The 57,671-nt window shown below is 61.6% G+C and carries 48 protein-coding genes (2 of these 48 only partly in view); 21 read left to right on the forward strand and 27 right to left on the reverse strand.

Going from position 1 to position 57,671, the window contains the following annotated elements; all coding sequences use genetic code 11:
* Positions 1 to 186, forward strand: partial view of a nickel pincer cofactor biosynthesis protein LarB gene (gene larB / locus NITMOv2_RS02195; RefSeq protein ID WP_053378334.1) — the end only. 576 nt of this gene lie to the left of the window's left edge; 186 of the gene's 762 nt are visible here — the last part of the coding sequence; the start codon falls outside the window, past its left edge; the stop codon is at positions 184 to 186.
* A gap of 53 nt (positions 187 to 239) precedes the next feature.
* On the opposite strand, the gene NITMOv2_RS02200 is transcribed toward larB, so the two are convergent.
* Complete coding sequence (locus NITMOv2_RS02200; protein WP_145976140.1) at positions 240 to 740, reverse strand: hypothetical protein; 501 nt, start codon at positions 738 to 740, stop codon at positions 240 to 242.
* Positions 741 to 985: 245 nt separating this feature from the next.
* Between NITMOv2_RS02200 and larC the strand changes: the two genes are divergently transcribed.
* The 10 genes from larC (at position 986) to NITMOv2_RS02250 (ending at position 11,044) form a co-directional block, all read left to right on the forward strand.
* Entirely contained in the window at positions 986 to 2,191 is a 1,206-nt protein-coding gene (larC, locus tag NITMOv2_RS02205; protein WP_053378336.1) for a nickel pincer cofactor biosynthesis protein LarC, read from the forward strand.
* A gap of 58 nt (positions 2,192 to 2,249) precedes the next feature.
* A complete protein-coding gene (locus NITMOv2_RS02210) occupies positions 2,250 to 3,257 on the forward strand; it encodes a sodium:calcium antiporter (RefSeq protein WP_053378337.1) in 1,008 nt (335 codons plus the stop codon).
* 65 nt (positions 3,258 to 3,322) lie between these two features.
* Entirely contained in the window at positions 3,323 to 4,375 is a 1,053-nt protein-coding gene (gene pdxA, locus NITMOv2_RS02215; protein ID WP_083447686.1) for a 4-hydroxythreonine-4-phosphate dehydrogenase PdxA, read from the forward strand.
* An 11-nt stretch (positions 4,376 to 4,386) separates the two neighbouring features.
* A complete protein-coding gene (locus NITMOv2_RS02220; RefSeq protein WP_053378339.1) occupies positions 4,387 to 4,710 on the forward strand; it encodes a hypothetical protein in 324 nt (107 codons plus the stop codon).
* A 3-nt stretch (positions 4,711 to 4,713) separates the two neighbouring features.
* The gene (gene rsmA, locus NITMOv2_RS02225) at positions 4,714 to 5,511 is read left to right on the forward strand and encodes a 16S rRNA (adenine(1518)-N(6)/adenine(1519)-N(6))-dimethyltransferase RsmA (protein WP_053378340.1); all 798 of its coding nucleotides are present in this window, start codon (positions 4,714 to 4,716) and stop codon (positions 5,509 to 5,511) included.
* Between the two features lie 415 nt (positions 5,512 to 5,926).
* Positions 5,927 to 6,511, forward strand: coding sequence for a S16 family serine protease (locus tag NITMOv2_RS02230; protein ID WP_187299341.1), 585 nt, complete (start codon positions 5,927 to 5,929; stop codon positions 6,509 to 6,511).
* A 19-nt stretch (positions 6,512 to 6,530) separates the two neighbouring features.
* Positions 6,531 to 6,932 (forward strand): hypothetical protein, encoded by a 402-nt coding sequence (locus NITMOv2_RS02235; RefSeq protein WP_053378342.1) that lies wholly within the window; start codon positions 6,531 to 6,533, stop codon positions 6,930 to 6,932.
* Positions 6,933 to 7,062: 130 nt separating this feature from the next.
* On the forward strand, positions 7,063 to 9,492 hold the full coding sequence (locus tag NITMOv2_RS02240; RefSeq protein WP_053378343.1) for a DNA translocase FtsK: 2,430 nt from the start codon (positions 7,063 to 7,065) through the stop codon (positions 9,490 to 9,492).
* Complete coding sequence (gene lolA, locus NITMOv2_RS02245) at positions 9,489 to 10,196, forward strand: outer membrane lipoprotein periplasmic chaperone LolA (RefSeq protein WP_053378344.1); 708 nt, start codon at positions 9,489 to 9,491, stop codon at positions 10,194 to 10,196. The genes NITMOv2_RS02240 and lolA overlap by 4 nt, the downstream gene beginning before the upstream one ends.
* Before the next feature lie 101 nt (positions 10,197 to 10,297).
* Complete coding sequence (locus tag NITMOv2_RS02250) at positions 10,298 to 11,044, forward strand: 2OG-Fe(II) oxygenase family protein (protein ID WP_053381958.1); 747 nt, start codon at positions 10,298 to 10,300, stop codon at positions 11,042 to 11,044.
* An 11-nt stretch (positions 11,045 to 11,055) separates the two neighbouring features.
* On the opposite strand, the gene NITMOv2_RS02255 is transcribed toward NITMOv2_RS02250, so the two are convergent.
* From NITMOv2_RS02255 to NITMOv2_RS02290, 8 genes are all read right to left on the reverse strand, one after another.
* The gene (locus NITMOv2_RS02255; RefSeq protein WP_053378345.1) at positions 11,056 to 12,597 is read right to left on the reverse strand and encodes a PAS domain-containing response regulator; all 1,542 of its coding nucleotides are present in this window, start codon (positions 12,595 to 12,597) and stop codon (positions 11,056 to 11,058) included.
* A 955-nt stretch (positions 12,598 to 13,552) separates the two neighbouring features.
* Complete coding sequence (locus tag NITMOv2_RS02260; RefSeq protein WP_053378346.1) at positions 13,553 to 14,062, reverse strand: DUF4149 domain-containing protein; 510 nt, start codon at positions 14,060 to 14,062, stop codon at positions 13,553 to 13,555.
* Positions 14,063 to 14,172: 110 nt separating this feature from the next.
* Complete coding sequence (locus NITMOv2_RS02265) at positions 14,173 to 15,555, reverse strand: radical SAM/SPASM domain-containing protein (RefSeq protein ID WP_053378347.1); 1,383 nt, start codon at positions 15,553 to 15,555, stop codon at positions 14,173 to 14,175.
* Between the two features lie 78 nt (positions 15,556 to 15,633).
* Positions 15,634 to 17,739, reverse strand: a complete 2,106-nt coding sequence (locus tag NITMOv2_RS02270) for a universal stress protein (protein ID WP_053378348.1) — start codon at positions 17,737 to 17,739, stop codon at positions 15,634 to 15,636.
* Between the two features lie 153 nt (positions 17,740 to 17,892).
* The gene (locus tag NITMOv2_RS02275) at positions 17,893 to 19,521 is read right to left on the reverse strand and encodes a B12-binding domain-containing radical SAM protein (RefSeq protein WP_053378349.1); all 1,629 of its coding nucleotides are present in this window, start codon (positions 19,519 to 19,521) and stop codon (positions 17,893 to 17,895) included.
* 55 nt (positions 19,522 to 19,576) lie between these two features.
* Entirely contained in the window at positions 19,577 to 20,353 is a 777-nt protein-coding gene (gene mpqE / locus NITMOv2_RS02280; RefSeq protein ID WP_083447688.1) for a methyl-plastoquinone biosynthesis methyltransferase MpqE, read from the reverse strand.
* 60 nt (positions 20,354 to 20,413) lie between these two features.
* A complete protein-coding gene (locus NITMOv2_RS02285; protein ID WP_053378350.1) occupies positions 20,414 to 20,788 on the reverse strand; it encodes a PIN domain-containing protein in 375 nt (124 codons plus the stop codon).
* Positions 20,764 to 21,033 (reverse strand): hypothetical protein, encoded by a 270-nt coding sequence (locus NITMOv2_RS02290; RefSeq protein WP_053378351.1) that lies wholly within the window; start codon positions 21,031 to 21,033, stop codon positions 20,764 to 20,766. Before NITMOv2_RS02290 ends, NITMOv2_RS02285 begins: the two co-directional genes overlap by 25 nt.
* 179 nt (positions 21,034 to 21,212) lie before the next feature.
* Here NITMOv2_RS02290 and NITMOv2_RS02295 point away from each other — a divergent pair, with 179 nt between their 5' ends.
* The 6 genes from NITMOv2_RS02295 (at position 21,213) to NITMOv2_RS02320 (ending at position 30,341) form a co-directional block, all read left to right on the forward strand.
* On the forward strand, positions 21,213 to 22,823 hold the full coding sequence (locus tag NITMOv2_RS02295) for an ATP-binding protein (RefSeq protein WP_187299342.1): 1,611 nt from the start codon (positions 21,213 to 21,215) through the stop codon (positions 22,821 to 22,823).
* 55 nt (positions 22,824 to 22,878) lie between these two features.
* Positions 22,879 to 25,389 carry an excinuclease ABC subunit UvrA gene (gene uvrA, locus NITMOv2_RS02300; RefSeq protein ID WP_053378353.1) on the forward strand — a complete coding sequence of 837 codons (2,511 nt, stop codon included), beginning with the start codon at positions 22,879 to 22,881 and terminating at the stop codon, positions 25,387 to 25,389.
* A gap of 227 nt (positions 25,390 to 25,616) precedes the next feature.
* Positions 25,617 to 25,946, forward strand: a complete 330-nt coding sequence (locus NITMOv2_RS02305) for a DMT family protein (RefSeq protein WP_053378354.1) — start codon at positions 25,617 to 25,619, stop codon at positions 25,944 to 25,946.
* A 103-nt stretch (positions 25,947 to 26,049) separates the two neighbouring features.
* A complete protein-coding gene (locus NITMOv2_RS02310) occupies positions 26,050 to 28,548 on the forward strand; it encodes an ATP-binding protein (protein ID WP_053378355.1) in 2,499 nt (832 codons plus the stop codon).
* A gap of 247 nt (positions 28,549 to 28,795) precedes the next feature.
* Entirely contained in the window at positions 28,796 to 29,437 is a 642-nt protein-coding gene (locus tag NITMOv2_RS02315; RefSeq protein ID WP_053378356.1) for a response regulator, read from the forward strand.
* 178 nt (positions 29,438 to 29,615) lie between these two features.
* A complete protein-coding gene (locus tag NITMOv2_RS02320) occupies positions 29,616 to 30,341 on the forward strand; it encodes a response regulator transcription factor (protein WP_053378357.1) in 726 nt (241 codons plus the stop codon).
* A gap of 127 nt (positions 30,342 to 30,468) precedes the next feature.
* Here NITMOv2_RS02320 and NITMOv2_RS02325 read toward each other — a convergent pair whose 3' ends face one another.
* The 7 genes from NITMOv2_RS02325 to NITMOv2_RS02355 form a co-directional block, all read right to left on the reverse strand.
* Positions 30,469 to 31,038 carry a TIGR00645 family protein gene (locus NITMOv2_RS02325; RefSeq protein ID WP_238590438.1) on the reverse strand — a complete coding sequence of 190 codons (570 nt, stop codon included), beginning with the start codon at positions 31,036 to 31,038 and terminating at the stop codon, positions 30,469 to 30,471.
* A 74-nt stretch (positions 31,039 to 31,112) separates the two neighbouring features.
* Positions 31,113 to 31,790 carry a response regulator gene (locus NITMOv2_RS02330; RefSeq protein ID WP_053378358.1) on the reverse strand — a complete coding sequence of 226 codons (678 nt, stop codon included), beginning with the start codon at positions 31,788 to 31,790 and terminating at the stop codon, positions 31,113 to 31,115.
* 5 nt (positions 31,791 to 31,795) lie between these two features.
* Positions 31,796 to 35,893, reverse strand: a complete 4,098-nt coding sequence (locus NITMOv2_RS02335; RefSeq protein ID WP_053378359.1) for a PAS domain-containing hybrid sensor histidine kinase/response regulator — start codon at positions 35,891 to 35,893, stop codon at positions 31,796 to 31,798.
* Positions 35,894 to 36,087: 194 nt separating this feature from the next.
* A complete protein-coding gene (locus tag NITMOv2_RS02340) occupies positions 36,088 to 36,771 on the reverse strand; it encodes a response regulator (protein WP_053378360.1) in 684 nt (227 codons plus the stop codon).
* A complete protein-coding gene (locus NITMOv2_RS02345) occupies positions 36,768 to 39,437 on the reverse strand; it encodes a sensor histidine kinase (protein WP_053378361.1) in 2,670 nt (889 codons plus the stop codon). Before NITMOv2_RS02345 ends, NITMOv2_RS02340 begins: the two co-directional genes overlap by 4 nt.
* A 178-nt stretch (positions 39,438 to 39,615) precedes the next feature.
* A complete protein-coding gene (locus NITMOv2_RS02350) occupies positions 39,616 to 40,290 on the reverse strand; it encodes a response regulator (protein WP_053378362.1) in 675 nt (224 codons plus the stop codon).
* Complete coding sequence (locus NITMOv2_RS02355) at positions 40,287 to 40,925, reverse strand: sensor histidine kinase (RefSeq protein WP_053378363.1); 639 nt, start codon at positions 40,923 to 40,925, stop codon at positions 40,287 to 40,289. The genes NITMOv2_RS02350 and NITMOv2_RS02355 overlap by 4 nt, the downstream gene beginning before the upstream one ends.
* 329 nt (positions 40,926 to 41,254) lie before the next feature.
* Here NITMOv2_RS02355 and NITMOv2_RS02360 point away from each other — a divergent pair, with 329 nt between their 5' ends.
* A complete protein-coding gene (locus tag NITMOv2_RS02360) occupies positions 41,255 to 42,016 on the forward strand; it encodes an acyl-homoserine-lactone synthase (protein WP_053378364.1) in 762 nt (253 codons plus the stop codon).
* Between the two features lie 19 nt (positions 42,017 to 42,035).
* On the opposite strand, the gene NITMOv2_RS02365 is transcribed toward NITMOv2_RS02360, so the two are convergent.
* The 3 genes from NITMOv2_RS02365 to NITMOv2_RS02375 are packed head-to-tail and all read right to left on the reverse strand — an operon-like array spanning position 42,036 to position 45,800.
* Entirely contained in the window at positions 42,036 to 43,010 is a 975-nt protein-coding gene (locus NITMOv2_RS02365) for a helix-turn-helix transcriptional regulator (RefSeq protein WP_187299344.1), read from the reverse strand.
* Positions 42,997 to 44,469, reverse strand: a complete 1,473-nt coding sequence (locus tag NITMOv2_RS02370) for a beta-ketoacyl-[acyl-carrier-protein] synthase family protein (protein WP_187299345.1) — start codon at positions 44,467 to 44,469, stop codon at positions 42,997 to 42,999. The genes NITMOv2_RS02365 and NITMOv2_RS02370 overlap by 14 nt, the downstream gene beginning before the upstream one ends.
* A gap of 14 nt (positions 44,470 to 44,483) precedes the next feature.
* Positions 44,484 to 45,800 carry a hypothetical protein gene (locus tag NITMOv2_RS02375; protein ID WP_053378367.1) on the reverse strand — a complete coding sequence of 439 codons (1,317 nt, stop codon included), beginning with the start codon at positions 45,798 to 45,800 and terminating at the stop codon, positions 44,484 to 44,486.
* Positions 45,801 to 46,014: 214 nt separating this feature from the next.
* On the opposite strand from NITMOv2_RS02375, the gene NITMOv2_RS02380 reads away from it, so the two are divergent.
* Entirely contained in the window at positions 46,015 to 47,562 is a 1,548-nt protein-coding gene (locus NITMOv2_RS02380; protein WP_053378368.1) for a cytochrome P450, read from the forward strand.
* A 40-nt stretch (positions 47,563 to 47,602) separates the two neighbouring features.
* Here the strand turns inward: NITMOv2_RS02380 and NITMOv2_RS02385 are convergent, their stop codons facing one another.
* The 6 genes from NITMOv2_RS02385 to NITMOv2_RS02410 form a co-directional block, all read right to left on the reverse strand.
* Positions 47,603 to 48,343, reverse strand: coding sequence for a LuxR C-terminal-related transcriptional regulator (locus NITMOv2_RS02385; RefSeq protein ID WP_145976141.1), 741 nt, complete (start codon positions 48,341 to 48,343; stop codon positions 47,603 to 47,605).
* 386 nt (positions 48,344 to 48,729) lie between these two features.
* On the reverse strand, positions 48,730 to 50,553 hold the full coding sequence (gene uvrC, locus NITMOv2_RS02390) for an excinuclease ABC subunit UvrC (RefSeq protein ID WP_053378370.1): 1,824 nt from the start codon (positions 50,551 to 50,553) through the stop codon (positions 48,730 to 48,732).
* A 156-nt stretch (positions 50,554 to 50,709) separates the two neighbouring features.
* Positions 50,710 to 51,579, reverse strand: coding sequence for a diaminopimelate epimerase (dapF, locus tag NITMOv2_RS02395; RefSeq protein WP_053378371.1), 870 nt, complete (start codon positions 51,577 to 51,579; stop codon positions 50,710 to 50,712).
* A 173-nt stretch (positions 51,580 to 51,752) separates the two neighbouring features.
* Positions 51,753 to 52,181, reverse strand: a complete 429-nt coding sequence (locus tag NITMOv2_RS02400; RefSeq protein ID WP_238590439.1) for a VOC family protein — start codon at positions 52,179 to 52,181, stop codon at positions 51,753 to 51,755.
* 44 nt (positions 52,182 to 52,225) lie between these two features.
* The gene (locus NITMOv2_RS02405; protein WP_083447692.1) at positions 52,226 to 52,705 is read right to left on the reverse strand and encodes a GNAT family N-acetyltransferase; all 480 of its coding nucleotides are present in this window, start codon (positions 52,703 to 52,705) and stop codon (positions 52,226 to 52,228) included.
* Positions 52,702 to 53,397: a polysaccharide deacetylase family protein gene (locus tag NITMOv2_RS02410; RefSeq protein WP_053378374.1), complete on the reverse strand. Its 696-nt coding sequence runs from the start codon at positions 53,395 to 53,397 to the stop codon at positions 52,702 to 52,704. Before NITMOv2_RS02410 ends, NITMOv2_RS02405 begins: the two co-directional genes overlap by 4 nt.
* Before the next feature lie 68 nt (positions 53,398 to 53,465).
* Between NITMOv2_RS02410 and NITMOv2_RS02415 the strand changes: the two genes are divergently transcribed.
* Both NITMOv2_RS02415 and NITMOv2_RS02420 read left to right on the forward strand, forming a co-directional pair.
* A complete protein-coding gene (locus tag NITMOv2_RS02415; protein ID WP_053378375.1) occupies positions 53,466 to 54,623 on the forward strand; it encodes a site-2 protease family protein in 1,158 nt (385 codons plus the stop codon).
* A 192-nt stretch (positions 54,624 to 54,815) separates the two neighbouring features.
* Entirely contained in the window at positions 54,816 to 55,619 is an 804-nt protein-coding gene (locus tag NITMOv2_RS02420) for a PilZ domain-containing protein (protein WP_083447693.1), read from the forward strand.
* A gap of 29 nt (positions 55,620 to 55,648) precedes the next feature.
* Here NITMOv2_RS02420 and NITMOv2_RS02425 read toward each other — a convergent pair whose 3' ends face one another.
* A complete protein-coding gene (locus NITMOv2_RS02425) occupies positions 55,649 to 57,007 on the reverse strand; it encodes a hypothetical protein (RefSeq protein ID WP_053378377.1) in 1,359 nt (452 codons plus the stop codon).
* Between the two features lie 141 nt (positions 57,008 to 57,148).
* On the reverse strand, positions 57,149 to 57,671 hold the 3' portion of the coding sequence (locus NITMOv2_RS02430) for a YihY/virulence factor BrkB family protein (RefSeq protein WP_053378378.1). Its footprint extends 332 nt past the window's final position; the window shows 523 of its 855 coding nt (coding positions 333-855); the start codon falls outside the window, past its right edge; it ends in the stop codon at positions 57,149 to 57,151.

Genomic DNA, 57,671 nt, shown 5'->3' on the forward strand with positions numbered 1-57,671 from the left:
GATTGTCCCGTGATCGCGGTGCCGACGAGCCGTGGCTACGGGGCGAGCTTCGGCGGTTTGGCGGCGCTGCTCACGATGTTGAATTCCTGCGCCGCCGGCGTGGGTGTCATGAACATCGACAACGGCTTCGGCGCCGCCTGCCTGGCGCACCGGATCAACATACTGGGGCAGCGGGGTAAGGGATAGCGGGATAGCCGAAAGTACGTTTAGCGCGGTTGTCCCGCTACCCCATTATCCCTTCATTTCACGTCCACCGTGCCCCGTTTCGGCCAGGCGACCATCATGGTGCGCGGACCTTTCTCCGTCTCCGCCAGCAGTTTGACTCGGACTTCATAGGAATAGGTGCCGGGGCCGGCTTGCTGTTTGCGGTGATCCTGCCCGTCCCAGGACAGCCGGAGAGACAGGGTGGGATTGCCGGCAGCGACCGCCGTCCGCGCCGGAAGTTCCACCGGCTGGCGGTGGGAAAGAAAGCGAAGCGAGGTCTTCGACGGGGAGCTGATCAAGGAGGACACCTCCAGAATCGTCGCGCCGTTCAATTCTTTCGGCAGTTGGACGGTCACGGCGAATTCAAGCGGGCCGTTGCTTGGCTGGTACGGCAGCGGTCTGATGTTCAGCTCGAGGACCTTGAGCTCCGGTTCGGGCCGCGGCGCGCGGGACGGCTTCGCTTTCGCCAGTCCGTCATCGGTGAGCAGCGCGGTCAAGGGAAGAGCGAGCACCAGGCCGAGGAGCCAATTTCGCATCACGCCGATCCTCCGTTCGCCCTGAGCCCGTCGAAGGGAGCCTGCCTGCCCTGAGCCGGCCGAAGAGTCGAAGGGCGCTTGTTTGTCCGTCTTGCTTGAGAGCTCAGCACGAACGGGGTGTTCACGGGCATGCAGGGGATAACACAGCCCCCGAAGGCTGTCAATGCGCCGCCGCGGATGATTGCCGTTGACGGAGGCCTTGGGTAAGATGAGCGGCCATTTATCCGGCATCCAATGAGGAGCGCGTGGGGCGGCATCTCCATTTTGATTGTTTCTCGGGTGTGAGCGGCGACATGGTGCTCGGCGCGCTGATCGATGCCGGGTTGCCGTGGGCGGCCCTGGTCACCGGACTCAACGGCCTGAAGCTCAAGGGCTATCGCCTGCGGAAGCGCAAGGTGCCGCGCGCCGCGCTGCACGCCACCAAAGTGGAGGTGATCATCGAGCGAGGATTTGAACGGCCGTTGACGCTCGCTCGGATCCGGAAAATCCTCGCCGCCAGCTCGTTGTCCGACCCGGTGAAGCAGCAGAGCCGCGCCGTCTTCGAGCGGCTGGCCGAAGCCGAGGGGCTGGCCCATCATATGGCGGCCGCCGATGTTCATTTTCATGAAGTGGGGGTGATGGATTCGTTCATCGATGTGGTGGGCGGCGTCCTGGGTTGCCATCTCTTGAATGTCACCCGTATCACGGCGTCGGCGATCAATGTGGGCTCCGGCACGATTCAGACCTCGCACGGGTTGTTGCCGGTTCCCGGGCCGGCGGTGGCGGCGCTGGCGAAGGGCGTTCCCATCTACTCCGACGGCCCACGGTGCGAGCTGGCCACGCCGACCGGCGTCGCGCTGCTGCGGACTCTCGCGTCCGAATTCGGCCCGCTTTCTCTGATGGCAGCTGCGAGCATTGGCTACGGGGCGGGCGACCACGATCCCGCAGGCTGGCCGAACGTGCTGCGGGTGTTTGTCTCGGCCGAGCGGCCCCAAGCCGGCCGGCCGACCGATCGGGTGATGCAGATCGAAACGAATCTCGACGATCTCAATCCGCAGGCCTATGAGCATCTCATGGACCGGCTGTTTGCCGTCGGTGCGTTGGATGTCGCGTTGATCCCGGTCATCATGAAACGCAGCCGGCCGGGCATCATCCTCAGTTGTCTCGCCCCCCGTGACCAGACGGATGCCGCGCTGGAAGTGGTGTTCCAGGAAACGACGGCGCTGGGCGTGCGGGTTCAAGAAGTCGCCCGGCACATTCTTCCGCGCCGGTTCGTCACGGTCTCCGTACACGGCCGAGCCGTGCGCATGAAGATCGCCGAGATGGGCGCCGGGTGGGAAAAAGCCGCGCCCGAGTATCTCGACTGCAAACAAGTCGCGAACGAAACCGGCCGCCCGCTGAAGCAGGTGATGGAAGAAGCGGCGCTCGCGTACCGGGAAAGTAAAAAGGCAAAAGCAGGAAGTAAAAAGTAAGGACGATGATCTCCACTTTTGTCTTTTGCCCGTTTACTGTTGCATTGAGAGCAGGGTCATGACCCTGCTCTTGTACGCGCTTCTGTTCGTCGTCTCCATCGTCGTCACGTTGGGCGGCTGCGCGCTGTTTACCAATGCCATCGAATGGCTCGGCAAACGCCTGGGCATTTCCGAAGGCGCGGTCGGCAGCATCTTCGCCGCGATCGGCACGACGCTGCCGGAAACCTCCATCCCGATCATCGCGATCTTTTTCGGGACCAGCCGGCAAGAGGCCGAGGTGGGGCTCGGCGCGATTCTGGGCGCCCCGTTCATGCTCAGCACGCTGGTGTTGCCCATTCTGGCGCTCCTGTTGGTGCTCTACGCGCGGGCGGGAAAGCGCACCGCGCGGTTTCATTTGAATTACCGCGAAGTCCAAACGGATCTCGGCTTTTTCTTAATCGGCTACAGCGTGGCGCTGGGGGCGGTCTTCGTCCCGTCCCGGCTGGCGCATATCGTCGCGGCCGTCGGATTGATCGCGATGTATGGCTACTACATGCGGCTTAAGTTCGGGGCATCCGAGGAAGACGACGGAGAGGGGAGCGAACTGGAGCCGTTGCTGTTCGCGAAACGAGCGGCGAAGCCGGCGTACCCTCTCATCGCCGTGCAGGCAGTGGCGGGTTTGGCCGGTCTGATCGCCGGCGCGCATCTGTTTGTGACGGCGGCCGAAACCATGTCGGCGGCCCTGGCTATTTCACCGCTCATCCTGGCGCTGTTGATCGCGCCGCTGGCGACCGAATTGCCGGAGATGTCCAACAGCTTTCTCTGGCTCTACCGGAAAAAAGACCGCCTCGCCGTCGGCAACGTCACCGGCGCGATGGTCTTCCAAGGAACCTTTCCTGTGTCCGTCGGGTTGCTGGGCACCGAGTGGGCCCTGGCGCCGTCCGCGCTGGCGACGATCCTTCTCGCGATGGCGGCTTCGGTGTTCGCGCTCCTGCAAATCACGGTCGGCGGGCAGTGGCGGCCCTGGTTGCTGAGCGCCGGGGCCGTGCTTTATATAGGATATGCGTTGTATCTGTATGGATGGTGAGCGATTGAGAGGGTTTGTCTGGTTTATTTGGTTTGTTTGGTTCATTTGGTCGGAAGACTAAAACAATGAAGTTACAACCAAACAAACCAAACAAACCAAATAAACAAGAGAAACCGCTTCTCGGCATCACCATGGGCGATCCGGCCGGCATCGGCCCGGAAGTCATCACCAAGGCGATGGCGAGTCGTACATTGCGGACCATCTGTCGTCCGTTGGTGATTGGATCAATGCCCGTCCTGGAACGGACGATCAAGTCGCTGAAGCTCACGCTCAAGGCGGTTCCCGTCAAGGACCATGAAGCGATGCCGCTGAGCCAGGGCACGGTGGCGGTGCTCGATCCATTGGAAGCCCCGCTCGGCCGATTTTCGCCCGGTGTCGCGGCGGCCGAAACCGGCGCCGCTTCCGTCAGCTTTATCAAGAAGGCCGTCACGCTGGCGCAACTCGGCTGCATCGACGGCATCGTCACCGCGCCCATCAATAAGGAAGCGATCAATCTGGCCGGCTGCCATTATCCCGGCCACACTGAGCTGCTCGCCGATCTCACGCAGGCCAAGGAATCGGGCATGATGATCGTGGGCGGGCCGCTCCGCATCATGTTCGTGACGACGCACGTGGCGATCAAGGATTTGCCGGGACTGCTCACACAGGACAAGATCGAGAAGGGGATCAGACTCGCCCAACTGGCGCTGACTCAACTCTATGGCATCCGCAAACCGAAAATCGGCGTGGCGGCTCTGAACCCTCACGCGGGCGAGCACGGTCTCTTCGGGGACGAAGAGGCGCGGGTGATTCTTCCGGCTGCCCGCGCCGCGCAGGCTCAGGGCATCCTCGCGAGCGATCCCCTGCCGGCCGATACGCTGTTCGGCAAGGCGGCGAAGGGCCAGTATGACGGCGTCGTCGCCATGTACCACGACCAAGGATTGATTCCATTGAAGCTCGTCGCCTTCGGCACCTGCGTGAACCTCACGGTCGGCCTGCCGATCATCCGCACGTCGGTCGATCACGGCACCGCGTTCGACATCGTCGGTAAAGGCATCGCCGATCCGGGCAGTCTGCTGGAAGCGGTCAAGTTGGCGGCGAAAATTGCGAACGGGCGGAAGTCAGCCCGTTCGTCCTGAGCCCCTCGATTATGTTACAGGATCCATCTAAAGGCCTGGCCGTCGTTCAGCAACAGCTGAAAGAGCTCGATGCGCTCGCCAAACAGACGCTCCAGGATTTGAACACCGTCGCGGGCACCGAGCGGGTGGCGAAGTGGAAGGCGCGCACCGTCGCGCTCATCACCGAAGCGATCGGGCAGATTGAAGGCAACAGATTCGCCGCCGTTCACCCGGGGCCGTCCTTCACCAACGATATGGTCGAAGAATTTACCGACTTGATCGAGTGCTATCGCGCCCCTCTCGCCGCGCTCGCCAAGCAGTTGGCCCAAGCGCCGCGTCCGTCCTCCGGGACATAGCCTGTGAGCCGGCCTGACTCTCCTCCCGCGATCAAACGCCTCGGCCAAAACTTCCTCATCGATCCCAACATCGTCCGCAAGATCGTCGCGCTGGCGGAGGTCCGGCCGACCGACAGCGTGCTCGAAATCGGTCCAGGCCGCGGCATTCTCACAGAAGCACTCGCCCAAGCGGCCGGTCGTGTGACGGCCGTTGAGATCGATCCCCGGCTCCATGCCCATCTCACCGAACGCCAAGCCGATTTTCCCAACGTGACGCTGGTCCTCGCCGATGCACTGGCCTATCCGCTGGAACAGCTTCCAGTCGGCACGATCGTCGTCGCCAACCTGCCCTATTATATTTCCACGCCGTTGTTGTTCCGCTTGCTGGAGCACCGAGATCGGTTTCCCCGCATGGTTCTCATGCTGCAGGACGAAGTAGCCGACCGTCTTGTGGCCAAACCGGGCCACTCGGATTACGGCGTCCTCTCCGTGATGGCGCAGTATGCCGCCGATATGAGGAAGGCCTTCAAAGTCTCGGCGCAATGTTTCAGACCAAGACCGGAAGTCGGCTCGGCGGTAGTCTTGCTGCGAACCAGACCGCACAGGGGACTCAGCGCAGCCGAAGAGCCACAGTTCGCCGCGCTGGTCAAAGCCGCCTTCGCCCATCGACGAAAGACCTTGGCCAACTCCTTGAGAGACGAAGGCTACGATCCGCAGCCCGTGATGGAGGCGATCGAAGCGGCCGGCCTCTCACCTGCTGTGCGGGCGGAAGTCCTCTCCGTGCAGCAATTCGTGGAATTGAGCCGCCGTATACCCGCCTGATGCGGCCCGCGACGAACCATTGTTTCTTTGACGAACGTCGATCAGGCGGGTACCCTGTCGGAATAAGTCTTCCTTACGGTCGCCGCTCTAGCCATGCGTCAGGCTCATGGATTTTTCCTCGCGTGAGGTCTGGGTCAAATCGATCGTCGTGCTCCGCACTGCGCTGCTCCTTCTTAGCCTCTGCCTTAGCCTCTGCGAGCAAACGGTCCTTGCTGAGATGTGGGTGTGCTCGCGACCGGGAGAGCCGGATCTCTACATCGACCATCCTGGACCCGGATGTTCGCCGTTGGGAGAGGCCAAGACCTATTCGTCGCTGCACGTTACGCCGGCACCGGCCGCTCCACCGCCGCCCGTAGAATCTCCGACGACTTCTCCGAGCACACCTCACACCGGGGTCATGCGGGATCGGAAGCCTGTGGCCGCGTTCTCGGAGGTCTCCCTGGCCTTTCCCATCGTCGCTGTGAGCCGGCCCATCCAAGGGTCGATCACCGGCTCATGGCTTGGCTTAATGGTGCGGCTGACCGTCGGGTATCTCGCCGGCGGCAATGGGCCGCAGATCTTAACCGATGGGAATCTCAGACCTGCCTCCATGGCGTCACTCATGACCGCCATCGTGGCCGCCGCCGGAGCCGTGGGATACGATCCCAGGTTTCTCAAAGTCCGTCTGTTGGTTCCGACCGGCGTGGACGGGCCTAGCGCGGGTGGGATGTATGCGGTCGCGCTTGCAGCGGCCCTGCTCGGCGACCAGATTCGTCCGGAGGTTTGTATGTCGGGCGCGATCGAGCCCACGCTGGAGATCAAGCCGGTCGGTCGATTGATTGACAAAATGAACGCCTGCCAGCAGCTCAAGAAGACGGTCATGCTCGTGCCGGACGGATTGGACAACAGTCACTTGAGTTTCAAGGGAGCGGAGCGGGCGATTCATGTCGTTGAAGTGCACACGCTGGCGGATGCGTACGCCGCGGCAACCGGTCAGGTGCTGCGAGAGGTTCGGCTTTAATCAATAGAGGAGGTTGGCGATGAAGAGTCATGTGGGACTACCGCTGTCTGTCCGTCGCATCAGGCTCATGGGTTGGCTGGGACCGGCCGGTTTTGCCGTGAGCCTGCTTGCCGGTCTCTCTTGGGCCGGCGAGCCTGTGAAAATCGGCTCGCTGTTGGCCGATCCGAGGGGCTACAACATGAAATTGGTCAACGTCGAGGGGGTGGTGACGGCGTCTCAGATGAATCATTTCATCGGCAGCGTGTCGAAGTTGGAAAAGTGTGTGCAGCGGTTTCTGGTGAAAGACGATACGGGAACGATCGATGCCGTCTATACGACGCTCTGCCAAAAGGAAACGCCTATCGTCGAACACGGCGATCGCGTGACGATCGAAGCGCACTTTTCCGGGGTGCTGGAGGTCCGCACGCTGACGAAGAATTGACGATTACGAACCGCCGGACCAAAGGCGTTGGAAGAGCGTCGAACATCGATGCGGCGGATTGCGATCGGTCCCGCAAGAAGAGCGTCCTGTCGTTTGAAATGACCTGCCCCCTGTGCTAGCATCCGCGCCTATGGGTGTCTCCACCTCGGCAAAGCGGGGCGAAGCCCGCCGCGCCCCTTCCCCCCCGTCTCATCTTCAACGCGAAGTTATCGGCGTGGTGCTCATCGCGCTGAGCCTGCTTACGCTCTTGAGCCTGCTCTCGTTCGTCCCCGGTGAGGCCCAGACCGTGGCGGCCGGCGCCCCGTCCGTCCATCCTCCGCGCAATCTCATCGGCTCGTTCGGCGCGGTGTTGGCCGGAGGGTTCTTCTATATGATCGGGGGGGCGGCATACTTGTTTCCTTTCCTGTTGGGCCGGCTGGGGCTCCGGTGCTTCTCACACACTCCGGTCAGCATCAGACTGAGGACTGCCGGCAGCTCACTGGCCGCCGTGCTGTTTTTGAGCGCCTTCCTCCATCTGGAAGCGACCGCCGTCCCGACGCTGACCAGCGGCATGGTGTCGCGCGGCATGGCGGGCGGTGTCACGGGGCAGTTGGTCGGCGACGGCCTGCGCGCCGTCTTTGCCAGCACCGGCGCGCACATCGTGATCATGGCCGGCTTCCTCGTGTCGCTCCTGCTCACGACGCCGCTTTCGCTCACGGAAGTCATCGGCCGTCTCCCCTCGCGGTGGGCCGCGTTTCGCGAACGGGTCGCCGCGCTGCTTCCGGAACGCTCTGCCGCCGGGCCTTCACCGGAATCGAGCAACCGGCGCAAGGCGAAGAGCCCCAAGCCGAGCCGTGCGGCGGTGGCGGAAGAAGCGCCGGCCGACATGCCGCCGCCTCCGGCCGTGGTGCCCGAGGCGCCTATCATCCAGCCTCCGCTCGTCTTGGCGCCGCTCCCGGCGCCCATGGGACTCGAGCCTGAGGAAGTCAGCGAACGCCCGGTGGTGGCCGCGCAGGCCGATTCCAACGAATACCGCCTGCCCGATCCGGAATTGTTGCTGAGCGATCCGTCCGGTCCGGTGACGCGCATGTCCGATGACGAGTTGAAGGCGCAATCCGAAATTTTGTCCCGCGCGCTGGGCAGTTTCGGGATCGAAGGCAAGGTGACGGAAGTGCGGCCGGGTCCGGTCGTCACGATGTATGAATTCGAACCGGCCCCTGGCACGAAGGTCGCGCGCATCGTCAACTTGGCGGACGATCTGGCTCTGGCTCTCAAGGCGACCAGTCTGCGCATCGTCGCGCCGCTGCCGGGAAAATCGGTGGTCGGCATCGAGGTGCCGAACGGCGCCCGCGAAACCGTGTCGATGAAAGAAGTGGTGACGAGCGAGGCCTTTACCCGCGCGCGCTCGAAGCTCACGCTTGCGCTCGGCAAAGACATCTTCGGGGCGCCCGTGACCGCGGACTTGGCGAAAATGCCGCATCTGCTGGTCGCCGGCGCGACCGGAGCCGGCAAGAGCGTGGGACTCAACACGATGCTGCTGAGCATTCTGTTCTCCGCAAAACCGAGCGAGGTCAAGCTGCTGCTGATCGATCCCAAGATGCTGGAGTTCCAGTCCTACGACGGGATCCCGCATCTCTTGCGGCCGGTGATCACGGACGCCAAGTCGGCGGCCAAAGGCCTGGGATGGGTGGTGGCCGAAATGGAGCGGCGGTACAAATTGCTCGCCGAAGCGGGCGTGCGCAACATCGACGCCTACAATCGCAAAGTCGCCGGCCTGCACGAAGCCTTTGCCGAGACGCCGCCGGTCGAACAGGCCGAGTTGCCCATGCAGTTCCTGTCGGAAGACGAGCGACTGTCCGCCGGCGAAACGACGGTCGCCGAAGGCGAGCCCGGCTGCATGCAACCCAAACCCACGCCGCCGGAGCCGCTGCCCTACATCGTCGTGATGATCGACGAATTGGCCGACCTCATGATGGTGGCGCCGAAGGACGTGGAGGACAAGATCGCCCGTCTCGCACAGATGGCCCGGGCCTCCGGCATTCATCTCGTCCTGGCCACCCAACGTCCGTCCGTGGACGTGCTGACCGGCCTCATCAAAGCCAATTTTCCCGCGCGCATCGCGTTTCAAGTCTCCTCGAAAACGGATTCACGCACGATCCTGGACGCCAACGGGGCGGAAGCGTTGCTCGGCCGCGGCGACATGCTCTATCTCGCCTCCGGCACCGGCCGCCTGGTGCGCCTGCACGGCTCCTTCGTTTCGGACGACGATGTACGCGCCGTCGTGGACTTCGTGAAGAAGCAGGCGATGCCGGTCTATAATCAGGAGCTGCAGTCGCTCAAACAGGAGGAGGCGGCGGAGGAAGAGGCCAAGGACGAGGTCTATGAACAGGCCAAGGAATTGGTGCTCTCCACCGGGCAAGCCTCGGCCTCGCTGATCCAGCGCCGCCTGCGCGTCGGCTATCCGCGCGCCGCTCGCATGATCGAACAGATGGAGGCCGAAGGGATCGTCGGGGCGGCGGGCCGCGACGGGCGCCGCGAAGTGCTCGGCCGCCGGGGTCCCGTGGGAGCGGCGGAAGCGTGACGCGGCTGGCCGCGGGATATGGGCTCTGTCTGCTGCTGGCCGTGCCCCTGTGGGCGGCCGAGCCGTCCTTCGACGACAGGGCGCAGCAGGACGTGCACGCGGTGGTGAAGCAGATCCAGGCCCGCTATGAGAAGACGAAGGATCTCCAAGCGGACTTCACGCAAAAGACCAGAATCGAAGGCTTCGAGCGGCCGGTGACCTCGTCGGGCAAGGTCTATATCAAAAAACCGGGACGGCTGCGCTGGGACTATCTGGATCCGGCCAACGAAGAGATTTACGTCAACCACGACGATGTGAAGGTCTACGTGCCGGAGCACAAGCAGGTGCTGGTGGGCAAGCTCACGCAGATGGCGGCGTCCAAGGCGCCGTTGGAATTGCTGCAAGGGGCGGCGAAGCTGGAAGAGTCGTTCGAAGTCGAGCCGACTCCGGGAAAAGAGCGGGGGGTGGGCGGCATTCGGAGGATCACCCTCATCCCCAAAGCCAAGGAGCAGGAGTCGACGCGGAGCCTGCAACGCATCGTGGTCGAAGTGTTTCCGAAGACCTATTTCATCCGTACGGTCACGTTGCACGAGATCAACGGCAATGTGGCGACGTTTGAATTCTCCGATTTGAAGCCCAATGTCGGATTGGGCAACGAGTTGTTCGATTTCAAAGCGCCGCCGGATGTCGAAATCGTGAAGGCGCCGGTGCTGAGCGGGTCGTAAAGGCGAGTCAGTGGTTATCAGTCAACAGTCATGAGTAGGAGAAGAGGCCGGTCTTTTCAATGACCATTGACTGAACGTGGAGGTTGCTCGTGGTGTCCAACATGGCCATGGGAATAACCGAGGCGGTGGATCGGGCGGTGGCCGCGTTGGACGTCGACCGACTCCATCGCGAATACTGGGAGCAGAACGAGTTCCTGGTCATCAGGCAGTTCCTGCCCCGCGCCTTCGTCGAAGAGGTCTTGGTGCCGCAGGCGCAGGGCGTCAAGACGGAGCTGAATCGGAATTACATCCCGGGGCATAAGAAAGGCGGCAGCGTCAGTTATTACACCGTGCGACGGAGGGCGCCGCTGTTTCTGGATCTCTACCGGTCGGATTCGTTCAGGGCTTTTTTGGACCGCCTGGTCGATGCGAAGCTCCTGCTCTGTCCCGAGAACGATCCCCATTCCTGCGCGCTGTATTACTATACGGAGCCGGGAGATCACATCGGCTTCCACTACGACACGTCCTATTACAAAGGGGCGCGCTACACGATCCTCATGGGGCTGGTCGATCGCTCGACGCAGTGCAAGCTCGTCTGCGAATTGTTCAAGGATCATCCCACCAAGGCGCCGCAGCGCCTGGAACTCATCACGGAACCGGGCGACATGGTCATTTTCAACGGCGACAAGCTGTGGCACGCCGTGACGCCGCTGGGAGAAGGCGAGGAGCGGATCGCGCTGACGATGGAATATGTGACGAATCCGGAGATGGGCGCGTTCAAGCGGCTGTATTCAAACCTGAAAGACTCGTTCGCCTATTTCGGTCTCAAGACCGTGTTCAAGCAGGCGCTCGCCAAGAAATCATCCTGACGGCATCCGTTTCATCCGCTGATCCCCACGGATCCGATGAGGCGCGACGCGGCGCCGTCCTTTCGGAGGGCGTATCCGAACCAGACCAGCCAGTACAGCGAGCCGTCCGGCCGGCGCACCCGGTGGCGGATGGCGCAGATTGTTGCGTCCCCCTGCACCTGGCTGAAGGCCTGCGCCACCTCGGCTCGATCCGGCTCATGGACGAACGCCAGCACGTCTCGCGGAGTCAGATAGCGGCTTCCGCCCGGCTGTCCCAGGAGCTCCATCGTGCGTTCGGAACAATACAGGCGATCCGACTCGCGTTCCCAATCCCAGATGCCGAGCTCGGCGGTGGCGAGGGCCAGGCGGACCCGCTCTTCACAGTGACGGGCTGCGTCGTCCCGCTCTTTTTCGTGCGTGATGTCTTCGGCCAACCCGGCGATCCGGCGCACGATGCCCGACGCGTCGCGAATCGGGAAGGCCTGATCGCGAATCCATCGCATCGTGCCGTCCGGCCGGATGATGCGGTACTCCTCGCGATAGGTTCCGACGGCCTGCTTCGTCATCGCGGCATGGAGGACGCGGGGCCGGTCATCGGGGTGTACCGCTTCCAACCAGGCCCGTGGGGCGCGATAGAGTTCGTCGCACGGCCGGCCCCACACCTGTGCATACGAAGGACTCACGTACATCAACTCGCTCTTCGCCGTGTCGGTCATCCAGAACACCAGCGAGAGATGGTCGGTGAGCAGGTGAAACCGCTCCACGTTCTCCTGGAGGGCCGTTTCCGTCGCGGTCCTGGCGCTGATGTCCCGGATGATGCCGCTATAGAACGCGCCGTCCCGGCTTTTCCACGTGGCGAGGGAGAGCTCGATGGGGAATTCGGTCCCGTCTTTCTTGAGGCCCTGGAGCGTGACGACTTTACCGATCAATTTGGATTCGCCCGACGTCCGCATCCGTTCCACGCCCATCTCGTGGGCTTCCCGGAACCGCATGGGCATCAAAATGGTCAGCGGTTTCCCGAGCGCTTCGAGTCGACTGTACTGGAACATCCTGGTGGCGGCGTCATTCCACGAGACGATGTAGCCATGCTCGTCGGCCACCACGATGGCATCCGACGCCGCTTGCACCACGGACCGGAACCGGTCTTCGCTTTCCGACAGCGCGACCGCGATGCCTTCGGCTTTGGCGGCGAGCGACTTCATGCCGATGGCGCGATGGAGCACCGCGCGCAATTCTTCCCGATGGTACGGTTTGGTGAGGTGCGCGAAGGCGCCCTGGGTCAGCGAATCGAGTTTCCGATCCATCGACGTGGCGGCGGTGAGGATGATCACCGGGAGGGACGGATCCGACTGCTGGAGGCGATCCAGGACGCTGTGGCCGTCGCCGTCCGGCAGGCCCAGATCGAGCAGAACCGCGTTGTAGTAGCGCTGTTCAATGGAACTGAGCGCCTCGCGGCACGTATGGGCGCAATCGACGTGAAAGCCCTCATACTCCAGGAGATCTTGTAGGGCCGTCAGGATGTCCGGGTCATCGTCGACGACCAGCACGGATTGTTGCGTCTCGCCCTCCGTCATACACGGCCTCGTATCCCCTTACCGATGATGCCCGACCCCCTTCATTCCGGCGACTCTGGAAGCCCCTGGCTCACCGGGGATGGGCTGAAGAAACGGCGCGCCGCCTGACGCACCGGTTCATGCCCGATGAGTTCCACAGAGCCGGACAAACATGAGGCGACGAAAGAGGCCGGCGTTGTATCCGCCTGACGGCAAGACTGTGCGGCCTTCGGGCGGCCGGGTTTGAGCTCGCGCAGACGTCTCGGAAACGGCCCCCCGTGGTCACTTTCCAACCGGTAAAGAGCCAAAAGAAGGGCGGTTTCCACCAGACGCGCGAGCGTGAGTTGTGGCACCCAGTACACGGTGTTGCGGAGCCGGTTCAACAACGGTTCGGGAAGTGTGACGGTCAACCGAGTCACCGGTCTCCGGGGTCGGGGGCCTTGTATGGTCGTCCGTCGCGTCATACGGTCCCGTAGCCGGGCTGCGCACCGCGGCGTGCGTTCGCGGAAGAAAAAGGACGGGCCGTGCCTCCCGAAGGAGGCACGGCGCTGGTGGCAGCCGTTGGAGGCGCCGGTGCCGTTCTGAATGGGCACGATTCAGAAGCGGTATCGGGCGGGGGCAGAGGGGACACCTCCGCCGCCGAGGGGGAAACCGGCGGCTCCAGTCGTCGCCACGTCCGACTCTGTTCTATGGACGATCGGTCAACCATCTTGCTTTGCGGGCCGGTCAAGGCAGTCGTAGCGGTTGGCTCAGCAATGCCCGTACCATCCGTCCTGGTGGGATTCCCTGTGTTGAGCCGTGCGAGATAAGCGATTGAAGTCCTGAGGGAATCGAACAACGAGCAGGCCTTCTGCTTGGGAAGCAGGCATGAAATCAGCCGGTCTGCACTGTATCGGATTGGGTACGGACCTTATCTGCTTTGATACAGTGCGGGGGGGGGAAAGGCTGATGAAGAAGGGAAGGCGGCCGCGGCCGGCTACTGGTGAAGATGTTTCATCGCGGCCGCGCACAAGATGATGAAAAAGCCCATCCATAAGGCCGCCCGTTGATAGGGGATGGCTTCGTACGCCCCTTCTTCCTCTTCTTCCTCGTCGGACTTGAAGATGACGGTGTAGAGAAAGAGGGTCAGCAGGCAAAGGACCAGAAACAGCTTGATAAAGAAGACGGTCAAATACTTGGCGTGGTGCTGTACGCCGCTGCCCGTCTGGGAGGTGAGCACCTGATTGACATAGTGGAGATTGATGCCGCCGGTAAACAGCAGCACGACGAGGAGAATACCGGCGACTTTTTTGTAGTGCTGATAAAAGGCGTCGGTGATCGGCTTGATTTGAGCTTTCGGAACGGCCCTCTGGAGACCGGGCGTCACCGCCAAGACGAGGAACGCCAAGCCGCCGATCCAGATGACCGCCGACAGGAGATGGAACCAATGGTTGACGATCGGGATCAGCGTATTCAGGTCGGTGACGATGCTTTGGAGTGCGTCCACGTTAAGACCTGTGACGAGTGATGGGTGATGAGTGATGAGTCAGAGTCGATAATTCGGCAAGGGGCGTCCGGATTTGCTTTAACTGATCACGCATCACCGATCACTCATCACTAGAACTTGAAGACCGGCGCGTCGTTCCCGAAGCGCTTCTTCCTGAGCTCTTCCATCAGCTCCACGGTGATGACCGCGATGCCGTTCTCTCGCGCATGCTTCTCGACGCCTTTCTTCACCATGGCGCGGAGAAAGTAGGGAATGCGGCTCAAGCGCAACGAGGACGCCTCGTCCCAGGCCACCTCGGCCTCCTCGGGCACGTTGAACGCCACTTTGATCTTTTCGCCGCCTTTGGGGGTGTACAGGCACCACTGGTCTTCGTCGAGCCAATCGCCGTGATCGACGTAGGGGCGCGCGCGGCAGCCGCCGCAGATGTCGCTGTATTCGCAGTCGCCGCACTTGCCTTTGAGGTGCGGGTAGCGGAAGGAATTGAAGATGTCCGATTTGTCCCAGAGATCGGCAAAGCTGTTCTGCCGCACGTTGCCGGCGGAGAGCGGCATGTAGGGGCAGGGGGTCAATTCGCCGTTCGGCGTCACCCGCGCGTAATTGGTGCCGGCCAAACAGCCGCCGCCCATGTAGCCGGTGGCTTTCGTAATCGGCGAATTCGGATCCTTCTCGTAGGCGAGCCGCTTGAAGTGCGGCGCGCAGCGGGCGCGCACGAGCATGCCCTTATAATTGTCCTGGCAGTTGACGAGATACCCGAGCACTTCTTCGTACTGGGCCGGCGTGATATCCGTGAGCTCCTCGCCCCGCCCGGTGCAGACCATGAAAAAGACGTTCAGCACGCGCGCGCCCAATTGATGCGCCCATTCGATGACGGCGGGCAGCTCCTGATAGTTCATCGGCTGCGCGCTGAAATGGATTTGGAACTGCAACCCGTTGCGCTTGCTGGCTTCGATGCCGGCAACGGCGGCTTCCCACGCGCCCGGCACGCCGCGGAAACGATTGTGTTTGACCGGATCGAGCGAATCGATGCTGATGCCGACGCCCATGACGCCGATTTCCACCAGGGTTCGGGCCGTGCGGTCATCGATCAGCATCCCATTGGTGCCGAAGACGACCATGAAGCCGAGCTTTACGGCGTGGCGGGCGATGTCGAGGATGTCGGGCCGCACCAGCGGCTCGCCGCCGGTGATGACGAGCAGGCACCCCTTGTTCACTTCGGCGATTTGGTCGATCAGACGGACACATTCTTCCGTCGTGAGCTCGTCGTCGCCCCCCGCCGCCTTGGTGGTGGCGTCCAGGTAACAATGGTCGCATTTCAGATTACAGCGCTTGGTGAGATTGAGCGCCACGAGATAAGGCTTGAAGTCATCGACGGTCCGCCCGTCGTATACGCCTTCGCCTTTGTTCGCGGGCGTGAAGAACTGGGTCACCTGCTGCTGAAAGGATCCGAAGGTGCCGGAGAGCGAACCGTTGAAGATCGGGAGAGATTTGCCCATGAAATTGGAGTGGTATGCAGGGGTAGTGGGATAGAGGGGGAACGTATCGTTGCTATATCCCGGTATCCCGTGACACCGTTATCCCTTCTTCTCAGTGCCCGTCAAGTTCGCGATCATATCTTTGAGATTGCCGGTCTTCATGGCTTCGGCCATGTAGCCCTTGGCCTGCTCGATGCCCTCGTTGGCGACGTCCAAGGTGATGTGGGTCACGCCGATCTTTTCGGCGTGCTTGATGATCAAGGCCTTGGTGCAGTCGCGCATGAACCCTTCGGGCGCGCGATCCAACCGGGCCTGCGCCTCCGCGGTCCACGTATAGGGCGATGTTTCACCCTGGCTGCTGCCATTCTGATGGCCGTTGCCGTTCTCATGATTCCCGTGCCCGTTCGTGTCGCCATTGACCGCAGCGAGTGTGGCTTCGGCCTCCGCGGAGGTGCCGGCGCCTTTATTGGCGAAGATCGGCTGGTAGTCTTCAGCCGCCGCTTCCTTGATCATCGGGGCCGCATATTCCAGGGTGATGGTCGTCATGCCGAGCTTGCGCGCGCTCTTTTCGATCTTGGCCTTGGCGCGACGGCGCTGGAAGCCGGCCGGCACGGCGCGGATCGCTTCCTTCGCATCCTTGGTCCACTGCATCGGCACATCGTCGTAGGCCAGGTCGGTTTCCAGCGCCCCTTCCGCCTTGGCCGCGGCGTCGAAGATGCTCTTATCGACTTGTTTGAACCGGGCCCCTTCAGCGCCGCACACCGGACACTTGACCGGCGTGTCGCCCTTGCCGATGTAGCCGCATCCGTCGCACACGAAGTAGTTCTGGCTCATGCGATCCAGATAGGCCTGAGTCGTTCCCGACGGCTTGGGCTTTTCTTCCACGACCTGCGTCATCATGCCGCTCAACGTGGAGCCCATGAGGTCCTGCGCCACCGCGTCGTCGGCCTGCATCTTGTCGCGGTCGATCCCCGCGGCCTCCAAGCTGCCGCCCAACGCCCGCATCGCGTCCATCGCACCCTTCGGCAGGATGTGCCCGACCGCGGCATCCACGACCGTGTTGCTGATGATCGTATGGCCCTTTTCGATCGCGTACCGGTGGATGGCCGTCTTGGCGACGCCGCGCGCGAACACCGGGATTTTTTCCATGCGCCGCAACGCCTCTTCCGTCCAGGCGATCGTGTACTCGGCCTGGGTATCGATCGGCGGTACGTATTTGCGATTGGAGATCAGCACGTTACAGGGCGCGATGCGCAGGAGGTTTTCGGTGTTGCTCCCGACGTCCATGTCCTCGTCGCTGTGGACGCCGATCCGGCCGACGATCAGCAGGGCCGGAACGTCCTTGCGGACGTATTGGATGATCTTTTCGAAGGCCTTCCCGTCCAGCAGCGTGGTCTTGATGTCGGTTTGCTCCGCCTGGGCGATTTCCCGCGAGATATCGAGGTGGGACTGGTAGATCTTGGCCAGGCCGCTGTCGATGATCTCCTCGTGGAGCTTTTCCTGCTCCTTGAAGCGGAAGACTTTCCCGGCCTCTTCGTTCAACACGCCGGAAATACTGTGAAACGCCGCATAATGGAAATAGGGGTCGAAGGCCGAGATCGCTTCGACCGGCATGTTGAAGGCCTTGCCGAGGGCCAAGCCCGTCATCAAGCCGCCGAAGGAATAGGGGCTGCCGTCCACCGCCACCACGATTTTGCCCCCCGTGATGGGCTGGGTGTTCTTGATGATCAGCATGTCGGAATTGCGCACCCGGCGGATGACCCGCTCGGTGTTGCTGCCGATCACGCTGTCCTTGACGGCCCCGACGCCCAAGGCCCCCATGATGACGAGGTCGTAGCCGTTGGTATTGATGTCTTCAGCCAGGACTTTCCAGTTTCGGCCTTCCAGCGAGCGCCGCTCGACCGGCAAATTGGCCTCGGTGCACTTCTTATCGACGTAGTCGAGATAGGAGTCGGTGATGATCTGCAGGCCGCGGGTGATCAGCGAATCGTGGATTTGGCGTTGGCGGTCGAGCTCTTTCTCATCGTGATATTCCTCGGGGAGGCCGGCTTCCATCTGCTTGAAGCGTTTGTCGTGCATCTTGGCGGCATAGACGTGGCTCCCCACGATCTTGGAGCCGAAGATCTTGGCCATCTGGACGCCGACGTCGACCGCTGTATTGGAATGGTCGGAGTTATCGACCGGAATATAGATCGTCTTATACATTGAGCTGCCTCCTCCGGAGCACGCAGGGCCCGGCCCGGCTGTCATAAGCCTCGATAAAACCAGACGGTTGACTAATGACCACCCGGCCTAAAAGAGGGCGCATGATAGCACTGCATCTGTTTGGAAATCAAGAAGGTTGGTGAGGTTGAGGGGTCAGTGGACGGGGGTCGAGACGGACGTGTTCTCGGCGATGGAGCGGTCTTGCGACGACTTCCGGGACTTGAGAATTTCCTCCAGCGACAAGAGGGCATCCCGTCCGGAATTCCGCTCAATTCCACGCACCAAATTGGAGTCGGCGTACTGGCCGGCCCGCCCGGCGTTTTGCGACAACGATCCCGACCACTGCCGGGGGTCTCGGCTGCCGTCTTTCCGTTCCCAAGCCCGCAAGCAAGCTTTGGCAATGATCTTGTTCAACGGCGCAGGGTTATAGAGGAGCTTTCGGATGCTGTTCGGCGTCAACATCAGCGGGTTGTAGCCGGCTGACAGATACCCTTCTTCTAACAACCGCTGTTCCAGATCCGTATTCGGCTGGATGCCGAGGAAGAACATCAAGGGAAAGACCCGCTCCTCCCCGAGGATCGAGGCCACGATCTTGTAGGCTTCCACGCTTTGGAGCAGCGTTTCTTCCGTTTCCTTGGGGCTATTGAGTGAGTAATTCAGGATGACTTTGCCCTTGAAGCCGGCCTCGGCGAGGTACCGGCAGCCATCGTAGAGCCGGTCCAACTTGAAGCCCATATGGAGGTTGTTGAGCACGTCCTGTGAGCCGGAGGTGATGGCGACTTCCAGGTCGCCGACGCCGGATCGGACCATGAGTTTCGCCACCTCCGGGGTAATCAACGAGGTGCGGATGTAGCCCGACCATTCGATCTCCAGCCGCTCGCTGACGATCCGTTCCAGGATCTCGGTGCATTGCGGGTAGGCTTCCCTGCCCGTAATGAACTGGGCGTCGGTAAACCAAAAGCGGCGCGTGCCCCACTGGCGGTAGTGTTGCGAGATATCCTTCACGACCATCTCGGGCGGCCGATAGCGCACCCGCTTGCCTTCGATATAGGGATAGAGGCAAAAGGCGCAGTCGTAGGGGCAGCCGCGCTTCGTCTGGACGCCGATCGCCTCGCCTTCGTACTCGCGGTACTGCGGGAAGATCGAGGTGAGGTACGGCAAATCGACGGTGAGCGCGTCGAGCAGCGCCGGCGAACCCTGAGTCCCCTTCCGAATGTGTTTCCCCTCCCGCACGATGTACCGTTCATCCTCGATGGACCGGCCTTCAATGACTTTCAGGATCGCATCCTCCCCCTCGCCCAAGAGCCCGATGGTGCCTTCGGGCAGCTTTTCGATGAGCTGGTCTGCAAAGGCCGTAAAGGCGCCGCCGCCGATCATGATCTGCGCCTTCGGGAATTCCTTCCGGATGAGCCAAGGATACGAGAGGATCGTATAGATATGGCTGTAGTAACGATAGAGCTGCTTGACGCCCTCGATCGAAGCGACGATGCGCTTCAGCGGGTTGCTGGCGAAATAAAAATTGAACGCATGCTCCAGCGACGAATCCCCTTCATGAGGCGAAAAGATCTGAATGTCGCGCCAGGAAAAGCAAACCAGGTCCGGCTTGAACGCCGCCGCAGCGTCGCGGATCGCCTGGCTCCGCTGCTTCACGGGATACAGCGAGAGATCAAGAATCCGCTGGCGCACCTCCGGCTTCCGGCGATGGAGGAAGTCCGCCAAGTAGGTGATCCCGATGGGATAGACCTTCTTGCAGGGGAGGAAGATGTAAAGAATTGAATTCATGCTGGTCGAGGTTTGATTCCGCAACTTCGAACGTCGAACTGTTTCAACTTCGAACCTATTTCGTTGCCACGTGGATCGCCACGATCCCGCCGGTCAGGTTTCTATACGATACGTCGCGGAAGCCGGCTCCTCGGAGGATCTGGCAAAGCCGTTCCTGATCCGGAAATGTCCGGATCGAGGCCGGCAGGTATTCATAGACCCCGGTGGTGTCGTGCGCGACTTTCGTGCCGATCCAGGGCAACAGCTTGAAGGAATACCAATCATAGAGCCGGCGCAGCCAGCCGAAGATCGGCCGGGAAAACTCCAGGCACACAAAGCGGCCGCCCGGCTTGATGACCCGGCGGATCTCGGCAACGGCTTGCGACAGGTTGCCGACATTCCGCATGCAGAAGCCGGTCGTCACGGCATCGAACGTGTTGTCCGCAAATGCCAACTGTTCGGCGTTCGCTTGCAGGCACGTGATCGTGCCGGCCAATCCCTTCCCGGCCACCTTCCTCAAGCCTTCCGCCAGCATGGCATGATTCAAATCAGAGGCAACCACACGCCCCTTGACCCCCATGCGGGGTGCGAGCAGGAGGGCCAGATCCACCGTGCCGGTGCCGACATCGAGAGCGGTCCCTTGTTCAACGATGGGGACCAGCGAAGCGGTGACCTTCTTCCATCTGTAATGCAGGCCGAAACTGAGCAGCGTGTTGTTGAGGTCGTACACGCCCGCGATGGCGGTGAACATCCGCTGCACCGCCTGCTCGCGCGCATCACCGGACCACGTCGAGACGGCCCGCGGTGACGGCGATTGATCGGCCCGCACCGATTCCTGTCGAGCTGGCACCATGGCAGGTGGTAGCACCGGGTTTGAGGCAGTGTCAAGCTTCGTTTCAGCCGCTTCTGATGATCAGGCTGTAAACAGAACCAGGCCGCCAACGGTTCTGAAATGCCGTGTATTGCGAGTCAGAAGAGGGAGACGTCTCGCCAAGGCAGTCGCGGCAATCAGTGCATCGGCTTTTTCGAGGGATGGATGATGTCGGCGCAGGTCGGAATAGCAGGCGGTGATCGCCTTCGATAGAGGGATCAGTCGGCATCGCTTCAATTCCGCCATGATCGCAGCTCGCTCCGTATCGCGGAGGCCGGGCTTGGACAGCAACTCTTTCTTGGTGACGACCGAGTAGTACACAGTAAATCGGTCTGAATTAAAGAGGGAGTCGAACCGGCCGGTATTGAAATAATCGATGAAAATGTCAGTGTCTACGAGGAGCGAGACTTTTGCCATGCTTCGATCTCGCCCAAAAAGGCCTCGTCCGACTGCTTGCGGCCGTGCTTTCGCAACGTCGTCACATAGGCGGCGCTGTCACTCACGTCCGTATATCCGAACGGATTGAACTTTTCCCTCACGAGACTCTCCAGGACGGCGACGGGATACACGCCTCGGCGTTTGGCGGCTTTGACAACCACACTCTTCAAGGCGGGATCAAACGAGAGGGTCCACTTCTCTTTTCGCAATGACGTTTTCGGCATGACGACCTCCGTCGAAACAGTACGTATACTAGACGTATGACAACAGAGTGTCAATATCCAGCCCAGCGGGTCCTGCTCCATTGTCCTATTCCGGAGACTTCGCTAAACTGTCCCTCCATGCCGGCCGGATCGATCGATACTGTGCCCGCGTCCTTCCCTTTGCCGAACAGGAGCTCCGCTTGGGCGAAACCCGCGTCGACCTCCATCACTTGCTCGAAGACCTCCGCGACGCCTACCCCGGCGCGCTGGAGGAAACCATTCTGACCGAAGTGGTCGCCAATGCATTGGACTCGGGCGCCACGGTGCTCCGCGTCACGGCCGATCCGGCCGGCGCGACGCTCACCATCGTCGACAACGGCTCCGGCATGCGACGGAGAGATTTGGTGCGATACCACGATCTGGCGTCCAGCACAAAGACGCGCGGCCACGGGATCGGCTTCGCCGGCGTCGGGATCAAGCTCGGGCTGCTTGTCTGCGAAGACGTCGTGACCGAAACGCGGCGCGGGAACGAGCACGTGGCGAGCCGCTGGCACTTGGCCGGCCGGCACAAGGCGCCGTGGAAATGGATTCCTCCGTCGGGATTGGTCGCCGATCATGGCACGGCAGTGCGCCTCAAGCTGCACAACGCGCTCTCGCCCCTCCTGGACGATGGCTATCTGGAAGAGACGCTGCGCCGGCAGTACCAGCCGCTGCTGGCGCCGGAGTTCGACGAGATCCTCAGCCTGCATTATCCGAAGGGTTTCCGGTTCGAGGTCAACGGCCGAGCGCTGGAGCGCCTCCGGGTCGAGGGCGCCACGGTGTCGAGGTTGGCGGTCTGCTTGGCGCGCAAGCGCAAACCGATGGCGGTCGGTTACCTGGCGCGCAGCGAGTCTCCCTTTCCGGACCATCAGCAAGGTCTGGCGATCAGCACCTTCGGCAAGGTCATCAAGCGCGGATGGGACTGGCTCGGCATCACGCCAGCCGCGCCCGACCGGGTGACCGGGATGATCGAGGCGCCGGCGCTGGCCGCCGCCCTTACCCTCAACAAGGGAGACTTCGTTCGTGTCGGCGCGCGAGGCGCGCTGTATCTTGGCTATCGAAAAGCCATCCAGGAGGCGGTGTCACAGCAATTGGCGCACTGGGGCGACGTCCGCGAAAGCGGCGACAAGGCCGGACGCCGCGCGGTGCGGCCACTGGAACGCGACCTGGAAACCGTGTTAGTGGATCTGGCCGACGAGTTTCCGCTGCTCGCCTCGCTGGTCGAGCGACGAGCCGGCGGTCAGAAGCGATTGCCGATCGGACCGGCCGGACCGGCCGGGTTGGCCGAGGAGGGACAGGCGCTTCTTGCTGCATCGGTCATGGGCAGCGTGGAGATCTCCGAGGAAGCCGACGCTGTTCCGGATGTGCAGCAACCAGGCAGGCTCCCGCCGCCGGCTGAAGAGGAAGCTGTGAACGGGACGGCGCAGTCGGAGCCCGAAACTCCGGCCGGCGTCGCCGTCGTGCCGGGACAGAGAGGGCGGTCGCGACGCCCGGGCCACTATGGTCTGCGCATCCGGTTCGAATCGCACCCCGATGACCCGGACCTCGGCCGCCTCGTCGAGTCCACCGTAGTCCTGAACGATGCCCATCCCGCTTATCGCCGCGCGGTCGCATCCCGTTCCGAGGGCTACCACATCGCCCTGGCCGTCGCGATGGCGCTCGCCCAGTTGGCCGTGCCGCCTGCCGACGCGCAGGAATTCATCACGATCTTTCTGACCCGCTGGGGCGACGCCCTCGACGGCGCGCGCCGCCGGTCCCGCAGGCGGTCGTAGTCACACAATCCGCCCTTTCTCCAACGCAAAACCCGCGTGATATAATCCGCGGCCCATGTCCAATGCCATCGTCATCAAGGGTGCCCGGGAGCACAACCTCAAGAATATCGACGTCGAGATTCCGCGCGACAAGTTGGTGGTCATCACCGGCTTGAGCGGCTCGGGCAAGTCCTCGCTCGCGTTCGACACGATCTATGCCGAAGGCCAGCGGCGGTACGTCGAGTCGCTGTCCGCCTACGCGCGCCAGTTCCTGGAGCAAATGGGGAAGCCGGACGTCGATTCGATCGAAGGCCTCTCGCCGGCAATTTCGATCGAGCAGAAGAGCACCAGCCACAACCCCCGCTCCACGGTCGGTACGGTCACCGAAATTTACGATTACCTGCGGCTATTGTTTGCCCGCGTCGGGCGGCCGCATTGCTTCCAATGCGGCGAGGAGATCACGGCTCAGACGGTCCAGCAAATGGTCGACGGCATCGCGGCCTTGCCGGAGGGCGTAAAGTTTCAGATTCTGGCGCCGATCGTGCGGGGGCGGAAGGGGGAATACCGCAAAGAGTTGCTCGACATGCGCCGGGCCGGCTATGTGCGGGCCCGCATCGACGACAAGATCGTCGATTTGGGCGAGGAGATCACTCTCGACAAGCAGAAAAAACACACCATCGACATCATCGTCGATCGACTCGTCATGAAGCCGGGCGACGCCCTGATGCGGCGGCTGGCCGACTCGGTGGAGACCTCGCTGAAATTGACCGGCGGGCTCGTCGGGGTGCTGACGGAAGACGGCAAGACCCAGCTGTACAGCGACGCGCTCGCCTGCATCAAATGCGGCGTGAGCTACCCCGAGATCGCCCCGCGCATCTTTTCCTTCAATAGTCCGCACGGGGCCTGCCCCGTGTGCGACGGCATCGGCTACAGCGTGAGGCCCGGGGACTTTGAGGAAGAGGATTTTACATTGCTGGAACCCTGCGAGGTCTGCCACGGCGCGAGACTCAGGCCGGAAAGTCTGGCGATCAAGATCGCCAAGAAGTCCATCGCCGACGTGACGCATCTATCGGTGCGCGCCGCGGCGGAGTTCTTTGTGTCGCTGAAGTTCACCGATCGCGAGCTCGTCATCGCCCATCGGATTTTGAAAGAGATCCGCGAGCGGCTGGGGTTCCTGGTGAACGTCGGTCTCGACTATTTGACGTTGGATCGGGCGGCCGCGACGCTGTCCGGCGGGGAGGGGCAGCGGATCAGGCTGGCCACGCAGATCGGCTCCGGGCTCGTCGGCGTTCTCTATATCTTGGACGAACCGTCGATCGGCTTGCACCAGCGGGACAACCGCCGCCTGCTCCAGACCCTGCTGCGCCTGCGCGATCTCGGCAACACCGTCGTCGTGGTCGAGCACGATGCAGAGACGATGGCCGCCGCGGACTACATCCTCGACATGGGGCCGGGAGCCGGCTCGCACGGCGGGCATGTGATCGCGAAGGGGACGCCGCAGGAGGTGATGGGCGATCCCAATTCGCTGACGGGCCAATACTTGCGCGGCATCCAGACCGTGGCCGTTCCGCAGCGGCAGCGGAAGCCCAAGGGATTCTTATCGGTCGTCGGCGCCTACAAACACAACCTCAAACACGTGACGGCGAAAATCCCGCTCGGCCTTATGACCTGCGTGACCGGCGTGTCGGGATCGGGCAAGAGCACGCTGGTGCTGGAAGTGCTGTTTCATTCGCTGTCGCAGATGCTCTACCACAAGAAGCCGAAGATCGACGGCTGCAAAGAGCTGAAGGGCGTGGACGCGCTCGACAAGGTCATCGACATCGACCAGTCGCCCATCGGCCGCACCCCGCGGTCCAATCCGGCCACCTACACCGGCCTGTTCGGCTACATTCGCGACCTCTATTCCAATCTGCCTGAGTCGCGCGTGCGCGGGTACAAGCCGGGCCGGTACAGCTTCAACGTCAAGGGCGGGCGCTGCGAGGCCTGCCAGGGCGACGGGCTGATCAAAATCGAAATGCATTTTCTCCCCGACGTGTACGTGACCTGCGAAGTCTGCAAAGGCCAGCGGTACAACCGCGAGACGCTGGAAATTCTGCACAAAGGCAAGAGCATCGCCGACGTGCTCAACATGACGGTCGATGACGCGCTGGAATTCTTCGAGCACATCCCGCTCATCCAGACCAAGCTGCAGACGCTGCACGATGTCGGCTTGCACTACGTGAAGCTGGGCCAGTCGGCCACCACGCTGTCCGGCGGCGAGGCGCAGCGCGTGAAGCTTTCGCGCGAGCTCTCCAAACGGGCCACCGGCCGCACCCTGTATATCCTCGACGAGCCGACCACCGGCCTGCACTTTGCCGACGTCCAGCGTTTGCTCGACGTGCTGGACCGCCTCGTCGAAGCCGGCAACACGGTCCTGGTCATCGAGCACAACCTCGACGTGATCAAAAACGCCGACTGGATCATCGACCTGGGCCCCGAAGGCGGCGACCGCGGCGGCGAGATCGTGGCGGAAGGGCCGCCCAAGGAAATCGCCAAGGCGAAGCGGTCGTACACGGGGCAGGTGTTGAAAGAAGCGAGGGTGGGGTGAGGCCCGGACACGGCGGGCTAGTTCGGAAGTCGCCATCATGCGTTGGAGCGAGAGCGCTCATGGCGCCTTACTTTTCGCGTGCTCCTATAAAGCGCGACCGATGGTCGCATGCCGTCGCACGCGGCATGCGTGAGACTGTCATCTCGCCGTGTTCGCTATGGCGACTTCCGAACTAGCCCGCCGTGTCCGGCCGGTAAAAAGAAGAGATCAGAACGACAAGGAGGCCCATGCGCACGATCCTTTTGCTGACGATCTCCAACATCTTCATGACCGTCGCCTGGTACGGGCATCTCAAATACAAGGACGTGCCGCTATGGCAAGCGATTGCGGTCAGCTGGGGCATCGCGTTTGTCGAATACTGCTTTCAGGTGCCGGCCAATCGGATCGGCCACTATGAGTTCACCGCGGCGCAATTGAAAACCATTCAGGAAGTCATTACCCTCGTCGTATTTTGCGTCTTCTCCGTCATCTATCTCAAAGAGCCGCTGAAGTGGAATTATCTCGCCGGCTTCGGATTGATGGCGGGGGCCGTCTTCTTGATCTTCAAAGAGTGGTAGCCAATGGTCATTGGTCAATAGTCATTGGGGAAAGGATGATGCTGTCGTGACCTCCATTGACGAATGACCGATGGCATCTTTCAACGGCCGGAGAAAACTTGCCATGGCCAAGGAAAAGAAAACAGGGGCAGCCAAACAAAAGCCGTCCGCCACCGAGGATTTCGAACAGCTGGGCGTCTTCTATCTCGGCCGTCCGTACGATCTCGCCGCCAAGCAGGCCAAGCCGGGCTGGTTGCTGTACGACTCCAAGGATCTGGTCACGCATGCCGTCTGCGTCGGCATGACCGGCAGCGGCAAGACCGGGCTGTGTCTCGCGTTGCTCGAAGAAGCGGCGATTGATCATATCCCGGCCATCATCATCGATCCGAAGGGCGACCTGGGGAACCTCATGCTGACGTTCCCGAGCCTGAGCCCCGACGCGTTCCGTCCGTGGATCAACGAGGACGAAGCGCGCAAGAAAGGGCTGTCGCCGGACGACTATGCGGCGCAGCAGGCGGAGCTGTGGAAGAAGGGGTTGGCCTCGTGGCAACAGGACGGCGCGCGCATTCAGCGCCTCCGCGACGCGGCCGACGTGGCGATGTATACGCCGGGCAGCCACGCCGGTCTGTCAGTGTCGATCCTGAAATCATTTGCCGCGCCGCCGGCCGAGGTCCGCGACGACGCTGAGCTGTTGCGGGAGCGGATCAGCACCACGGTCACCGGTCTGCTCGGCCTGCTCGGCATCGAAGCCGATCCGATTCAGAGCCGCGAGCACATTCTCTTGTCCACCGTCCTCGACCGGACCTGGAGGCACGGGCAGGATCTCGACCTGGCTTCGCTCATTCACGCCATCCAGCAGCCGCCCGTGGCGAAGATCGGCGTGATGGATCTCGAATCGTTCTTCCCGTCAAAAGACCGGTTCGCCTTGGCGATGAAGCTCAACAATCTGCTCGCCGCGCCCGGGTTTCAATCCTGGCTGGAAGGAGAGCCGCTCGACATCCAGTCCATGCTCTACACGCCGTCAGGGAAGCCGCGCCTTGCAATCTTTTCCATCGCGCATCTGAGCGATGCCGAGCGGATGTTCTTCGTCACGCTGCTCTTGAGCCAGACGGTGGGCTGGATGCGGAGTCAATCCGGCACCACCAGCCTCAGGGCCCTTCTCTATATGGATGAGATCTTCGGCTATTTCCCGCCCGTCGCCAATCCCCCGTCCAAGCTGCCGCTGCTGACGCTGCTCAAGCAAGCACGCGCGTTCGGCTTGGGCGTCGTGCTCGCCACGCAAAATCCCGTGGATCTCGACTACAAGGGTCTGGCCAATACCGGGACCTGGTTCATCGGCCGGCTGCAGACGGAACGCGACAAAGCGCGCGTACTCGAAGGGCTGGAAGGGGCCTCGGCCGGCTCCGGGAAGAAGTTCGACAAAGGCCGCATGGACCAGATCCTCGCCGGGCTGGGGAGCCGCATCTTTCTGATGAACAACGTCCACGAGGACGAGCCGGTGGTGTTCGAAACCCGCTGGTGCCTGTCCTATCTGCGCGGCCCGCTCACGCGCGCGCAGATCAAAACGCTGATGGAACGGGCCAAGCAATCGGGGTATGGGGATAGAGGGATAGCGGGGTACGAGTCAGAAAGTCCGCTAGCCCGTTACCCCGCTACCCCGGTATCTCCTGCTTCCCGTCCCGTCCTGCCGCCCGACGTGCCGCAGTATTTCCTCCCGCTACGTGGTGCGAAACCGGAAGGCGCCGGCCTGCTCTATACGCCCATGCTCCTCGGGGCCGCGCAGATTCGCTTTGCCGACGCGAAGAGCGGGGTCGATAGTCTCCGGGACGTCACGCTGCTGGCGCCTATGGCCGAGGGGCCGGTGACGATTGATTGGGACCGGGCGGCGAAGGTGGATCTGGCTGTCGCCGATCTGGAACCGGAACCGCAGCAGGGCGCGCAGTTTTTGACTGTCCCGCCTGGGGCCGGGAAAGTCAAGAGCTATGCGGACTGGAGCAGGGACTTGGGCGCCTGGCTCTATCGGACCCAGAAGCTCGATGTGCTCAGGAGCCCCAGCACCAAGGCCGTCTCCGCGCCGGGGGAATCCGAGCGGGACTTCCGCCTGCGGGTGCAGCAGGCCGGCCGCGAGCAGCGGGACCAGGCGGCCGAACGGTTGCGGCACAAGTACGCGCCGAAGATCGCCGCGCTGCAGGAACGCGTCCGGCGGGCCGAGCAGATGAAGGCACGGCAACAGACCGAAGCGCGCACCAGCCAAATGCAGGCCGCCATCTCGGTCGGCGCGTCGATCCTCGGCGCTTTCCTGGGCCGCAAGGCGATCAGCCAGACCAACATCGGCCGCGCGACGACGGCGATTCGAAGCGCGGGCCGGGTCCTCAAGGAATCGCAGGACGTGGGCCATGCGGAAGAAACGGTCGCCGCGCTCCAACAACAACTGGCCGATCTCGACGCGCAGTTCAAGCGCGAAGCCGACGCACTGGCCGCCGCCGCCGATCCGCTTACCGAGCAATTGGAGCCGTTCTCTGTCAAGCCTTCCAAAGCCGACATCGCCGTGAAGCTTGTCGCGCTGGTGTGGACGCCGCAGTGGCTGACGGCCGGTGGCGAGACCAGATCGGCGTGGTCCTGAAGCGCCGCGTCGTCCGTGCCGTTCGCTCCCCCTCCTAGGGCCGTTCATCTTCGCGCTAGAGACAATTAGGTCAGGCGATACTTCCATGGTTGCGCGGCCGGGAATCCGGTACCTTGTCTGCTTACGCAGATCCGAGCCAGGGATCATGAGGGGGGCGGCAGTTCCTCCTCGTGAGGAGGAAGGACGGGGGCTGCTCGTGCGACCATCGTCTCCAAGCCGGCGAAGACGTAGGCGCGGAGCCGGCGCCGTGCGTAAGATCCGCAAATGCTTGGTAGCCGACGATCATTTGATCGTGCGCGAGGGCATCAGGCATTTGCTGCTGCAGAAAGGGCTGTTCACCGCCGTGGCGGAGGCCGACCATGCGGCGGCCGTCCTTGCCGCCGTCCGTCGGGAGCCCTGGCATCTGCTCATGCTGGACATGGCGCTGCCGGGTACGCACGGGGTGGACGTACTCAAGGAAGTGAAACGTCTGCGCCCGCCGCTTCCTGTATTGATGGTGAGTCTCTACCCCGAGCGCGAGCTCGCGCGGGAAGCCTTCCAAGCCGGCGCCTCAGGCTATCTCACCAAGGATCGGGCTCCAGCCGAGCTGCTCGTCGCCGTCCGGCAGGTGCTCGCCGGACGGCGGTACGTCGGTGCGGCGCTGGCCGACCAGATGACCATGGTCGCGACAGTCGGACGGTCCGGCGCAGTGCACCGCCGCCTCTCCGAGCGCGAGCTGAAGGTCCTGCGCCTGCTCGCCCGGGGCCGGACAGTGTCCCGGATCGCGGACGACATGGCGTTGAGCGTCAAGACCGTGAACGCCTGTCGCACTCGGCTGTTGGGCAAGCTGAACCTCCGGACGAGAGGCGAGCTCGTCCGGTACGCTACAGACCACCGCCTTCTTGCCTGACCCCCGCTCGTGGCTCATCACGTAGACGACAGGGCAAAGCCGGCGGGTCCCTACTCGCCCTCCTCTAGGACAAACCCGGGAGCGACTCGGGGATCTCACTGATATGCTTTCGCTCGCGTTCACGCTAGCCTAATCGAGTCACAGGAAGAATCGCGGATCGACAAAGCGGGCAACCGGCATGAGCACCATAGCGGCGGAAAGCGGCCGGAAGAGCAGAGGCACGGTTGCCGGCAGGGGGCCGGGGCGTCGGCATCGCCCGGTGCGGGTGTTCCTCGTGGACGAGGCGCCCCCGCGGGGCCTCGGCCTCGCTCTGAAGGTGCCGTCGGATCCCGACTTGGCGTTGGTCGGCAACGCCGGGACGGTTGCCGCCGCCGCCACCGGCGCGGCCGCGGTCAAGCCGGATGTCATGGTGCTGGGGTCGACGGTCGGCGCCGACGCGGCGCGCCGCGCCTCCCGGGTGCTGCGGGCCGCCTGCCCTACCCTGCCGCTGTTGCTGGTCACGGATGCGGGGCATCCCGTGGATTCGTTCCCGGCGCTGTTCGATGCCGGCATTTACGGGCAGGTGGGAGCGGACGTGAGCGACGAGATTTTCGCCCTCGCCATCCGGACCGTCGCCGCCGGCGCCTCGTTCCTGTGTCCGCGGCTCACGCCCAAAGGGTCCGTGTCTCCTGCATCCCGAGCCGGAGAACGGGCGCTGAGGCATCTTTCTCCGCAAGAGCGGCGCATTCTTCCGATCCTGGCCGAGGGCAAGACGAACCGCGAGATCGCCCTCGCGCTCCGGCTCTCGGAAAAAACGGTCAAGAACTATCTGGCGAATATCTTCGAGAAGCTGCGCATCACCCGACGGACCCAGGCGGTCGCACTGTATCTCCGCGTGGGGACCGGACTCCCTCCATCCGGCTGAGGCGCGTGGGGGACCGTGGGGGACTGGCTCCGGCAAGGCCGGTGCCTGTCCCACTGGCTCCGCTATCCCTCCGGCCCCGCAGCTGAAGAACGGGGACAGCCACCAAGGCGGAAGGGTGGCAGTCCCCTTAGTGCTTCTTGTCCTTCTGCATGATTTTGTCGGTCCACGCCAGAAGAATGGCGGAGCCGAGGAAGGTCATGTGGATGAAAATTTTCCACTTGATGTGTTCCGGATTTTCATTCGCCACATCTACGAAGGCTTTCAGCAGATGGATGCTGGAGATCCCCACCAGCGAGGCAGCCAGTTTGATCTTGATCGTGCCGGGATCGACATGCGTGAGCCAATCCGGGCGATCCGGATGATGCTCGAGGTCCAGCTTACTGACGAACGTGGCGTAGCCTCCGATGACGACCATGGTCAAGAGATTGGCCACCATCGTCACATCGACGAGTCCGAGGACGCCCAGCATGAAGACCGTCTCTTCCATCTTGTGGATGTGCAGGACCATCTCCCAGAGTTCGGCCAGGAATTTGTACGCGTAGAGCAGTTCGGCGACGATGAGCCCGGCATACAGCGGCGCCTGAATCCAGCGGCTTGAAAACACCGCCATCTCAAAAACATGCTCGAGCCGATTCGCCACCATGGGCGCCGACTTCGCGCGGGTGGCGGGAAAATGGGTTGTATGTTCTTCCGACATTGCTCCTCCTGAACGAACCGCATTCGGTGAATCGGCGCAGCCGGCGCGTATCCTAGTCAGAGACGCCTACCCTGTCAATTCAAAGCGTCGAGGCGAACGTCGGGCATGGAAGGCGGCTGAGCCGGCGTGCGCTCCGATCCGATCGGCAGTCGTTGTAAGAGCCCGGCGGCGCGGTGTCCGGCCTTGCGGATGTGTTCGACCGGCCCGCGAGCCGGGTCATCGGCCGGCATGCGCGTCAAGAGCACCTCGGCAAAGCCGTTGATCGACGTCAGCGCGTTGTTGAGGTCATGGATCAGGCGCGTGGGGACGGCCGGCGAGTCCTGTGGAGGAGCCGGCGTGGAGCGGCCAGGCTGTGACTGCGCCCGGATGACGGCCCGTTCTATGGCCCAACGGAGCTCCCGCGGCGTGAGGCCTTGTGCGGAGAGCGCTTCGTGGGCGCCGGCGCGCAACGCCGTAAGCAGCAGGCGCTCGTCGCCGGCGGCGTCCAGGGCGATGAGGGCGCAGGCCGGCGCGGTCAGACGTACGGCGCGGACGGCGTCGACGCCCTTGTAATCGGGCAGCATCAGGTCCATCAGCACCACGTCGACGTGGCGTGTGGACAGATGGTGCATGGCCTCCCGCAGCGAGCGGGCCACCCCGATGTCCAGCGAGGCGGGAAACAAGTCCAGCAGTTGGTCATGCAGTCTGGCGGCCAGGCCCGTGGCCGGTTCAATGAGCAGCAGGGCGAGGGGTCGAGCAGTACCTGTGTCCATGGCAGTCACGCGGCTTGGTCTTGGGCCGCTATACTGAGCCACCGGGCCAGCACATCCTGGAGCTCGCGGTTCGCGACCGGCTTGCTGATGAAATCATCCATGCCCGCCTCCAAACACCGCCGCCGGTCGCTTTCCAAGGCGTTCGCCGTCATGGCGATGATCGGTATCCGATGCGTGAAGCGTGAAGGGTGAAGCGTATGTCGTTCGGAGGGCGCGGGCGCTTCACGCTTCACGTGCGACGCTTCACCTTCACGGATCAATCGCGTGGCTTCGAAGCCGTCCATCTCGGGCATCTGGCAGTCCATGAAGACGAGGGAATAGGACCGACGTGCCAATACCGCCAAGGCTTCCTTGCCGGTACCGGCCGTATCCACGCGATAGCCCAACTTTTCCAACATCCGGACGGCTACCTTCTGATTCACCGGATTATCATCCACCACCAGCAGTCGGATGTGTGCGTGAATCTCCGCCACGTGGTGCCGTGTGATAAGCGGAGGAGAGGTCTGAGCCATACCTGCCGCGCTCGCTATGGCTGCCGATTGCCCCATGACCAGACGAAGGCAATCATGCAGTTGGGATTTGCGTACGGGTTTGCTTAAGTAGGCGGAGAAACCGGCAGATCGCGCGACGTGCGCATCCCCGCGTCGGCCAAGCGACGTCAGCAGGACAAGCCGCGTGGAGGCCAGCGCCGGGTCAGCCTTGATCGCTCGCCCCAACTGGATGCCGTCCATGTCCGCCATGTGCATGTCGACAATGGCCAGGTCAAAAGGAGCCCCTTGGACCGCCGCCTTCCGCATGACCGCCAAAGCCGACGGGCCATCCTGCGCCGTGTCATAAGACATACCCCAGGCGAAGGCGTGGTATTGCAACAACATCCGATTGGTTGCATTGTCATCCACCAGACATACGCGCAAACCGCACAAGCTCTCCGCCGTCGGGAGAGAAGCGTTAGGCTGAACCTTTTGTTTGTCGAGGCGGATCGTAAACCATACTCGCGTTCCCGTTCCCGAAAGAGAGTTGAGCCCGATTTCACCCTTCATCATTTCAGTCAGGCGCTTGCAAATCGCCAGTCCTAAGCCGGTCCCCCCGTACTTTCTGGACGTCGATCCATCGGCTTGCGTGAAGGCTTGAAACAATCTGGATTTCGCGTCTTCGGTGAGGCCGATGCCGGTATCGGTGACTTCAAATCGGAGCAGCGCCGACGTGTCGTCCTCATCGATCACCGCGACTTGCACGAGCACCTCGCCCTGCTCGGTAAACTTAATCGCGTTGCCGACGAGATTGGTGAGGATCTGTCGCAGACGGCCGGGGTCGCCCACCATCGCCGTGGGAACGGCGGCATCGACCATGCCGACCACTTCCAAATGCTTCTCCTGGGCGGTGACGGCCAGCAGTTCGAGGGTGTCCTCAATCGTCACTCGGAGATCAAAGGCAATGTGTTCCATCGACAGCTTGCCCGCTTCAATCTTGGAGAAGTCGAGAATGTCGTTGATAATCGCCAGGAGCGACTCACCGGACCTCCGCAAGGTCTCCACATACTCCTGCTGCTCCGGCGTCAGCGCCGTGTCGAGCAGCAAGCCGGTCATTCCGATGACTCCGTTCATCGGCGTGCGGATCTCGTGGCTCATTGTGGCCAGGAATTCCGCTTTGGCCCGTGCGCCGGCTTCGGCCGCATCCTTCGCCGCGACGAGGTCCTGTTCCAGCTGTTTGCGTTCGGTGATATCGATCATGGTGCCCATCATGCGCACCGGCCGGCCTTGCCCGTCATGCTCGACGGCCTTCCCTCGCACCAAGACCCACAGCCAATGGCCTAGGCGATGCCGGAGCCGGTGCTCGACCACAAAATGCGTGGTGTGGCCGGCGAGATGGTTCTCGAGCGCTTGCTCGATGGCTGGGCGATCGTCCTCATGGATGCGCCCTTTCCAGTCGCTCAGGTTGTTTAAAGGAATCTCGTGATGTTCGAGTCCGACCATGCGTATCCAGCTGGGACTGTAGCTCGCGCGCATCGTCGGGATATGCCAGTCCCAGAGGCCGTCGTTCGTGGTCTCGAGCGTGAGGCGAAATCGCGCCTCGCTGTCCCGCAGGGCTCGTTCGACCTCCTTTCTCCCGGTGATGTCCCGGCAGGTGCAGACCAGAGAGCGGCGGGACGGGTCGCCCTCTTCCAGGAGGGCAAGGGACAGTTCGACATGAAACGCCTCGCCGGTCTTCTTCTTGCCGACCACTTCTCCTTGCCACTGTCCGCTGCGCTCCAAGAGCGGGAAGAAAAGGTGTTCGATCATGGCGGCCCATTCGGGATGGTACAGCTCTTTCCAACTCTTCCCCAGGAGTTCATCGGCAGCGTATCCGTACATGGATGCGTGAGAGGGATTGATGTAGGTGTAACAACCGTCGGCGTCTAGAATCCCCATGCCGTCCAACCCATGGTTGATCGCCTGCTGGAGTTTGAAGCGCGTCTGTTCAAGCCGGCGTCGTTCCGTGATGTCTTGGACAGTCCCAAGAGACCGAAGGGGTTTGCCGTCGGCGTCATAGTGGGTTCTGCAGCGCTCCTGAACGTATTTGATTCGCCCATCTTTCATCAGAAGACGATGCTCGATTTCGTACGCAGTCTTGTTCTTGAGCGAATCCGTATAGGCCTTGTCCACAGAGGCGCGGTCGTCCGGATGGACCGTGTCCAGAAAGGCTTCATAGGTTGCGCCGAAGCGGGAAGGCTCCATTTCAAAGATGCGATAGATCTCGTCCGACCAGGTCAACACGTTCGTCGTAAGGTTCAGCTCCCAGCTTCCTAAACCGGCCAGACGCTGTGCCTCGGCAAGATTGGCCTGGTTTTTCAGTACCGCTGCGTCCACCAGCTTCCGTTCGGTGATGTCTTCCATCGTGCCGACATAGCCGATCAGATGACCGGGATCCTGCCGGAGCGGCCGGGCGCGGCTGTGTACCCAGCGGACGTCGCCGTCGGGCCGTCGCACACGAAACTCCATGTCGAAATCCGAGCCGATGCGGGCCGTGCGGGTCCATTCATCGAAGACCTGCGCGCGATCCGTTTCCGCCAGACAGCGTGCCCAGCCTTCGCCGACGCTCTCCTCCAGCGACAACCCGGTGATGCGTTGCCACGTCGAATTGGTGTAGAGGCAGCGGCCCTCGTGATCGGTCTGAAAAATCCCGACCGGCGACGTATCCGATAGGGTTTCGAACCGGCGCACTTGGACCTGTAATTCCTCGCTGTGCCGGCGGAGATCGGAGAGTGTGACGGTGAGACGGCTCGATTGCGCCTCCACGGCCTGTTCCTGCACGGCGAGGAGGGCTTCGAGCGTGGCGATTCGCTGGTGCAGATCGCTTTGAGAGGGCTGGGTCTGCGTCGACGCTCCGGTTGGACGGCTGGGCAAGACCAAGTCCGGCCGGTCGAAGGGCGCCAGCGCCAGTGTGGTCGAAAGCGCCGAGGCCTGAAACAGCTCGGCGGTGGCACGGGGGACGGCGATGCGGGTAAACAGGATGACCGCAAAGAGGTCGCCGGTCGGGAGCACGCCGCCGTAGCCGAGGACGGACTGGACGCCGAACGGGACCACGAATTCCTGTTGGGCCGGAACGTACGGACTCTCGCGGGCCTGGGCCACATAGAACGCGTTGAACGTCGTGGCGTGCCGGGCGAGCAGCAGCGAGGACTTGGCGGACGCGAGGAACGGCAAATCGATCTGGAACTGCGCGAACAGCTGCGCGAACATCGGGAGCGCCGACAGCGCTTCAGGGCCGGCGAGCGGAATCACCCGGAACCGGCTCGACCGTGCGGGATCGTTCCAGCCCGCTACGACTCCCTGGCTGCCGAGCAAGGTGAGGCATTTCATCTCCGGGGAGGGCGGGCTCTCCCCCAGTCGCCGATCCGCGAGTCGTTGCAGCTCCGGCTCGAGGCGGCCGTAAGGATGGGTCTTAAAGAGGCGGACGAGCACGCAGGCCGGCTCGCCGTCCGGCTGCGTGGTCAGATTGGCGCAGAGATATCGGACGACGCGGTCGGCCGCGTCTTCCAAGGACGAGGCGCCGTCACCCAGGTGCCGCAAGGCCGAACTGCACGCGGCCATGTCTTGCAGGCGAAAGTTGGTCAGGTCGAACATGGGCTCAATGCCGGGGCGCCGCGCGCGGAGACCGCCGCTCCCGCGATGGCGGGTCGAGCGCACGCTGTCTTGGTATCGGATCGCGGCGGCTGAGACTTGATACGGCCGGGTGGCCTGTCCTGAGCCAAGTCGAAGGAGCCTGTCCTGGGCGAAGTTGAAGGGCCCGCCGACGGAAGAAATTATTGAAGGAATCGTCAATGGGGGGGCATGGCGGCCCCCGAGGCTTTGAAGCTCTCGGCGTAGAAGGCGGCGACCTGCGATCGACGTCCGATCTGGAGCTTGGAATAAATGTTCGCGAGATAGTTCTTGACTGTTTTTTCGCTCAGCCGCAGCTGCTCGGCGATTTCCTTGTTGGTCAGGCCCTGGGCGACCAGAGGCAGGAGGCGCTGTTCCTGCGGAGACAGCAGCGGCCGCTTCGATTGCCCCGGGGTGGCGTAGATGTGCTTCAACCAGTGCAGCGTGTGGTGCGTCAGCCGAGGATCGATGAGGGGATGTCCCGCGGCCACGGATTTGATGGCGCGCACCAGCGCGTCGGAGGCGATGTCCTTCAAAACATAACCCTGCGCGCCGGACAGAATGGCCTCCAGCACCGTGTGGTCGTCGGCGAAACTCGTCAGGAACAGGACTTTCGTCTGCGGGACCGCCGCGAGAATATCGCGCGCCGCGTCCACTCCGCTGCCGTCCGGCAGGCGAATGTCGAGTAACACGACATCAGGCTTCAAGCGCAGCGCCAGCTTGGTCGCCTCCGCCTTCCCCGACGCTTGGCCCACGACTTTCATGCCCGGCGTCAGATCGAGCACGGCGCTCAGCCCGATCCGCACCACTTCATGGTCGTCCACGATCAGGAGCCGAAGCCCCTTCGATTTCGCCGTGCTCATAAGCCCTCCATGGGAAGATCGACCGTGATGCTGACGCCCTGTCCCGGCCGGGTCTTCAGCGAAAACCGGGCGTGGATCCGCTTGGCGCGCGCGGCCATGTTCGCAAGCCCGTGGCCCGGCTTCCGTTTGCGCTTCGGGTCGAAGCCGATGCCGTCGTCGCAAATTTGCATCCGGATCGCGGCGCCGACCCGGGTCAGGCGGACCCACCGGTGCTCCGCCCGGGCATGGCGCATGCTGTTGCTGAGCGCCTCGCGCGCGATATTGAGCAACTGCTCACCCTGCTCTGCGGTGATCATCGCGATGACGGCATCCTTGATGTCGAGCTCCGTCTCCGTCTCGCCGCCCGGAGAAAACGACGCGGCCAGTTGCCGCAAGGCTTGTCCGAAGTCCAGGGTGGGGACCGTTTCCTGCCGCAAGAGCGCGATGAACTGCCGGACTTCGACGACCAGGCGGTTGAGATGCTCGATGGCGAGCACGGTGTAGGCCTTGGACTTCCGGGGCGCTCGACCGAAGGACAACTTGCTGGCCTCGAGCTGCATGCCGACGGCGTAGAGGGATTGCAGAATGTTATCGTGCAGGTCCTGGCTGAAGCGCTCGCGCTCTTCGGCGACCCGCCGCCGTTCGGTGATATCCTGCACGGCGGCGAGAAGCAGCGGCCCGGGATGGGAGGGCAGCTCGATGCCGGTGGCCTTCACGGACACCCAAATGATGTCGCCGGACTTGCGCACGTATCGCTTTTCAATGGTATATTCGGCGCGCACGCCGCGATAGAAGTCGTCCGTCAGCATGCGATTGCGGGGCAAGTCGTCCGGGTGCGTATAGAGCTCGTAGGTCCGGCCGATCAGATCCTGTTCATCGTATCCCGTCAACTCGCAGAAGGCTTTGTTCGCCGACAGCAGCCGCCGCTGGTTGTCCAATATGACGAGGCCGATCGGAGCTTCCTCCACGAATCGCTGCAGCGTGAGCTCGCTGGCCCGCAACGCCGCCTCCGCCTGCTTTCGATCCGAGATGTCCCGCGTGAACGAGAAGGCGTATTCCTGGCCGTCGAAGACGATGTGGTTCGCGACGATCTCGACCGGATAGATTTCGCCCGAGCTGGCGCGATGCCGCGTCTCGAACCGCAGTTGGCCGGCCTGCCGCAGCTCTTCCCAGTGAGACGGCCAGCTTGCAGGTTGGTAATCCGGGTCGATGTCGCTCACGCGCATGGTGAGGAGCTGCCCCCGCGAATACCCCAACCGCCGGCACGCGGCGTCATTGGCGTACAAGAGCCGTGCATCGGGGGCAACCCACAAGGCCATGTCGGCGGCCCGATCCACGACCGTCTGCATGAAGCGCAATTTGGCTTCCGCGCGCTTCAGCTCCGATTGATCGACGAACAGCCCCACCGCCGTCACCGTCCGTCCTTCGTCGTCGTGTGCGAGGACCGGCCACAATAGGAGGTCGAGGAGCGTCCCGTCCTTCCGGCAACGGCGCAGCTCGATCGGGCCGGAAATGAGGCCCTCCCGGCCCTGTTGCCACAAGGCGTCGGCATTCGCTTCTTCTCCGGGTGGGACGTACGGCAGCTCTTTCCCGAGCACTTCCTCTTCAGACCAGCCGAAGAGCCGCGTGGCCGCCTGATTCCAACTGGTCACACGCGCCTCGGCGTCCAGGCTGACGATCGGCAGCGCGCATTCGCGAACCAGGGTGGACAGGAGGTGCGTCGCCTGGCGGTGCTCCGTAACGTCCTCGCACACGACGAGGATCATCAATCGCCCGTCCGGATCCTTCACGGCGCGCGCCCGTTCGTGCACCCACAGCCGGGAGCCGTCCTTGCGGACTTTCTGCAGCTCCCATTCATGGGTGATGGAGAGATGATTGACACAGTGAGCCAGCTGATGGAGAACGGCGTCGTGGTTGGACGCCTCGAACACCGCCAGCACCGACCGGCCGACCAACTCCTCCGGCCGGTAGCCGAGCTGCGAGGCGCCGAAGTCGTTGACCGACTCCACGATGCCCTCCGGCGACAACGTGAAGTACATCGATGGATTATTGTCGTACAGCCATTGATACCGCCGTTCCGTCTCCCGAAAGGCCGACTCGACGCGCTGCCGCTGGTGCAGCTCGCGTTCGAACGCCTCCATCGCGTCCTGCAACTTGGCGGCGCGCTCCTGCATTTGTTCCTGGAGAAGGCTGAGGCGCTGATCCAGCTTGCTCGTGGTCAGCTTGAGGTCGGTGATGTCTTCGACGGTGCCGGCCATGCCGGTCACTTCGCCGGCGGCGAGAATGGCCCGTCCCCGGGCGGCGAGCCACCGGATGGATCCATCGGGCCACGTGACGCGATGCTCGATGTAGTAGGGCTGACCGGTCGCCAACGCCGCCGCCACCGCCCGTTCGACCTGATCGCGATCCGGAGGATAGACGCGTTCGAGAAACGCCTCGTACGTGCCGCCGAATGTCCCGGGCCCCAGTCCGTAGATCTGTTCGACCTCGGGCGACCAGACGACGCGCCCGGTGTCGGTCTCCCATTCCCAGGTCCCGACTTGGGCGGCGCGGAGGGCCCGCCGCGCGCGAGCATCGTCTTTCGTGTGAATCGCCTCATCCAGCGCCTGCTGCAGGTCGGCCAGTTGGCGGCGCAAGGTCTTCAGCTCGGTCGACTCGTCGATGGTGCCGTTCTCGTGCAGGCTCACTGTCTATGACCCCCGGAACTGGCGCAGGCGATAGCATAGAGCCGGGCGTGAAGAAATACTAGATGCATCCGGCGGGGGCGCAGGCGAGAGAACGGGGTAATGAGGGGTATGGGGGTAACCGGGGTAACGCTTACCCCTCTACCCCCTTATCCCATTACCCGCGATGTCTCCTGTACTGCTACGGATGCCGGCTGGGAGAGAACGACTGCGTCTCCCGCAGAAACCAGGCCACGGCCTCGGTGCGCCGCTTGACTTGGAGCTTGTCGAAAATATTGGCGAGGTAGTTCTTGACGGTCTTGTCGCTCAGACGCAGCTGCAGTGCGATTTCCTTGTTGGTTTTTCCGTCCGCGAGCAGGGGCATGATCAACCGTTCCTGCGGAGACAACTGGGCGAGCCCTCTCGGCGCGGGCGTCGAAGGCGGCCGGGTCCTGATCCACTGCAGCGCCTGCTGCGCGATTCTTGGATCAAGATAGCCGCGGCCCTCCGCGACGATATGGATGGCGCGGATCAGGTCGTCGCTTTTGACATCCTTCAGCGCGTACCCATGCGCGCCGTTTTGCACAGCGGCTACCACAGTGTTGTCCTCGGCGTAGCTGGTCAACACCAGAATGCGGACCTCCGGCGAGACGGCGAGGAGGCGGCGGCAGGTGTCGATGCCGGAGGCGTCCGGCAGCCGGACATCGAGCAAGACCAAACGGGGGTGCAAGCGTTCGACCAGCTCGACGGCCTGCGCGGCGGTTTCCGCCTCCCCCACCACGCGGAGATCGGCTTCCAAGTCCAGAAACGACCGCAGCCCTTTCCGGACCAGTTCATGATCGTCGACGATGAGGAGGCGGATCGGCTGGGGGTTCATACGGGGGTCAACACCGGTTCCAACACAAATTCGGCGATGATCTTCGTGCCGCGGCCCAGGCACGAACGGACCGTGAGCTGACCGCCCAGCCGCTTGGCGCGCGCCGCCATATTGGTGAGGCCGTAACCCGCGACGGGCCTCTTCTCGGGTTCGAAGCCGGCGCCGTTGTCCTCGATGGTCAACCGCACCCGGGGCCCCCGGTGTTGCAGGACGACGCTCGCCTGGGTGGCGCGGGCATGGCGGGCGCAGTTGCTGAGGGCCTCTCTTACGATGTTCAGGATCTCGCGTTCCTCTTCGCCGGTCAAAATGTCGATCGCCGCCGGCTGAAGGTCCAGCGCGATCTGCATGTGACCGATCTGTGTGTAGGTGGCGACCAGACTGCTCAGTTCCGCGCCCAGGTCGAACGCTTCGACGGTCCCCCGCTCAAGACCGGTGATCATCCGCCGGATATCGTGAATCAGGGTGTTCAGCTGGTCGACCACCTCGGCTCCGGCGGGGCGGGCGGCGCGCGCATCGCCGGAAGGATGGGTCCGGCGGGATTGCTCGAGGCTCAGCCCGATGGCGTACAGCGATTGCAACACGCAGTCGTGCAGATCGCGGCCGATGCGCCCCCGATCTTCCAGCAGCGCGCTCAAGCGTTGCTCCGACGCGCGCAAGGCCTGGGCGAGGTCTTCGGGTATGTCGGAGGACGAAGGCGGCCCGGTAGGGCGTGGGCTGGTCGAGAGTGGCCCCGGTTTGTCCGTCGTGGCTCGGTCCGTCCTTCCAATCAGACGCAATCGCCGATGATCTCGCCGCATGAAGTCCCCCAAGAGATGAAATGCCATCGACTAGTCAGCGTGGGGTCGGATCATAGAGGGGAAGAAGCCGGACGTCACCTGGCGGATCAGCCAGGTGACCCTCTGCCCTCAATCAGTGCATCTCCTCCGCATCGATTCCCGGTCATTCCAAACAGGGAGGGAAGCACATGTTGACAGTAAATGAGAGTCGGCCGATCGAGTTTCAGGAAGAGGAGTTGGTTGTGAGAACATTGTATCGCGAGCAAGAGTTACAATCGTCGTACATGCTTCGCCACCAAGTCTTCGCACATCGCCTTCAATGGGTTGCCAAACGGGCTGATGGGATGGATGTGGACGAATACGATACCTTTGCAACATCGGTAGGACTATTCGACCAAGAGCGGGCTCTGCGAGGTGTCTTTCGGATGGTGGCATCCCCTTACCCCTTCATGCTGGAAAAAGAGTTTCGCCCATGTCTACTGGAAGGGTGCGAAATCCGAAAGGCAGACGATACAGCTGAGATCACAAGGCTGGCGTTGGACCCCACGTTGAGCGACAAAGGGCTTTCCAGTCGGCTCATGCTCGTTCTTATCAAGGGCGTGTATCAGTGGGCTCGGCAGAACGATGTCCGCTATATGTACATGGTCGTCGAACGTCGTTTTCTCCGAGTCCTTCGGGGCATAGGTCTCTGCTGTGAAGCCATCAGCCCTGCCGTATCTCTCCCACCTGCCGGAGCGCTGTCGATTGCAGCCATACTGGACTGGCAGAAGTTTCACGATACAGCGCCACTCAAGCAGCCCTTGTTTGCCAAGTGGATGAATACAGTGGACGGTTCCGTTTCCTTCGAGAAAAGCCGGTTCTTCGAAAGAGATCCTAGAGAGCGGTTTGATGCTTCAGTACGGCACCGCCAATCGTCAAGCACAGCGGAAAAGACGCTTGCGGTCGCATAGCCGCGCACTGCCAAACTGTTTAGTCCGTCGGAAGCAGTCCATGCTCTAAGGCCACTGCCACGGCCTGCGCGCGTGAGCTGGCATTGAGCTTGACGAAGATACTTTCCACGTGAAAACGAACGGTCCGTTCGCTCACTCCGACAATATGTGCGATCTCCCAGTTGGTTTTGCCTTCCTTCATCCAGAGCAACACCGTTATTTCTCTCGGAGACAAACCTTTGGTGCCCTCTGACAATGGTGTGTGCGTGTTTGCCGTTAAGACCCGGTGGAAATGGGGGACAAGATATTCTATGAGATCCTTGTAACGGACTGTGCCATTGGCGTCGCCCCCGGCAAAGGAAAAGAACGTTGCCACTCCTCGTTTACGATCGAGCTTCCCCGTGGTAATGCCGTTGGTCAGGCCAAAGGCACAGGCTTCTTCAATGAACTCCAGTTGCCTCGGAGAAGTGGCGGCCGCAAAGGTTTGCTTCCATATCAGTGTCGGCAAGCTGGTGGGCAGATGCAGTAAGACCGGGTCCACCGCCGCATACTCATTTTTGCAATAGGCATACAGCCAGTCGTTGGAATAGCTGACATTCAGTACCCGGCTAAACTCCTTAAAGTCGCCGGTCGGAGTGTATTCCGCTATGCCGCCAATCACCCTGGTGCAAGGCACGGCCTCTTGGAGAAGTTGCAGGATACGATGCACGTCTTCCCCTGTCTTGGCCTCCATTGTGTAATGGAGAATCTCGAGGACCTGTACCAGCTCGGCTTTCGTCAGGTCCGAAAGCATCTTCGATGGAAAAGGGGGAGGCGGTTCGTGGGTGCCGTGCAATCCCGAGAAATCAGAGGGTCTGCGTTCAACACGCTCTCGTCTGTGCGAAGCATGGGCCAGCTTGCTGCCCGACTGAATGAACGGAAATTTTCTGTGCAGGAGCCCCTCCGAAACGCCGCACGCTACAGGAAGTCCGTCTGGAATGGTCCGGCGATACTCGACTCGTTTAGCTTGTGCCATAGACTTCCCTCCTATCAGCGGTGTTCTCAGAAACTCCTGCGCAGACTCCAGACCGATCATTGGCGTCGCTAGATCTATATGCATTCAGCGCTCTTAGCTCATGTGCAGTTTCAATAAGAGTTGCTGGAGGCCGTAAGTCATAATGACCTGACTTTGCCAAGGCGGCCGCAGCCAGCGGTTCGTGGTACGTCCCCAGGCTTTCGTGCACCAGCTCCTGTTGGGACACCGGCACGTCGACGCGTGAGACGGCGATGACGATGTTTTTCCCCCCGAATCCAAAACTATTGATCATCGCGCGCTGCATGGCACGTGCACGTCCGATGCGGGCCACATAGTCCAGATCGCATTGCGGATCGGGTTGAGTCAGATGCAACGTCGGCGGAATGAACTGATGTTGCAAGGCCAGCACGGTGCCGATAAGCTGAAACGCCCCGCTGGCGGCAAAGGCATGGCCGAGCGCTGCTTTGAATGAACTGACCGGCACTCGATAAGCAGCGGCACCCATGGCCTGCTTGATGGCCATGGTTTCGATGAGATCCAACTCCACAGTGCCGAGGCCGCAGGCATTGATGTAATCCACTTCTTCCGGGAACCAGTGGGCCGACGAGAGCGCGCATTCGATCGCACGGCGGTGCTCCTTGCCGGTTTCATCCGGGCGCGCCATCGAGTAGGCATCGGTGGTGAAGGCCCACCCTTCCAACTCGGCGTAGATCGGCGCCCCGCGCCGCTCGGCGTGCTGCTGTTCTTCGAGGATCAAGCAGCCGGCTCCTTCTCCCAACACGATGCCGCACCGGGCTTGATCGAACGGGCGAGGCAGGTTGCGGATGGTGCCTCCCTGGTCCGGGGCCAGCGTCCGGCCTGCATCCATGGCCGAAAAGATTGTGGGATGCAGTGGCGCTTCGGCTCCGCCCGCGATAACGATATCCACATCATGCGAACGAATAAGGTCATAGGCTCGGCCGATGGCGTTCGCCGTGGACGAGCAGCCGATGGAGTACGTTTCACATTCACCATGTGTTCCCAAGGCGATCGATACCTCGGCCGAAACGGCGTTGGGAAACGTGGTCGTCATCGTGAAGGGATTCGTGTGCTTGTACTGTTTCGCCAGCATGGAATCGTGGGCTTCGAACGCCTCTTTCAATCCTCCGACCGAAGTCCCGAAGCACACGCCAACACGGTGCCGATCTTCCTGATCTAGATTGAGCGCGGCGTCGCGACTCGCCATCAACGCCGACGCCACGGCGAATTGAGACACCCGACCCATGCGGCGAGCCTTCTTAGGTTGGATGAAATCGGTCGGGTCGAAATCGGTGATCTCACCTGCCAGCGAAGCGCTGAACGGGGAAGTATCGAAGGAGGTAATGGGCTTGATGCCGCTACATCCTTTGCTGAGCAAGTACCAGAAGGTGCGCAGATCGAGTCCTAAAGGTGAAACAATCCCCATTCCCGTGATGACCACGCGTCTGTGTTGCCTCATCGCCCGCTCCTTTCGCTGTCTTCCCCTCGGTCTGCAGCCGACTCATGCATGTGCCAGTGGTCCATGTGCACACGATGAATAAGAGGGAGGCTTGGCTGGGGATAAAAACGATCGTAGAAGGCTGGATCAATGTGATGCGCTTGGAATGCAATCACAGTCTTGAAGGCGTCCGCATGCGCCGGGAAACGGCCGTACTCCTTCATGATGTAGTTGCAGAACGCGATGGTCGCTTCCACCGCCTGTTCACTATGCCGGCGGATCGGTTCTCGGTTCACTGCGTCGATCCAGGGCCTCGCGCCGGACGACGAATAAGGACCTCCTTCGTCAAACTTCGATGTCATTAATGAACGGACGGCGTCCTCGACCGACAGCGTGAACGGAGGACAGGGACCTTCCCATACTCTGGCGACTCCCACCGGATTGGAGCGCACTCCAGCGATGGATGATGGCTCAAAATGGAATCCGAGACCCTCAAAGATCTGTGGTTCCCATCCCAATAAGTGTCGTCCGCTCCCGACGCTATGGATACCACCACCGAGTCCGATGGCTTGCTCCATGAGGAACATGTTTTGGCATGCGACTGCCTGCTCTTGGAGAGCGGTATCACTAATGGCTCCGTCCAAATCACGTAAGGTCATAGTTCGACGTCTGCCTGGATCATCGTGGAGATGACCGCCGCGGCTTCGGCGAAATGTGTCCAACCCGCATGGCGCGCTGCCACGATCTGTATCGACAACGAAATACCCGCATTCTTCACTGAACAGGACGAGCAACAGATTGAGATAGACGCTGGCGACGTCGGTGACTGGGATCAGATACAAGGAGCCGGGCTGGTTCGCGTACCACTGGTTGAACGACAGCATGTAGGGCATCTCACGTGGAATCACCAGCCGGCCATCCCGCATCTTGATCAGCACCGGCTGTTCCCCGCTTTCGGGATCAGGCACGCGAGCGACGAAGTAAAGGCCGGTATCGTCGGTCATGAATAGGCGCGTAGCTTGTGCGGCGCACGGGCTTGGAACGGTTCTACCTTGAAAGCTCATGATGGCCATCCCTTGACCATCTTCCCCGTTGGGTCGTGGAGCATACTGCATATCACCCAAATGCATGCCGGTCTGACCGATGCCGGCGAATAACAGGTAGTGAATCTCTTCCTTCGACAGCGGGATAGGCGGGAGTTCGCTGCGATAGCGCAAAGGCCCACCCGGAATCTCCATGCCGCATCCGAATCGGCGGGTTTTACGGTGCCGGAACACTTGCAGGACTGAATGTAAAGTACTCGTGTCCAACGCAGAGGATGTCGGTCCGGTCATGTCATTCTCCTTTGTCACGCTCACCTAAAAACCCGTTACCTCATTGGCGTAAAACCATACCAAGAGAAGTGAAAGGATGGACCTACCCGACCGGGTAGGTCCATCCTTTCACCCACTGCTTTAGGGTACTTCATGCATTCAATTGCACATGACCCATTCTGCCGCCCCTTCACTCAATCTTCCTCCACGGAGGAAGCGAAAAGGAGAAGGTAAGATGAAGACGACTGCGCCTGCCACTTGCCCCTATCATTCGGTGGAAACGAGCGATGAGAAACGCCAGCCATTTCCAGCACGTGTCCCCCGGACGCTCAAAGACCTTCCCGGACCAGACGGGCTGCCACTATTAGGCAACATGTTGCAGTTGGATCTGAAACATCTCCAACTGGTGCTGGAACGATGGGCTGAGACATATGGATCGCTGTATAAGTTCCAGATTGCCCATAAACCGGTGATAGCTGTTTCAGACACGGATTTGATCAACGAGGTTTTGAAGAAACGGCCCGCCGCCTACCGTCGATTGGCTTCCATTGAGCCTGTGTTGAAAGAGATGGGTATCAACGGAGTGTTCTCGGCGGAGGGAGAGCAATGGATTCGTCAGCGGCGGACCGCTATGCAAGCACTCAATACGGCGCACCTTCGCACTTTCTTTCCAACTCTAGTCAAAGTCACGGAGCGGCTGAAGCACCGGTGGGAGCATGCGACGCGCCGAGGAGAACAGATCAATGCCCAAGATGATCTCATGCGATACACCATCGATGTGACGAGTAATCTTGCGTTTGGTTATGACGTGAACACCTTAGAAGACAAGGGAGACGACATTCAGCGCCATCTTGAAAAAGTTTTCCCCATGATCAACAAGCGCATCAACGCTCCTTTCCCCTATTGGCATTTCATCAAGTTTCCAGAAGATCGAGCGCTGGATGAAGCGCTGCTTGCTATCAGGAAAGCATTGGCAGAGTTCATTGCCCACAGCCAAGCGAGATTAGCTGCTTATCCCGAGCTTGCCACCCATCCCACCAATTTTTTGGAAGCAATGCTGGCGGCGCGTGTAAGCGGGGAGGCTGATGTCACCGACGAGGAGATTTTTGGAAATGTGCTGACTATGCTAATTGGAGGAGAGGATTCGACGGCCGCCACTATGTCTTGGATGCTTCACTTTCTCACTGAATATCCGGAGGTTCAGGAACGAATCCAACATGAGGTCGACGAAACGTTAGGAGAAGGCCGAATGTTGCAAGACATTCGTGACGCGGAACGACTGACTTATCTTGAAGCAGTGTCCTTCGAAACCATGCGGCTAAAATCCGTGTTTCCAATTTTGTTTCTGGGCACGAATAAAGACGTGGAACTGGGAGGAGTTCACATTCCTGAAGGGACTGCTATCTTCCTACTCACTCGAAAATGCGGGATGCAGGAAAGTGAATTTGCGTCTGCAGATCACTTCCGACCGGAGCGGTGGTTAGCTGGTGGCGGATGTCCGGTGAGCGGACACAATCCGAGAGCCTTCGTGCCTTTCGGGGCAGGACCCCGGTTCTGTCCAGGACGAAACTTGGCTCTTCTAGAGATGAAGTCCGCCATTGCGATGCTCTGCCGCAACTTCTCTGTGACGAAGTCGCCGGACGCCAAGCCAGTGGAAGAGCACTTTGGATTTTTGATGGCCCCCAAGCACCTTTCAGTGGTATTCGCTCCGCGAGCCGTATCGGCGATCGGAACGCAGTCAGAGCCTCTCTCGGCATGCCCGGTTGCTGTAAGTGCGCCTTGAGAGCCTTTGTAAAGAGGGAGTGTGCGGAAGGGGTGGTGTCTTACGAGGAACGCCTTTTGACTGTGACTGAAGGATGGTAACCGTTTGATGCAGAACGGTGGATATGAGCGGCGTTCTGCCATTGCGCCACTGCTGCCCATCGGTTTTCAACGCCGCCCAGTTTTTGGTAGACGTTTTTGAGATGAAACTTGATGGTATTGAGGCTGACGTGAAGTATCACAGAAATTTCCCAATTCGTCTTTCCTTCCGCGACCCAGCGCATAATCTCCGCTTCGCGATCAGTCAGTGTCAAAAGCTTTGAGATGGGCTGTGCGTGATCAGCCCACGATGTGGCGCGCATATAAGCCAGGTGTAGGTGAGGACCAAGGATCTGCATCACAGTCCGTAACTTGTCCGTTAGTCGGCGATCAAAATTGCTGAACGCAAAGTAAGTGCAAGTTCCGAGCACTCCACGTACTCCAACGGTCAAGCATTCCTTGATGCCGGCATCAAGCTTTAGGTTGATCACTTCTTTGGGAATCTCCTGGTCAAGCAGATCCGCACTGGATACCGTTGTTATGGTAGTTTTCTGGAGCAGTTGGATCGCGGGGTCATAAGCATATCCCTGCGTCTCGTATAGATGAGTATGTTCATCTCCATAACTCGAGTGCCCAATACGCAAGTCGGTTCGGGAAAGATCAAAGGTGCCGCTGGCGGAAAATTGATGCGGTATGAATGCGTTGATCAATGACGCAAGCCGAGGAAGTTCATCACGGTGCTGCACGCTGCGCACCTGATGCATGATCTCGCCTAGGTGCTGAAATTCTTTCTTGGAGGGGTACTGAAGACTTTCGGGGCCGCGGAAGATCACGGGACCACCTCTGTCTGTCCTGGTGCAGAACGGCCGCTCACCGCGGAAGGCCACGGTGCGTCGGTAGGGAAGGGCGACGCGGAATGGATTGTCCGAGGGAGGTTCATGATCCGAGTCCCTAGTAAGTGACAGTCATATCGGGCCCCCCAGGCCGATATCTACCACTACCGAGCATTAAATGGGATCCTGCCCCCTGATCCGCGGCAACATGTAAGCACAGAATTACCAGGAAAATCCATAGGACCGTCCGGCTTCTGTCCCCCCGAGCTGACAAAAGGAAACGACGGCCAAGAGCGGATTCCTAAAGTTTCAACAGCTTACGAAAGCGAGGCCCGTAGTTGGGCGATGGTGGCGGTATCCAGTCCGGCAGCCCGCAGCTCGTCATCCGTGGCTTCGGCGACTCGAGCCGGAGTCCCGAACGTCTTCAATAAGGAGGCTCGTCTGATCTCCCCAATCCCGATGACCTGATCGAGTTTGGACGCGACGAGCGCTTTGCCGCGGAGCTTGCGATGATAGGTAATGGCGAAGCGATGAGCTTCGTCGCGGATGCGTTGGAGGAGGTGGGTGGCGGGAGAATGAGCTTTTAAAATGATGGGATTTTTTCTCCCGGCGAGGAAGACCCGCTCATCTTTTTCGCCGCGGGCTTTCGCCAGCCCCACGAGGGGAATGCGGTCTTGCCCGACGGCTCGAAGCCCTTCGATCGCCGCCGCGAGTTGGCCCAAACCCCCGTCGATCAGAATGAGATCCGGCCGGGCCAGGTGCTCCGTGGTCTCGCTGCCGTCCAGGGTGTTCGTGCCGTAGCGCCGGGTCACCACTTCCTGCATGCTGGCAAAATCGTTCGCCCCGGCGACGGTTCTGATTTTGAAGCGGCGGTAGTCCGCCTTCTTCATCTGGCCGTCGTCCCACACGACCATGGAGGCGACCGACTGATTGCCCATCGTATTCGAGATGTCGAAGCCTTCGATGCGGCGGGGCGCGCGGTCCAGATGGAGCAGTCGCTTGAGCTCCTCGCCCGCCTGCCGTTCGATCTCGACGTCGCGCAGATGCTCCGCCGCGGCCGCCGCCGCGTTTTCTTCCGCCAGCCGCACCAGCTGATGCTTGCCGCCGCGCTCGGGGGCCACGACGCGGACGGCGCTGCCGCGCTTGTCCGTCAGCCACTGTTCGATGAGGGCCGCGTCCTCCAACTGAATCGGGATCAAGAGTTCCTTCGGCGGCTGACCGTCTTTGTTATAAAACTGCTCGATGGCGGACCGAACCAGCTCTTCATCGGGCGTCTCCGCCGATTGCGGCCAGAAGAAATCCTTCCGACCGATCAGCAGCCCCCCACGGACGAACAGGATTTGCAGGTCCACCGCCGCCCCTTGCCGCGCGAGACCGATGACGTCCTGATCGGTGGCGGAGGTCTGGGTGATGCGCTGCTTTTCGAGCATGCGTTCGACCTTGAACAACCGGTCCCGCAGGCGCGCCGCTTCTTCGAACTCTTCGCGCTCGGCCGCCGTCTCCATGCGGGCGCGCAGGTCGTCGAGCAGCTCGTGGTCCCGGCCCTCCAAAAACTGGCGGACCTGTTTGACGATCTGGTGGTACTCCTCCTTGGTCTGATTGCCCGTGCAGGGCGCCATGCACCGCTTGATTTCGAATTCGATGCAGGCCCGGTCCGCCGTCCCGTCGATGTCGATGCTGCAGGTGGCCAGTGGGAACACATGCTTGATGATCTTCAGCGTTTCGCGCAATGCATTGGCCGGCGTGTAGGGACCGTAATAGAGCGCCCCGTCCTTCTGCACCCGCCGCACGATCGACAGCCGCGGAAAATCCTCTTTGATCGGCAGCCGCACATAGGGATACTGCTTATCGTCGCGAAGCACGATGTTGAAGCGGGGGCGGTGGCGTTTGACGAGATTGCTTTCGAGGATCAGCGCTTCCAGCTCGGAACGGGTGACCATGGTCTCAAGGTCGGCGATCTGGTTCACGAGCAGGCTGGTCTTGGGGTTATGATCGACGCCCTTTTGGAAATAGGACCGCACGCGATCGGCCAAGACCGCCGCTTTGCCGACGTAGAGAATCTCCCCCTGCGCGTCCTTGAACAGATACACGCCGGGATTGTCCGGGAGGTGGTCGAGCTTGGATTGGAGAGTGGTGGTCATTGGTCACTAGTCATCGGTCATCGGTAGGGGAAAAAGGCAACGATATTGTACCGCTGTACCGTCCGATGGAAGAAGGGGGCTCTTCCGCGTCCTGAAACGACTTGGCGACACCCATCTATCTTCTCAATGACCAATGACTGATGACCAATGACTTCTTTAGCGCAATCCCCGCACGAATGACGGGCTCAGCGCTCCCCGCGCCACTTCCGCAACCGGACCCTTCATCGTCAGGCTGAAGTCGGGAGCGACCTCGATGTTCAGTGTCCCGCCCGGCATCTTGACCGTCACCGGGCTCTTGACGAGGCCCAGACGGACGGCGGCACTGGCTGCGGCACAAGAGGACGACCCGGAGGCCTGGGTTTCGCCGGCCCCGCGCTCCCAGATGAGGATGGAGATTTCCTTGGGTCCGGTCGGGACGGCGAGCTGTACGTTGGTTCGTCTGGGAAACAGGGTGTGATGTTCCAATGCCGGCCCGAGCGTGAGCAGGTCTTCGCGGGACCAGGGCTCGCCGGCCGGCTTGAACACCACACAATGAGGATTGCCGACGCTCACGCCGGTGAAGCTCAATTTACGGTCCGCTGCTTCGATGGGCTGTTGAATGAGCTCGCCGGCGCTCAACGTGCAGGGAAGGGCTTCCGGCTTGAACGTGGCCCGCCCCATCTCGACCGTCACGGCGCTCGCATCGCCGTGGCGATCGACATGCAAGTCGATCGTCACCAGCCCCCCTTTGGTATCAACCGTAAAGTGCTTCTTCTTCGTCTTGCCGGTGGCGTGGAGATAGCGGGCGAAAATCCGGAGCCCGTTCCCGCTCTTTTCCGCCTCGCTGCCGTCCGGGTTGAAAATACGCAGGCCGAAGTCGGCCTTCTTCGAGGGCACGAGCGCGAGGATGCCGTCGCTGCCCAGTCCCCAGTTCCGATCGCAGATCGCTTTGATGTTGGAAGGCGTGAGCTGAAAGCTCAGCTCCGTGGGATCCATCACGATATAGTCGTTGCCGAGCCCGTGCCCGCGGAAAAACCCGTTCTTCATCCTGTCGCTCCCTTTCTTATCACTCATTCATTGAGGCGTGAGGCGCGAGAACGATACTGAGGTCATCGGTCACTGGTCAATAGTCATTGTGGGTAAAGCGGAGAACTCGTCTCCTGTTTGTGATCAATGACTGATGAGCAATGACCGATGACTGATGGCCAGTGACTTGAGTGCTAGACGATCTTCACGCCCGCCGGGCGTTCGATCAGCTCGATCTCGTACCCGTCCGGGGCATCGATGAAGATAAAGCGGCTTCCGGAGGACGTCTTGGTCGGGCCGTCGGTAATGGGGACGCCTTTCGCATTGAGGGCGGCGATGGTCTGGTCGAGGCTCTCCACCTGAAATGCCAGATGGACGAGGTCTTCCTGGACCTTGACGGGCCCGCTGGGAGGAAAGCTGGTCAGCTCGATCAGCTCATCACTGTTGGGCGCTTTCAAAAAGGCGAGCTGTGATCCGCGCGGCGAAGTCTTGCGCTCGATGACGTCCAGGCCGAGGACATTCGTGTAGAACCGGATCGTTTCATCCAGGTCGCTGACCCGCATGCGGGTGTGGAGAAGCTTGGTGACTTTGAAACCCGTCATCGGTCGAGGGTCGTTCGTCATGGGAAATCCAGATGCCGACCTTACCATTGACGGATGACCGATGACTACTGACCCTTCCCCCTGGCCGGCCCGGCCGTTTTTCGTAGCAGCACCTCCGCGCTGCCGGGGATCAAGAAGTTCGGCATGGGGCCGATCTCTTGATAGCCCTGTTTCTTATAGAAGGCGCGCGCAGCCGCGTTGAAATCCGACACGCAGGCGAAGAGATTGTTGGTTCTTCCGAAGACGATCGATTCAATGTGGCCGAGCAATCGCGCCCCGAACCCCTTCCCCCTCGCCCAACCCGCGATGCCCAGGAGCTCCAGGTAGTCGCCGAGCAGAAATTTCTCTCTGACGATGGCAATGCCCGCCACGCGGCCGTCGAATTCGATCACATAGCTGTCCCGGCCTTGAGGGATCGGGCAAAAAATCCGATGCCAATCTTCCTTGGTGTAGCCCAGTGTCGTCCAGGGATCGGACTCGCCGAGCAGGTGCACGACCGCCTCGCGATCGTCGGAGTGCATGGGCCTGATCGTCGGCTTGCTCATGGAGCCGGCTTGCAGTTGAGGAGTTCGCTGACCGTCACCGGTTTCAAATTCTTCTGCGGAAGCACATCGGTCGTGAGGCGCTCGATCACGTCGCGCGTCTGCTTGCCCTTGCCGTTGGCATGGAAGACGACGATGCTGCCCGGCTTCACCCGCTTCGTCACGCGGGCGAGGATCTGCTCTGTCGAGAGACTCGGATCGGGGTCGCCGGACTCAATGCTCCATTGGATGAAGCGCAGGCCGAGCGCCTTCACCACCCCGACCGTCACGTCATTGTATTCCCCGTAGGGCGGGCGGAAGAGCGTCGACTCATGGGCGTAGTGCTCCTGAAGCAGCGTCACCGGGCGGCTGATTTCCTCCCGCTGCTCGTCGGCGCTGTGCAGGGGGAGATGGGCATGCGCCTCTCCGTGCGTGCCGACGTCGAAAAAGCCGATGCCGAGCAGGTGCTCGACCTGTTCATCATGCCTGGCCATCCATTTGCCGGACATGAAAAACGTCGCGGGGATCCGATGTTCGATCAAATACTCGACGAGCGCCTGGTCGTAGCCGGGCCCTTTCCGGACGGGACACAGATCGAAGGTGAGCGCGACCGCCGGGCAGGCCGGCGGGCCGGACTTGATGACCTGGGCGGAGGCGATCGCCGGGCCGAGGAGCCACGGCAGGAGCCACAGGAGGAAGGCAATGGGGCGCCGCATGACGACTAGTATACCTGAAGCCGGACGGCCCGGTTGACCGGCAATTTACAGGGCTGATACCGTGAGCCATGCAATGGCCCTCATGGGAAATCGGCCGGGCGCTCGGCATTCCGATTCGCGTGCACGCGTCCTGGTTCCTGGTGTTTCTGTTCGTGACCTCGACGCTGGCGACCGGCTATTTGCCCGACACACTGCCCGGCCTGCCGACGGAGCGATACTGGGCCATGGGGGGCATCGCCGCGGTGCTGCTCTTCGTCTCCGTGCTGTTGCACGAGCTCGGTCACTCGTATGTCGCCCTCCGCTATCGCATTCCCATCGAACAGATCACGCTGTTTATTTTCGGCGGCGTGGCGCATATGCGCCGGGAAGCACCGAGCCCCCGCGCGGAATTTCTGATCGCCGTCGCCGGACCGATCGTGAGTTTTCTGCTCGGTGCCCTGTCATTCGGCTTGGTCGTGCTGGCTGAATCGATCCAAGAGCCGCATGCGCTCAAGGGGTTGATCATGTTGGGGGCGCTGCTCGCGATGGTGAATGTGCAGCTGGGGCTGTTCAATCTGATCCCCGGGTTTCCGTTGGACGGCGGGCGCGTTCTGCGGGCGGGCTTGTGGGCCTGGGGAAAAGACTTCCATCGGGCTACCCAGCAAGCCTCGATGGTGGGCCTCGCGTTCGGCGTCCTATTCGGCCTCCTCGGCGTAGGAGTGATCATCGGCGCGTTCAGTGGCGCCCTGCCGGCATCCCTAGTCTCCAACGGCGGCTGGATCATCTTCATCGGCATGTTTTTGTTTGCCGCCGCCCTCGCAAGCCGCAAACAGGCGGTCCTCCGGCACTCGCTCGCGACCGTCCCCGTCCGGGACTTGATGGTGCAGGCGGTCGTCTCGATCTCTCCGGATTGCACCGTGGAGGAGGCGGTCAATCGCTACTTCCGTCCGTATGGATACGGCGGTTTCCCGGTGGTGGAGAGCGGGCGGCTGGTGGGGATGCTCACAGTCTCGGAGGTCCAGAACGTTCCCACGGGGCTCTGGAATTGGCGCAACGTGGCGGACGTGATGCGCCCTGTTTCCCCATCGCTGACGGTCCTGCCGGACGCTCCGGTGATTCAAGCGATGGAACGAATGGCTCGGGAAGGCTGGGACCGGCTGGTGGTGGTGGAGGACGATCAGATCGTCGGTCTGGTGACCCAGTCGGCCATTGCGCATTTCCTCCAACTACGTAAAGGCGGTCGCTAGAAGGCCGGTAGTCTTTCTAGGTTCTGTCGGTGCACTACGACCATAGTCCTTTGTCCGCCCAAGCATTCATCGATTATCTCTAGTAGTTTTACCTGCATTATCCATCCAATTGTAAAATGCCCGTATTTTGAACCACACTGATCCCCTATTCGTGACGTACCGGCAGTACACCCGTCACTCACGAGGGGACATATGCAGCGACCATCAAGGAAGCTCGTGCGCATGCGGGTGGACTTCTCCAGTTCGTCCGAGGACGAAGAGTTCACCGGACACGGGTATACCATCGACCTCAACGCGAATGGATGCCAGATTGAAACCGCCACCGTCCTCCCTCCCGGCCGCTATCTGACCTTACGATTCTATGAGGCCAATACGCATCACGCCGTGCAAGTCGAATTGGCGCGGGTCCGCTGGGCTGAGGGACGGCACTTCGGGGTGGAATTCATTCACCGTGACGCCAAAACTCACGCCTACTTCGATCGGGTGTCTCCGCCGCAATTGATGTCCGGTCCGTCCGGCGCAGTGGACGTCGCGCTCACCATCATGGTCGTCGAGGATAATCCCGATGAAATGCTGCTCTACAGCAAAGTGCTGAGCAGCGGCGGCCACAAGGTGCTACAGGCCGCCGGCAGTATCGAAGCGATGAAATTGTGCGTGACGCAGCCCGCCATCGATCTCGCGCTCGTCGATGTGGTCTTGACCGTCCCCGTGTTTCGTCTTCAAGACCAGGCGGCTCAATTTCATCGCGTCAACGGCCCTCAGCTCGTGCGGGATATCGTGGCGGTGAGAAAGCGCATTCATGTCCTGTTCATGTCGAGTCTCAATCACGCACAGTTGAAAGACCATGGAGTCGTTCTGGGAGCCAGCTCGTTTCTTCAGAAGCCCTTTTCGAAGGATCAGTTGCTGAGTAGTATTGCGACCACACTCGAGCAGCCGCCCTTGGTCTGGACGCCCCCTCCCCCGACGAAACCGGACTCCATCCGTTGGAAGGACTAGACCGCTCCCGCTGACCGACCAATGAGGCGCTAGCCATCCGCTCTGGCGACCGAGATGTTCTGCGCGATGGCGACGCGGATCAGGTGGACGACGAGAAGAAAGCCGTAGACGACACAGAAGAACTTGAACGTCACGCGGTAGAAATCCATCAGCAGAACCGGCAGGCAGAGCGCGAACAGCAGGCTGGCGATCAACGTGGCGAAGGTCAGCCGCCGGCAAAACTCGTACGACGGCTCTTTCCCGATGGGCTTCAACGCGCGGGCATAGCGTTCCGCCCGCTGTAGACGCGCCTCATGCAGAGCGTCGTCGCTCGGCCCCCAATACCGCAGATTGAAATACCCGTACAGGATGAAGAGCCAGGGCAGCGACCAGAGAGGCCAGTACAGGATCCCAGCGTAGTCCTCGCTGCTGATCAGCACGGCGTACGACGGCGCGTAGAGGAGGCCCAGCACCAGCGGGAGAATCCGTTCGTCGCCGGGCCGGTCGCCGTCGGGCCCGCCGTGGATCAATTCCCGTTCGAACAAGGGATACCCGTACTTCAACACCACGAGCGCGATCGCGGCGCTCATCGTCTTGTCCGGGATGTACCGGATGCAGTTCTGAAACCAGTTCACCACGTACCAGCCGATGTGCTCGCTCCAGGTCAGTCCTAAGAGCGATTCCAAATACACTTGCACGGCCGACTCCCAGTGCGCGATGCGGGCGCTGAGCGACTCGGCCACTTCCGGGTTCAGCGCGAAGATCGACCGTTCGTGCAGCGCGGACTGCACGAGCGTGCCCGGGATGCTCATGACGACGGCGCCGGCGACGCCGAAGCTCAGGAGAAACCAGGTATGGGCCAGACCGGAGCTCTTGCTCGTGCGGACGTATTTCTGAAAGCCGGCCTGCCTGGCCAGCATCCCCCAAAACAGCGCGCCCGTCATGTTCACGAGCGACCAGGGAAAGATCACGACGTCGGCGCCGGCCTCCGGATAGAGCAGCCAGTTGACCACCGAATTGGAAAGCAGCGCCACGATCGCGCCCCACCAGGGCCCCAGCAGGATCGCCACGAGCGCCGTGCCCGTCATGTCGAGGAATAAGATGCTGTCCAGATGCCGGCTCAGCGTCAAGCCCACATAGTTCAGCAGCACACCCGCCGCGACGATCACGCTCGTTTCATTGAGCAATAAGTACGACGACCCGCGGAGAGGCTTCGAGGAAAAGAAATCGACGCTCGACATGGCTTCGATCGGCGTCCGTTCCTGTGGTTGGCTCGGCCGGCGTTCCTTCTTGGTGTGCAGGCGGTTCTGAATGTCGAGCAGCTTTTCCATCACGGTCAGCAGGGCCGCGACGAAGCCGGCGATCGTGCCGCCGAGCATCAGGATTTCTTTGCCGTATTCTTCCAACATACGTGCGGTGGTCTCCTTATGACGGGAGACATTTTATCGGGGAAGCGGGAGCCTCGCCAGAAAAAGGCCTGAACCTGCACGGGCACAAAACGGCTGCTGGACGGGCTTGCGGGAAATGGGACATCGCGCGACTGCGGGACGTCAGGCGGGACTCGTCTCGGTGAGCGTCGCCGCCGGCACGTGGGCGCGCTGCTGCAACTTGTGGGCGATGACCGCGCCCAGCAACAGCAGGAGGGCCGAGTAGTACACCCACAGCAGCAGCAACACGATTTCGAGCAGCGAGCCGTACAGCCGGACGTAGACGGTGGCATAGCCGCTATAGGTGACGAACAGTAGTTTTGCGGCGACCCACAGGACGCCGAACGTCAAGGCGCCGGCCATGGCTTCCCGCCATTCCGGGCGACGCCGGGGCACGTAATGGTACAGGCAGGTCACCGTGACGAATGCCAGCGCGAACGGCAGCGTGTAAGTCAGGAGGAAATCGTGGGCCGCGAGCCCGACCAGGTCCAGTCCCCAGAGCCGCGGCATATAGCCGGTCAAAAAGTTGATGGTCTGGGTTGCGACGTAGCTCACGATCAGCAGGAGCCCGGTGGCGCCCAACGAAGCGACCGAGATGGCGGTGGAGATCAGCGGATGGCGCTTCCGCGTACTTTCAAACACGACA

The organism is Nitrospira moscoviensis, assembly GCF_001273775.1.
GTDB classification, from domain to species: domain Bacteria; phylum Nitrospirota; class Nitrospiria; order Nitrospirales; family Nitrospiraceae; genus Nitrospira_D; species Nitrospira_D moscoviensis.

What these genes read in the sequence shown, in the direction of transcription:
- NITMOv2_RS02240 (WP_053378343.1), top strand. Translation starts at nt 7,063, where the DNA reads ATGGGTGTCTCCACCTCGGCAAAGCGGGGCGAAGCCCGCCGCGCCCCT.
- NITMOv2_RS02405 (WP_083447692.1), bottom strand. Translation starts at nt 52,705, where the DNA reads ATGAGCAAGCCGACGATCAGGCCCATGCACTCCGACGATCGCGAGGCG.
- NITMOv2_RS02285 (WP_053378350.1), bottom strand. Translation starts at nt 20,788, where the DNA reads ATGGCAAAAGTCTCGCTCCTCGTAGACACTGACATTTTCATCGATTAT.
- NITMOv2_RS02410 (WP_053378374.1), bottom strand. Translation starts at nt 53,397, where the DNA reads ATGCGGCGCCCCATTGCCTTCCTCCTGTGGCTCCTGCCGTGGCTCCTC.
- NITMOv2_RS02270 (WP_053378348.1), bottom strand. Translation starts at nt 17,739, where the DNA reads ATGTATAAGACGATCTATATTCCGGTCGATAACTCCGACCATTCCAAT.
- uvrC (WP_053378370.1), bottom strand. Translation starts at nt 50,553, where the DNA reads ATGACCACCACTCTCCAATCCAAGCTCGACCACCTCCCGGACAATCCC.
- NITMOv2_RS02250 (WP_053381958.1), top strand. Translation starts at nt 10,298, where the DNA reads ATGGCCATGGGAATAACCGAGGCGGTGGATCGGGCGGTGGCCGCGTTG.
- NITMOv2_RS02305 (WP_053378354.1), top strand. Translation starts at nt 25,617, where the DNA reads ATGCGCACGATCCTTTTGCTGACGATCTCCAACATCTTCATGACCGTC.
- NITMOv2_RS02320 (WP_053378357.1), top strand. Translation starts at nt 29,616, where the DNA reads ATGAGCACCATAGCGGCGGAAAGCGGCCGGAAGAGCAGAGGCACGGTT.
- pdxA (WP_083447686.1), top strand. Translation starts at nt 3,323, where the DNA reads ATGAAGTTACAACCAAACAAACCAAACAAACCAAATAAACAAGAGAAA.
- NITMOv2_RS02350 (WP_053378362.1), bottom strand. Translation starts at nt 40,290, where the DNA reads ATGAACCCCCAGCCGATCCGCCTCCTCATCGTCGACGATCATGAACTG.
- NITMOv2_RS02200 (WP_145976140.1), bottom strand. Translation starts at nt 740, where the DNA reads ATGCGAAATTGGCTCCTCGGCCTGGTGCTCGCTCTTCCCTTGACCGCG.
- NITMOv2_RS02310 (WP_053378355.1), top strand. Translation starts at nt 26,050, where the DNA reads ATGGCCAAGGAAAAGAAAACAGGGGCAGCCAAACAAAAGCCGTCCGCC.
- NITMOv2_RS02330 (WP_053378358.1), bottom strand. Translation starts at nt 31,790, where the DNA reads ATGGACACAGGTACTGCTCGACCCCTCGCCCTGCTGCTCATTGAACCG.
- NITMOv2_RS02420 (WP_083447693.1), top strand. Translation starts at nt 54,816, where the DNA reads ATGCAGCGACCATCAAGGAAGCTCGTGCGCATGCGGGTGGACTTCTCC.
- dapF (WP_053378371.1), bottom strand. Translation starts at nt 51,579, where the DNA reads ATGAAGAACGGGTTTTTCCGCGGGCACGGGCTCGGCAACGACTATATC.
- NITMOv2_RS02340 (WP_053378360.1), bottom strand. Translation starts at nt 36,771, where the DNA reads ATGAGCACGGCGAAATCGAAGGGGCTTCGGCTCCTGATCGTGGACGAC.
- NITMOv2_RS02365 (WP_187299344.1), bottom strand. Translation starts at nt 43,010, where the DNA reads ATGGCACAAGCTAAACGAGTCGAGTATCGCCGGACCATTCCAGACGGA.
- NITMOv2_RS02220 (WP_053378339.1), top strand. Translation starts at nt 4,387, where the DNA reads ATGTTACAGGATCCATCTAAAGGCCTGGCCGTCGTTCAGCAACAGCTG.
- NITMOv2_RS02255 (WP_053378345.1), bottom strand. Translation starts at nt 12,597, where the DNA reads ATGACGGAGGGCGAGACGCAACAATCCGTGCTGGTCGTCGACGATGAC.
- NITMOv2_RS02400 (WP_238590439.1), bottom strand. Translation starts at nt 52,181, where the DNA reads ATGACGAACGACCCTCGACCGATGACGGGTTTCAAAGTCACCAAGCTT.
- NITMOv2_RS02265 (WP_053378347.1), bottom strand. Translation starts at nt 15,555, where the DNA reads ATGGGCAAATCTCTCCCGATCTTCAACGGTTCGCTCTCCGGCACCTTC.
- NITMOv2_RS02375 (WP_053378367.1), bottom strand. Translation starts at nt 45,800, where the DNA reads ATGACCGGACCGACATCCTCTGCGTTGGACACGAGTACTTTACATTCA.
- NITMOv2_RS02290 (WP_053378351.1), bottom strand. Translation starts at nt 21,033, where the DNA reads ATGCCGAAAACGTCATTGCGAAAAGAGAAGTGGACCCTCTCGTTTGAT.
- NITMOv2_RS02360 (WP_053378364.1), top strand. Translation starts at nt 41,255, where the DNA reads ATGTTGACAGTAAATGAGAGTCGGCCGATCGAGTTTCAGGAAGAGGAG.
- NITMOv2_RS02380 (WP_053378368.1), top strand. Translation starts at nt 46,015, where the DNA reads ATGAAGACGACTGCGCCTGCCACTTGCCCCTATCATTCGGTGGAAACG.
- NITMOv2_RS02425 (WP_053378377.1), bottom strand. Translation starts at nt 57,007, where the DNA reads ATGTTGGAAGAATACGGCAAAGAAATCCTGATGCTCGGCGGCACGATC.
- NITMOv2_RS02275 (WP_053378349.1), bottom strand. Translation starts at nt 19,521, where the DNA reads ATGAATTCAATTCTTTACATCTTCCTCCCCTGCAAGAAGGTCTATCCC.
- NITMOv2_RS02210 (WP_053378337.1), top strand. Translation starts at nt 2,250, where the DNA reads ATGACCCTGCTCTTGTACGCGCTTCTGTTCGTCGTCTCCATCGTCGTC.
- NITMOv2_RS02235 (WP_053378342.1), top strand. Translation starts at nt 6,531, where the DNA reads ATGAAGAGTCATGTGGGACTACCGCTGTCTGTCCGTCGCATCAGGCTC.
- NITMOv2_RS02415 (WP_053378375.1), top strand. Translation starts at nt 53,466, where the DNA reads ATGCAATGGCCCTCATGGGAAATCGGCCGGGCGCTCGGCATTCCGATT.
- NITMOv2_RS02325 (WP_238590438.1), bottom strand. Translation starts at nt 31,038, where the DNA reads ATGTCGGAAGAACATACAACCCATTTTCCCGCCACCCGCGCGAAGTCG.
- uvrA (WP_053378353.1), top strand. Translation starts at nt 22,879, where the DNA reads ATGTCCAATGCCATCGTCATCAAGGGTGCCCGGGAGCACAACCTCAAG.
- mpqE (WP_083447688.1), bottom strand. Translation starts at nt 20,353, where the DNA reads ATGGTGCCAGCTCGACAGGAATCGGTGCGGGCCGATCAATCGCCGTCA.
- NITMOv2_RS02385 (WP_145976141.1), bottom strand. Translation starts at nt 48,343, where the DNA reads ATGCATCAGGTGCGCAGCGTGCAGCACCGTGATGAACTTCCTCGGCTT.
- NITMOv2_RS02335 (WP_053378359.1), bottom strand. Translation starts at nt 35,893, where the DNA reads ATGTTCGACCTGACCAACTTTCGCCTGCAAGACATGGCCGCGTGCAGT.